Here is a 57671-nt window from a genome sequence, read left to right as displayed (position 1 = left end):
ATTTTTGTCACGAACTAATATGGTATAAATCCCTCCTTCAAGATTTTCAAAAATAGGCGCATCTTGAAAGTCTATAATAATTTGAGCATTTTCATCTTGTAATGCAAATTCATAATCTCCAATACCTAAATTGTTGTTTGTGTTATTAATGTTTATGGTATTATTGTCTGAGTCGTCAATTATAGTAATATCACTAGGTGTTATAGTAGCTATTATAGACTCATTAACGATCACTGTTTTGCTTCTTTTGCAGTTTGTAATCGTATTAGTAGCGGTAACTATATACTCACCACCTTCAGTAATTTGTAATTGTTCATTGTTTCCAAGGCTAGATGAATTTCCATTTTTAATCCATTCATACTGGTATAAATCATCAGGGTTTTCAATTTCTAAAGAGATACTAGGACTGTTTAAACATAGGGTTTGAGGCGTTAAAATATTAAATTCAGGTAAGGGGAGTACATGAATATTAAAGGTTCCTAACCCTGTACAGTTATTATTTATTTTATTGATAATTTTAACAAATATAGGTTGTGGTGTTAAAGCTGGAATATTGGTGTTCCTATACTTGTTAGTATCAGGAATAGGATGTATTACAGCGTCTCGATCTTCTGAAGATTCGAAAAGTAAAATTTCCAAATTTTTTCTAACAGATGTGTTAAACAGTAATTTAATAGCGTCTATAGCTGGACTAAGATCAAAATTAGAGATTCCATCTCTATCATTATTATCAATAGTATTGTTCCCAGTAGCGTCTAAGAAATCATCACAAGAAGTAAAAGTCTGATTGTAACTTACATCTGAAGCGAATGCTATAGTAATATTTAACCTAGAAATACGATAACATCCCTTATTAGAAATAGTTCTTACCCAGACAGAATCTCCATTATTAGCAATGTGTTGTATAGGATTAGTTATCTCCATAGTACCCGCTATTGCATCAGTTTCAGAAGGATAATATTTAAAAGATTCATTGAAGTGATTATTTGATATAGATATTTGTGCTTGAGTAAGATTTATAATTGATCGCAAATCTCCATCGGAATCACATTGCTCAATTTCTACAGGATTATTGGCTATTACAGGTAGTGGATTTACAATTAATCGTAAAGGTTTGAATGTAGAAGAAGTAGAAGTGTCATCTGAAAAAATGAAGCATTTAGGGTTATTTATGCTTTCTACTGTAATGTATATTTTTTCTTCTAAAGGAGTGGTATTACGGTAAGGAAGGTTTTTATTTATGATATCACTAGCTGAATTAGTTTGTGCGCCAGTTAATGTGCTATGGTACGAAACTCTATATTGTAGAGGAGATAGGCTATTGAGTATTTCAGCGTCTTTTGTGGATAAAATAAAATTACTAGAAATACCATCAATATCACTGCCACTAGCATTATCATCACAAACTTCATAGGGCGTTGGGGTAGGTAAATTAGGTATTGGAGATATACTTAATTTAAAATCTCTTACTTCAAAACAATCTGTAAGGGTGTTAGTTAGTCTCAAGAATACGAATTGTGGATTTGAAATATTTTTATAATTAGTAGTATTATTTATTGGGTTAATGTTTAAAATAGCATCATTACTAGATGTGTGATATGAAGCTATTATATTGGATTGAGTGCCTATTACTGCATCATTAATATTTAAGTTAAAAGTAGCGACTCCATCTCCATCAGTGTCGCATTCATTTATATTTAATGTATTATTAGTTAAGATAGAAGTATCAACCGTTGGAGGTTCATCAAAAGTGGCAGTACCTGTCCATATTAGATTAAAATTACTGTTCCCTATAGGTCTGTCAATTACTAAAAAATAAGAATCACCAGCATTAACATTTAAGGATTTAACAAAGCTATTACCGTCTGGTCCAGGGCCTTCATAAGTGTCGAGTTCGGTGTCGTTCATTCCTGTTAAGTTGTTGCTCTGTCCTGCGCTAGCTGGGTTTGTGGTAGAACAACGTATTGCTGTTCCTATATTGCCACAAGTAGCATTGGGACCAAAAATGAAAAAATCAAAATCTTCATTTATAGAAAGGTTAGTAGGTTTAAGTGTAAAACCTAATGTGCCTCCGTTTTTTATTTGAAGTTTAAACCAGATGCTATTATTCTCTTGACTGGAACAGGTATTCGAACCTGTTAACTCTTGAATTCCGGTTCCTAAAACAGAAAGATCTTGATAACCACTATTACCACATACTGGAATGGCATCTACACAATCATTTTGCGCCTGTAGTTTTAATACTAAAAGCAGGAATAATAGTAATAGCAATTTTTTTTGTAGAATTATTTTCATTTTTAATTTTTCTGGGATAAAATCAAAAATAACTAAAACTACTTATAAAACTTGTTTTCAGAGAAGTTAACCTTAAGGGAATTTGGTTTTTACCAGTGTTAGTAATGCGTGCTAACTGTTGTTTAGTGTAAGAAGATTTTTTTATTGATTATAATTCAGGAACAACTCTTTATTGTCTTAATAAAGAAAAATGGCCTCTTCGATTAATTTTATTTCCATTTCTGTCGATAAGTTCAATGTTGAACCAATAATCGGTAGGTAAGGAAAGTTTACCATTAAATAATCCATTCCATCCTTGATCATCAATTCCTAGAGAAGTCATTATTTTTCCAAATCTGTCAAAAATGGTAATTGTACTATTTGGATAAAATACAGAACTAGCACCTTTAATGGTCCAAGTATCATTAACTCCATCATTATTTGGGGTAAAATATTTTGGGAATTGAAGTACAGAAACGTCTAATTGTGCAGTACCACAATTATTTTTATCACGAACTAAGATAGTATAAATTCCTCCTTCAAGATTTTCAAAAATAGGCGCATCTTGAAAGTCTATAATAATTTGAGCATTCTCATCTTGTAATGCAAATTCATAATCTCCAATACCTAAATTATTGTTTATGTCATTAATATCTATAGTATTGTTGTCAGAATCATCCATAATAGTAACGTCTGTAGGGGTAATAGTGGCTATTATTGATTCCTCTATACGTATTGTCTTGCTTCTTCTACAATTTGTAGTTGTGTTTATAGCAGTAACGGTATAATCTCCTCCTTGTAAAATATCTAATTGCTGCTTGTCTCCTATTACTGTTGGGAGACCGTTTCTTGTCCATTCATATTGATACAAACCATCTGGGTTTTCAGCTTCAATGAATGAAGGAGCGTTTAAACAGACAATTTGAGGAGTAGTAATTTCAAAATCAGGAAGTGGATCGACTTTTATATAGAATTCACCGATACCTTCACAATCAAAGTTTAAATTATTGATGACCTTAAAATAGATAGGTTGTCTTGTTGAAGCAGGAATATTTGTGTTTCTATACTTAGAATAATTAGGTATTGGATTGGAAGTAACATCCCTATCAACTGTAGTTTCAAATAGAACGACATCTAAGTTAGGATGATCACTTACAGGGAAGAAGTTTTTAATATCATCTATAACTTCTACTAAATTAAAATTTGCGATTCCGTCTTTGTCGTTATTGTTTATTGTGTCATTTCCATCAGCATCAAGGTTGTCATCACAAGCGGTAAACTCTTTAGTATAAGGAACATTTCCAGTAAACGAAATGATAATATTTACTTGTGCAATTCTATAACATCCTTTGTCTGAAATAACTCTCGCCCATATAGTGTCCCCATTATTTGCATTATAAGAAAAAGGAGTGCTAATTTTATTACTGTTACTGATAGCATCTGCTTCTGTTGGGAAAAAATCAAAATCTTCATTTTCAAAATTAGCAGATAAATTAATGGTAGCTTGAGTTAAATTTAGTAAAGCAGAACCATCACCGTCAATTTCACATTGAGTAATCTGTGCAGGATTATTGGCAATTACTGGTAATGAATTTACAATTAGCTTAAAAGGTTTAAAGTTGGTAGTAGGATCAGAAATGGTTACACAGTTAATGTTAGTTATATTTTCTACTCTTACATAAATAGTTTGTTCATTGATGGTTGTGTTTCTGTAAGGTGTATTTTTATCGATTATATCTGTAGTTGCATCAGTTTGGGCTCCAACTAGAGAAGTATGATACGTAACTGAATATTGAGTGGGAGAAAGTCCGCCTAAAATTTCACTATCTTTTGTGGAAAGTATAAAATTATTAAAAAAACCGTCGGTATCTCCACCGCTAATGATATCGTCACATTCTTCATAATCTGTAGGTTGAGTAGCTACAGGAGGGGAAAAAATACTGAGTCTAAACTGAGTGATATCGAAACAGGCATTAGGGGCATCTTTGTTATGAACTCTTACAAAAATATCTTCAGAACTATTAGGGATAGTATTGCTGTAAGGTAATGTTAGCACATTAGCGGTATTGTTAGTTTCAGCATCAGTTCTATTTTGATAATATACAACGTTAAATTGATTAGGGTCTAAACCTCCCAAAGCTGTAGGATTAACCAAAGTTTCAAAATCAAATGTGTGCAAACCATCACCATCACTGTCACAATGATTTATGTCTGAAATAGGACTAGCAGTTGCAGGTTCAAAAACATTAATTGTAAAGTTCCCTTCTAGTTTTGTTACCTCACCACAGTTATTAGTAAGATTAACAACTAATGAATAGGTTCCATTATTTGATGTGTTAAGGTTATTTAATATTATTTTGGGTTGATTAGAAATTACTGTTGAGGTTAGTCCATCATTGAAAGTCCATTCATGTGTTATGCCTGTACCGGTTACTGTACCAGAATCAATTTCGATGGAATCTCCTATGCAATATTTTCTATCTTGATTATTAATGATTTCATTAGCAGTAATATCAATAATTTCAATAGGTAGTAATAATGATGAAATGAAAGGAGGTAGTCCTTGTGTTGAGAACCTCCCGCCTAAGTCAATAGCATCCTTTGTATATATAACATCTCTAGCATTAGCATTTGGATTTTCGATAACATCTAAACTTTTATCATCTCCAGCAACATCAACGAAAGCTAATGGAATTGTGGCATATATTTTACTGTCAGGTCCTAGTTGTAAAGCTCCTCTAAATCCAGGGTTTTCTCTATGAATTAACGCTTTTGATCCTGGTATATCTGTTTGAAGAAGATCAAATTGAATAAGCCTGTAAGTAGTTGGAGGATCACTTAGGGTTACTCGTAATCCAGATACTGTTGAAATGTATAATTTTCTTGAATCTACAGAGAATTCAACACCATAAGGTTGGCCATCAAAACCATCTGTTAGTATTATTTCTGAACTACCATCAACTTCACCGGTTGTAGCATTAAAATTATATAAATTAGCTGTGCCTAGTTGGTTTGCAACAGCTAATTTGGTTCCATCAGGAGATAATTTTAAATAACCTCGTTTTGTAGTTGGGGTAGGGACGCTAGAAATAACAGCAAAAATGCTAACACCAGTCTCATCAATCTTATATGAATAAAATGTATTGTTTATAACAGAAACTACCCAGAAAGTATCGCATTCTGTACCTCTAACAGCGGCAACTTTCTCAGGCCATGTTAGGCTTAAACTTCCTGATAAGGATACGGGGCCTTCAACAATCTCACCTAGGCCTCCGTTTTTAGAAATATCTATAGTATAAAAATTTAAGCCTCTTCCATCTGGTTCACCTCTTACACGACCAGATGCATCATCAACAGTAAAAAGATAGTATATAGTAGAAGATTTAGGTTTAGGAATAATCATCCCAGATTGTGTGCTTGATGGATCACCGCGAAGATTATTAGCCAGTGCTCCATTGGAATACTTCATGATATTGTGATTTTTATCCCAAACCGTGATTCCATCTGAATATAGGAGTAAGTTTCCATTTTCATCAGAGAATGTAGAGCACCCTTCTAAGGTATTCAACTGACCATCTATTAAAGGAGTAGGAGGTGAGGTGTTAAAATCTATTCCAGCGTTTCTTCCAAAATACCAGATGTTAGCTTCTTTCTGACTGAAGAGGAAAGAAGAATAGAGGAACAACACTAAAAAGATTGTTTTTCTCACCTGAAAATTAAGATTGATTTGAATCAAAAATAAGGATAGTTTTTATTTAAAACTACCCTTATTGATGTATTTATTTATTTTTTTACTATAAATCTCGTTTTTTTAATAAAACATAAGAAGAATAAATAAAAATCGCAGTCCATATTAGAACTATAATGATGTCAGTAAAATGAACGGAATAATCCTTAGAGAATTCAGTAATTTGATTTGCTATAGTTTTTACTGCTCCTAGTCTTGTTCCAGGTTCTACTATTAAATTTTGCATTGCCTCAAGAGGTAAGAGATTTTTAATAGTTTGCGCTGTTTGCCAACTTGTAACTTTCCATCCTAATAATCCATAAATGATCCATTCTCCTATGTACCATGTAAGCATTGCGCCTACAGCAAAAGCAGACCTTTTAATAAGTATACCTAAAAAAAGTCCAAAAGAGAAAAAACCAACTAGTTTAATAAAAAAGGCTAAAAGATATTCTAAGTCAGAAAATATAATACTTAGCTCATTAAAATCTGAATATATTAATCCTAAAATTAAAGAAATAATAAAGACAAAAACTGTAGAGGTAAATGCAAAAACTAATACAGTGTAAAATTTAGATAATATAAATTCTTTTTTACTTAACCCATCAATTAGATTTTGTTTTAGTGTTTTATAGCTGTATTCATTAGCCATCATAGATACTATAACTAATAATAAAAAGAATTTTAGAATAGCAGCTACATAGGTGTTAAAATGCCAAATGTAAGGGAAGTTAAAAATTCCTAAATCAGCTAGTGCCATTCTGTTTCCAAAAGGAAATCGTATAACGGCAATCAGAGCTATTGAAGTTAATAACCCAAAGTAAATTATAGATAAAACCCTACTAGCACGATTATGAAAAAGTTTGTGAAATTCTATTTGTAAAAGACGTAACATAGATAATTTTTTTTAGTAGTTAGTAAGGTTTAAGAATTGCTCTTCTAAACTAGGTTTGCGTTTAACTAAGTGAGAAACGACAATACCTTGCTCAAATAAATAACTGTTTATTTTTGCTGCTGAGGTTTCATTTTCTAATCTGGCAATCACAAATCCATCTTCAATATTTACTGCAGCAATATCATAGTAGTTTTTTAAAGCGTTAACTAAAGCTTCTTCATTTCCTTCAGTTTTTACTTCAACAATTCCATTAGAAGCAATCATGTTTTCTACACGGCCACTATATAATTTTTCACCTTTTCTAATTACTACAACATGACTACATACTTTTTCAACTTCATCCAATAAGTGGGAAGCTAGCAAAATTGTAGTGCCATTTTTAGCAATTTTTTTTATGATTTGTCTAATTTCATGTATTCCTTGCGGATCCAATCCATTAGTAGGCTCGTCTAAAATTAAAATTTCAGGATCGTTTAATAATGCAGAAGCAATAGCTAAACGTTGTTTCATACCTAAAGAATAGGTTTTAAACTTACTATCTTTTCGTTCAAATAAGTTTACAACTTTTAGCTTTTCATCAATATTATCATAAGGAACTCCTTTTATTTTACAAATCAATTGTAAATTTTGGACAGCAGTCATATAAGGGTAAAAGTTAGGACGCTCTATAATAGCTCCTACTTTTTTTAGTGCCTCATGAGTTGACATCGTTCCATTGAACCAAGTGAATTCTCCAGAAGTTTTGTTCACAACATTTAGAATGATACCTAATGTAGTTGATTTACCACTACCGTTAGGTCCTAAAATTCCATAAACATTTCCTTTTTCAATGTCGAATGAAAGATTTTTTACAGCATGTACTTTGCCGAATTTCTTATCGAGATTTTTAATAGATAAAATAGTATCCAAGTTTGTATCAGTTTTGTGATTTTCTATTCGACGAATAAGATACTAAAATGTTACTATTTTATAATTAAAGTAGAAATTAAAAAGAATAAAAGACGAAAAAAATGATAAAAAAATAGTAAAATGATTTAAATATTGTCAAGATCTAAATCGTCAATGTTTTCAAAACCACCAAAAGGATCATCAAAATCACTATCGAAGTCATTAGAAATATCATCAGACTCAAAAACTTTGTTTGGCGCCTCTGAAGGTACTTCACCAACGCTTAAAATAGTTTTAGTTTCTGCTATTTTTTCTTCAGATTTTTCAATAACTTCAACGTAGAAAGTCCACATGGCTAAAAAATCATATACATATATTAATTTGTCGTTTTGGTTGGGTAAAACTTCATTAAGAATACAAGTTTGCATAGATAAACCATAACCTACGTCAGCCATATTAAATAGTGGGATTTCATCACCTTGATTCCATCCGTTATCACTGGTGTAAAAAGAAGCCATTTCTTTACCATCAAAACCAAAAGCATTGGCAATGTCAAAATGTAATTTTTCTAAGGTGTTGTTTTCGTCAAAAACTAAAGTTCTTATTACATCTTCTTCTACATCTAATATTACACGGATTTTATACATTTTTGAATTTTTAGTGACTACAAAAATACGTATTTTTACTACTCCATATTTTTTCACTTCATATTTTAATGATAAATGAATAAAGAAGAAACATTAAAAAAGTTAAATGCGTTCAATAACAATACTCTAATGGAGACATTAGCTATTGAATTTGTGGATTTTGGAGAGCAAATGATTCAAGCAAAAATGCCTGTTAACTCGAAAGTTCATCAACCTTATGGTTTATTACATGGTGGTGCTACTGCAGCACTAGCAGAAACAGTGGGTAGTGTGGCATCGGTTTTTTTTACTGAAGATAAGAGTAAGATAGTAAAAGGAATTGAATTAAGTATTAATCATGTTAAAAGTAAGAAAGAAGGTGTGGTTTTTGGAACTGCTACTCCAATACATAAAGGAAGAACGACCCATTTATGGGAAGTTAGAGTTACAGATGAAGAAGGAGAATTGATTTCCATTTGCAAACTCACAAATATTATTTTAGATAAAAAATAGCATAGTGTTAAAAAAGATTTTAAAGATTATAGCGTCAATTTTCATCATACTTATTATCGGTCTTTATTTTGCTTTCAGGATTTTTACAGCACCAAAGTCTGACCAGAAAATTTTAGAAGCTTATAAAACTAGTGCAATTAAACCTAAGCTTTCAAAGGAAAAATTTAAAGGTTTTTCTTATCGTAAAATTAAGATTGAAAGCGATAGCACTTTGCCTACGCTAGTTTTTGTTCATGGTACTATTGGATCATTAAATGATTTTTCTAAATATTTAGCAGATAGTCTTTTGCAAACAAAATATAATATGATTGCTTATGACAGAATTGGTTATAATTACAAAGATGAAAACCCAGTACAAGAAAGTATAGCTTTTGAAAGGGATATGCTAAAAGAAGTGATAAAGGATTTGCCTGCTGAGAAAACAATTTTAGTGGGGTATTCTTACGGAGGTCCAATAGCATTAGCTATTAAAAAGAAAGTGAAGAAGATTGTTCTACTTGCACCAGCGATTCATAGTGAAATAGAGCCAATTCCTTGGATGATTAACTTTTATAAATGGAGGTTAACAAGATGGTTAGTGCCTAGAATTTGGAGGCAAGCAGCTAAAGAAAAATTATCTCATAAAGCTGATTTAAAGAATTTTGAATCTGAATGGGGGGAAACCACAAATACTGTAGTGAGTATTCATGGATCTAGTGATTGGATTGTGCCCTATGAAAATTCAAGTATGTTAAAAGACAAGTTTAATACTTCAAATCAATTTTCTTTAATTACTATAGACAAGGCTAGCCATGCTTTAGTTTGGACGAATTTTGACTTTATTAAAGAACAGTTATTAAAAATAGTAAATTGAGTTTTTTAGAGAATATAAATAAAGCGTTACAAAAAGAGCTTCCTTTTGTCGCTTATAAAAAACCAAATGATAATTATCTAAGAGGGTATTTCCAAGATAACAGCCAACTGTGTTTTTGTGAAAACTTTCATGAATCTGGTTTTGTGTTTGCTCCTTTTAATTCAAATAATCCTTCAATTTTAATTCCAGAGAAGGAGTCTCATTTTTATCAAGAAACTATTGATTTCGATATAGTCATTGAGCCAAAAGACAATGTTTCTGTAATTGATGAAGAACAAAAACAAAATCATATAGATTTAGTTGGTAAAAGTATTGAGGCCATAGACAATCATCTCTTTAGAAAAGTGGTAATTTCTAGAACAGAGTCAGTGGAATTGAAAGAGTTTAATGTTGTAAATACTTTTAAGAAACTAGTAGTTAAGTATCCAACGGCTTTTACATATTTATGGTTTCACCCTAAGGTTGGTTTATGGATGGGAGCTACGCCTGAAACCTTATTAGAGGTTAAAGGTACTGAGTTTAAAACAATGTCGTTGGCAGGGACTCAAGTTTATGATCAGTATAAAGAAGTGTTTTGGGGAGCAAAAGAATTAGAAGAGCAACAATTGGTAACTGATTACATTATAGAAAAACTTGAAAAAGAAGGAGAGCAGCCAACTGAACAACCTTTAGAAACCTTTAGAATAGGTGATTTATTACACTTGCGTACAAGGATTTCTGGAGTAACGCAAACTTCAATCACAAATTTAATACGTGTTTTGCATCCTACTCCAGCGGTTTGTGGTTTCCCTAAAGAAAAAGCAAAATCATATATATTAGATTATGAAGGTTACGATAGAAAGTTTTACACAGGTTTTTTGGGTGAGTTAAATATAGATAATGGAAGTAAAAGTAGTTTGTATGTGAATTTACGTTGTATGGAAATAGAAAAGAATCAAAAGGCAATTCTATATGTTGGAGGAGGGATAACTAAAGGCAGTATACCGTCTAAAGAATGGGAAGAAACTATTGCAAAATCAAAAGCAATGAAACATATATTATAAAAAAACCACTTACTAGTATAAAAATACTAGTTAGCGGTTTTTCATTGTTGTAAATTGAATTGAATTAAATATCTTCAAAAGAAACATCAGTAAAACTCTCTGCTGTTGCTGCTTGTTCAACAAAGCTTTCTGTGCTCTTTTTAAAATCTTTTTGGTGGCGCTCACTAATTACTTCGCTACCTTTTTGAGATATAATATAATCAGTTGCTTTATTAAGCATCTCTTTAAAATCACTAAAATCTTCTTTATACAAGTAGATCTTATGTTTTTGATAATGGAAAGAACCATCATCATGAGTAAACTTTTTACTCTCAGTTACTGTTAAGTAATAATCATCTGCTTTAGTTGCTCTTACATCAAAAAAATATGTTCTCCTTCCTGCTCTTAAAACTTGTGAAAAGATTTCTTCTTGTTCTACTCTCTCAGCCATAATTCTAATCTTAATATAGTAGTTATTTGTTTTTTTCTCTAACAAATCTAACAAAATATTTTACTTGAACACACTAATCGCTAAATTTCTTTTTCTAAAAGTTGTTGTTCGTACAAATTTTTATAGACTCCGTCAAGTGTTATTAATTGATTGTGAGTTCCTTCTTCAATGATTTCACCTCCCTCAAGAATGATGATTTTATTCGCATTTTTAGCAGAAGATACCCTGTGGCTGATAATAAATGTGGTTTTATTCTTTGAAATTCGTTGTAAATTTGATAGAATTTTTTCTTCCGTTTCAGTATCAACAGCAGATAAACAATCATCAAAGATTAAAATTTTAGGATCTTTAATTATAGCTCTAGCTATAGATGTTCTTTGCTTTTGACCGCCAGATAATGTAACGCCTCTTTCTCCTAATATAGTTTGGTAACCATTGGTGAATCCACTAATATTATCATGAATTACCGCGTTTTTAGCAGCTTCAATAATTTCTTCTTCAGAGGCATCATTTTTACCAAATTTAATATTGTTTTCAATGGTGTCTGAAAAAAGGAAAGGATCTTGAGGTACGACTCCTATTTGATCTCGAATATTATTTAAGTTTAATTCTTTAATAGGTGTGTCATCAATTAAAATTTCCCCATCGGTAGTGTCATACATTCTAGAGACTAAACTAGCAATAGAAGATTTTCCACTTCCAGTTTTTCCCATTATAGCTACTGTCTCACCTTCATTGACTTCAAAATTTATATTGTTTAAAGCAGTAATATTAGTGTCGTCATAAGTTAATGATACATTTTTAAAGCTTATTTTACCTTGTATCGTTGTTTCTTTTTCATTGGTATTTTGGATTTCAGGCACCTGCTGTAAAAATTCATTTATACGTTGTTGAGAGGCTTCAGCTTGTTGGATAATTGATGTGACCCATCCAACAATGGCTACAGGCCAAGTTAATATGTTAACATATAATATAAACTCTGCAATAACACCAATCTGAATTTTACCATCTATATATTGTTTACCACCAATATACAGTACTAATATGTTGCTAATACCTATAAGCAAAATCATTAAAGGAAAAAATAAAGCTTGAACTTTTGAAAGTTCAATATTTTTTTCCTTAGCCTCGTCTGCTAATTGATTGAAATTAGTGAATACAGCTTTTTCAATACTGTAGGATTTAACCACATTAATTCCAGAAAAAAATTCTTGATTGAATGTGGTGAGTTTAGAAAGGTATTCTTGTACTATAGTAGTTTTCTTGTTGATTTGTTTACTAAGCCAAAAAATAGAAAATGACAGTACTGGAAATGGAATTAATGTGTAAAGCGTAAGTTCAACATCAGTTTTTAACATTTTAGAAAAACCAATAGTAAAAAGGACAATCATGTTAAGTGAGTACATAATTGCAGGACCAAAATACATACGAACTTTAGAAACGTCTTCAGAGATTCGATTCATTAAATCTCCAGTTCTGTTTTTTTTGTAAAAGTTTACCGACAGTCGTTGGTATTGTTGATAGATTTCGTTTTTTAAATCAAATTCTATCAATCTAGACATTACTATGATGGTTTGTCTCATTAAAAAAGTGAAAAAACCAGCTAATAATGTTATACCTATAATAACAAGTATGTTTACGAGGAGTTCGTGTTTAACTTCGTCTAAATTAGGTTTTGTTCCATTTAAATGATCTTCAACAACATTTAAGGAATTTTTTATAATTTCGGGAATTTTTAGAGCTAATAATTTTGAAAGAATGGTGATTATAATTCCAATAAATAACCTCCATTTATATTTTAAAAAGTATTTGTTTAAATATTGTAGTGCTTTCAATTTTGTAATTATTAATTTTTTTAAGAAAAACTTTGTGTACTTAATAAGTAATGAGTTTTTTTATTATTGATTTTGTAATTTTAAACGGTGTTTTTGCTTCAGTATTGTCAAATTCGTATTTTAGCGGCTCTAAATTTATGAAAAACATAAATTTATTTAACTAAATAATGCAAATATTATGATGTCTGAAATTATCGATGCTAAAGATCTTAAAAACAACCCTGTGTTTGGTCAATTATCTTTTGATAACCATGAACAAGTTGTTTTTTGTAGTGACGAAGATACAGGTTTAAAAGCAATTATTGGTGTTCACAATACAACTTTAGGTCCTGCTTTAGGAGGTACTAGAATGTGGCAATATAAAACGGAATGGGAAGCCTTAAATGATGTATTGCGTCTTTCGAGAGGAATGACTTATAAATCAGCAATTACTGGTTTAAACTTAGGTGGAGGTAAAGCGGTAATTATTGGAGATGCAAAAACACAAAAGAACGATGCTTTAATGCGTAAGTTTGGTGAATTTGTTAATTCATTAAGTGGAAGATATATTACAGCTGAAGATGTAGGTATGGAAACTCGAGATATGGATGTTATTCGTGAAGTAACACCACACGTAACTGGAGTTTCAGAAGCAATTGGAGGGTCAGGTAATCCTTCTCCTGTTACAGCTTATGGGGTATATATGGGAATGAAAGCTGCCTCAAAATATAAATTTGGATCAGATAGTTTAGAAGGAAAAAAAGTATTAGTACAAGGGGTGGGTCATGTTGGTGAAACGTTAGTAAAACATATTACTGACGAAGGAGCACAAGTGATTCTGAATGATATTAATGAAGCTAGGTTAGAAGAGTTAAGTAAAAAATACAATGCTAATGTAGTTTTAGGGAATGATATCTATGGTTTAGATATAGATATTTACGCTCCATGTGCTTTAGGTGCTACAGTAAATGATGATAGCATAGCAAAAATGAAAGCTAAAGTTATAGCTGGTGCAGCAAATAATCAGTTAGCAAATGAGTTAAAACATGGAAAAATGTTACAAGAAAGAGGTATAGCTTATGCGCCTGATTTCTTAATTAACGCAGGAGGTATTATTAATGTGTATGCTGAAGTTGCTGGTTATGGTAAAGAAGAGAGTATTAAAAGAACAGAAAATATCTATAATACAACCTTAGAGATTTTTGATCTAGCAGAGAAAGAAAACATTACTACACATCAAGCTGCGTTTAACATAGCGCAATCGAGAATTGATGCTCGCAAAAAAGAACAAAATAGCTAAAGCAAATCAATAAAAGTTATATTTTTGCAAGGCGATAGAATTTTTTCTATCGCCTTTTTTAAAAGATCCTCATTAATGATAAATAGAAGACATATTCGCTTAAAAGTAATGCAGTCAGTATACGCAATGCAACAATCTCATAATACTGATCTGATCAAAGAGGAAAAGTTTTTGAAATTCAGTATTCAAAAAATGTTTGATTTATATGCGTTAAACTTCCAGCTTATGCTTGAAGTGCAAAAATTGGCGCATAAAAAAATAGAGCTTTCAAAAAAGAAGATTTTAGCAACAAAAGAAGATTTAAATCCTAATACTAAGTTTTTAAATAATAGATTGCTAAATCAGATTAAAGATAGTGTTAGTTTAGAAGGGCATGTAGAGATGAATAATCTAACAAACTGGGAGTTAGATGATGAGTATGTGAAAATTATTTTTGAAGAGTTGTTGCAAAGTGATTTGTATAAAAATTACATGAATACCGCTGAAGATTCATACCATGCAGATAAAAACTTTGTCGTTAGCTTTTTTAAAGAAATTATTGCGCCTAATGAAAAATTAGCAGAGTATTTTGAGGATAAAATGATTTCTTGGGTTGATGACATTCCATTTGTGAATACATGGGTAGTTAAAACATTAAATAAGCAAAAAGAAAAATCACCATTTGTTGTCGGTAGTTTATACAAAGATGATGAAGATAAAAGGTTTGTGTCGGATTTATTCAATAAGGTGATGCTGAATCATCATAAATTTGAAGATGATATTAGAGAGAAAACACCAAACTGGGAAACGGACAGGATTGCAGATATAGATATGATTCTATTAAAAATGGCAATTACTGAATTTTTACATTTTTCATCAATACCGAGTAGAGTAACTATTAATGAATATATAGAGTTAGCAAAAGATTATTCTACCAATAAAAGCGGATACTTCATAAATGGAGTTTTAGATAAATTATCTAAGGATTATTTAGAGTCAAATAAAATGGTGAAAATAGGTAGAGGTTTGTTATAACTATCCTAAATATTTATTTTTACCAAGTAAATCTATTTAAAATGAGAAAAACAATAATAGCAACTGCATTAGTTAGTGTTGCGGTTTTAGTAACTTCATGTAAAGGAAATAATGCTGCTTCTAAAGTAAATGCAGATAATGTAGTGCAAGCGCAGAAAAGAGATAAAGAGATTGGTCAAGGAGCGCCATCAATTACTTTTGACAAAGAAACGTATGATTTTGGAACAGTAGAAGAAGGTTTTGTAGTAGAAACTACATTTAAAGTTACAAATTCAGGAAAATCAGATTTGGTAATTACTGAGGCAAAAGCGTCATGCGGATGTACAGTGCCTACTTGGCCAAAAGAACCTATTAAGCCAGGAGAAACTGCAGATGTTCAAGTAAAATTTAATACTAGTGGTAAACCAAACCAGCAAAGTAAAACAGTTACCTTATTTACAAATACAGAGAAAGGTCAGGAATTATTAAAAGTTTCTGGAATGGTAACACCTAAAAAGAAAAGTTAATGTTTGATATGATTTTTTTACAAGCAGATGCCGGAGGTTTAATGAGTATGCTTCCTTTTGTAGCTATGATTGGAGTGTTGTATTTTTTTATGATTCGACCTCAAATGATCAGGCAAAAAAAAGAAAAGCAGTTCAGGTCTGATATTAAAAAAGGTTCAAAAGTGGTAACCACTAGTGGAATTCATGGTAGAATAGTTGAAATGAATGATACTAATAATACGGTAGTTATTGAAACGGGAGCTGGAAAAATAAGATTTGAAAGAACAGCTATTTCAATGGAGTTGACACAAAAGCAAACGGAACAGAAATAAACTGATAAAAAATATTTTAGGTGAGCTTTTGCTCACCTTTTTTATTTTAAATAAATTGTCATAAAAAGTATTTGGATAAAAAAATTAACATACCCAAAATTTTTTTCAGTTTTTTAGCAGCCTCATTTTTAATGTGGTTGTTAATTAACCTATCAAAGAAATATACTACAACCCTGACATATTCAGTAGAGTTTTTGGCACTGCCCCAAGATAAAATTTTGCAAGAAACTCCAGTTCAAAAAATTAATGTGGAAGTTATGGGGAGTGGGTTTAATTTATTTGCGGCTAATTTTTCTAGAAAAAAACTGCCTTTAGATTTAAGTAAATTAAAGAAAAAAAGTAAAACAGATTTCTATTTATTGACAGCAGATCAAAAAGCAAAGATCCAAGAAAAAATATCTTCACTTGAAATTGTAAATATAGTAGAAGACTCTATTTATTTTAAATTAGGTACGCTAGCAACAAAAAAAGTACCAGTGATTCCTAAGTTAAATTTAGCATACAAATTAGGGTATGGTACAGAAAAAGTAACAATAGAGCCAGATAGTATTTCAATTTCGGGACCTGAACTTCAGTTGAAAAAAATTAAAAGCATTACTACTAAAAACTTAAATTTAGAAGATGTTAGTGAAAATATAACTACAAAGTTGGCAATAGAAATGTCTGAAGAAGTTTCTAATATTAGGGTTAGTCATGAAAGTGTTGAGGTTTCCGTTTTAATAGATGAATTTACTGAAGGGAACTTTGATATTCCAATTAGAATTATCAATATTCCTAAAGAAATAGGTTTGAATACTTTTCCTAAAAAAGTTAAAGTAACTTATAAAGTAGGTTTAAAAAATTATCAAAAGATTACAGAAGATTTGTTTCATGTGGTTTGTGATTATAATAAAACGAAAGAAAATGAATTAACCTATTTGATTCCAGAACTTAAAAAAGAGCCAGAATTAACTTCATCAGTGAGAATTTCACCACAAAAAATAGACTTTTTAATTCAAAAATAAATTATGCTTATTGGAATAACAGGAGGAATTGGTAGTGGAAAAACTACTGTAGCAAAATTGTTTGCAGCTTATAAAAACGTAACTGTATATTATGCGGATTTAGAAGCTAAAAAATTAATGAATACTTCTGAAGTTATCAGAAAAAAACTGATAAGAGAATTTGGCGAAAAAGCATATGATACTAATGGATTAAATAGAGCTTTTTTAGCTAATATTGTTTTTAAAGACAAAGAAAAATTAACAAATCTTAATGAGATAGTACACCCCGAAGTGTATAAACATTTAACAAATTTTATAGAAGAACATAAAGATAAAGAGTACATCCTTTACGAGAATGCTATTTTGTTTGAAAATGGAAGCGATAAAATTTGTGATAAAATTATTACAGTAACTGCTCCTCATGAGGTTAAGATACAGCGCGTTATAGAAAGAGATAAAACAACAAGAGAGGAAGTGTTACATAGGATGAAAAATCAATGGTCTGACATTAAGAAAAAATTACAGTCTCACTATGTGATTGTTAACGAAAATCTTAACACTGTTAAAGAGAATGTGAAAAATATTCATAATAAATTAACAGAAAAGTAGAGATTAATTATTGATATATTAACGTAAATCTTAAAATTTTCAAAAAAACATAGTATCTTTGTTAATCTAAGTTAAAAGATATTATAGGATAACTGTATTCATTTATTTTTGGCTGATGGGAAAAAGAATATTTATTCTGATTGTGTTGTTGATGAGTATTTCCTTAACTGGAATCATAGCCGTTCAGTTGTATTGGGTAAAAGATGCTGTTAAAAGTAAACAGCTTGAATTTGAGAACAATGTAAGGATAGCGTTAGCTAAAACATCAGAAAGAATTAAAGAAAGAGAATACAATGAATTTGTTGATAAACATAAAGAGTTCTTTGAAAAAAATGTTAGTAGAAGTACAGCTGAGATAAAAAATTATTTATTTCAACAGATAGATACAGTAAGCAAGAAAAAATTTACATTCGGAGCTACAATTCTAGAAGAAAATTTTAAAATTCCAGTTGATTTTGTAAATAGTGATACCATAATCATTAAACGTTTCTCTGGAAAAGAGGATTTTATGTATACCACAACCTATGGTTCTGATGATAGTGATTATAAGAACTACACAGATGAAAATAGGTTTTCTAGATACCTAACCTATCCAAGTTGGCAAAAAGAACAATTTGAATATTTGTTCAGACAAAACCAACAGCATATGCCAATACACAAAAGAATCAGTAAAAGAGAACTGAATAATACATTGGCTGATGAATTGGATAAGAGAAATATTAACCAAGAGTTTAAATTTGGTGTGTATGAAGGAGGTTTAGCAACAAAAATAAAATCAGGTTATTTTAAAATAGACGAAAACAACAGTTATTTCTACCCCTTACTAGAAGACGAAAACGGAAATAGTAATTATAAACTCTATGTAACATTCCCCAATGAGAAAAAAAGTTTATTATCAGATATGATGTTAGCTTTATTACTCTCATTATTGTTTATAGGAATTATTATTGCAGCATTCTCTACATCTTTATATCAATTGGTACAGCAAAAGAAAATTTCTGAAATCAAAACAGATTTCATAAATAACATGACCCATGAGTTCAAAACCCCCATTGCAACTATCAATTTGGCGTTAGATGCTATAAAAAATCCAAAGATTATTAAAGATGAAGATAAAGTAAAAAGATACGTGAAAATGATACGTGATGAAAATAAAAGAATGCACGGTCAGGTTGAAAATGTATTAAGAATATCTAAGCTAGAAAAAAATCAAATCGAAATTAGTAAAGAAGCAGTAGACGCACACGACATAATAGAAGAAGCTATTGAGCATGTGAATCTACTAGTTAGCGATAAAGAAGGAACCGTTAAAACACATTTTAAGGCAATTTCTACAGAAGTACTAGGAAACCAGTTTCATTTAACCAATGTTGTAGTAAACATGTTAGAAAACGCAATTAAATACTCTGAGAAAGCACCAAAAATAGATGTGTTTACAGAAAGTACAAATAAGTACTTTATTTTTAAGATAAAAGACGAAGGTATAGGTATGAGTAAAAATGCTCAAAAATATGTTTTCGATAAATTTTATAGAGAACATAAAGGAAATATTCATAATGTTAAAGGGCATGGTCTCGGACTAGCCTATGTTAAGGAGATTATAGACAATCACCATGGTACAGTACATGTATCTAGTGAAAAAAATAAAGGGAGTACGTTTACAGTAAAATTACCATTAATATAAATTTGAAGGGCAAACAATGGGAACAAGAAAAATTCTATTAGTAGAAGATGATCCAAATTTTGGAACAGTATTAAAAGATTATTTAGCACTGAATGATTACAGCGTCACTCATGCTAAAGACGGAATTGAAGGTTTAATTATGTTTAAAAATTCAGAGTATGATCTTTGTATTTTAGATGTAATGATGCCAAGAAAAGATGGGTTTTCTTTAGCTCAAGATATTAGAGCAACAAATAAAGAAGTGCCGATTATTTTTTTAACAGCAAAAACAATGAAAGAAGATGTTTTAAAAGGCTATCAAGTAGGAGCAGATGATTACTTGAATAAACCTTTCGATTCTGAAGTGTTATTGCATAAAATAAAAGCAATTTTACAACGAAAAGAAACTGAAAAATCTAAAGACGATGATCAGTTTGAATTCAATATTGGTAAGTTTGCTTTTAATTCGAAGTTAAGGCATCTATCTTTTAATGGAGATGAACCATTAAAATTATCTCCTAAAGAGAGTAAATTATTACGTATGCTAGCAGTGCATAAAAATGATTTAATGCCAAGAGAATTAGCATTAACTAAAATTTGGAGAGACGATAATTATTTTACATCTAGAAGTATGGATGTTTATATCGCTAAACTTAGAAAATATCTAAAACCAGATGAAAGTGTAGAAATCTTAAATATACACGGAGAAGGATTTAGATTGATAGATAACGAGGCATAATTATCCTAAATAATAAAAACTTCCAACAATACCCCTGTTGGAAGTTTTTGTTTATATAAACATTGTATATTTAGTCGATGGCACAATTTGTAAAAATTTATAATGATAATCCAAACCCTAGAGAAGTAGATAAGGTAGTTAAAGTACTACAGAATGGAGGTTTGGTGATTTATCCAACTGATACAGTATATGGATTAGGTTGTGATATTACGAATATGAAAGCAATGGAAAAAGTAGCTAGAATTAAGGGGGTTAAATTAGAAAAATCAAACTTTTCATTTGTATGTAATGATTTGAGTCATCTCTCTGATTATGTTAAGCAAATACAAACACCAGTTTATAAGATATTAAAAAGAGCTCTCCCTGGACCTTATACTTTTATTTTACCAGGTAGTACTAACTTACCTAAGGCGTTTAAAAAGAGAAAAACGGTAGGTATTAGAGTACCTGATAATAATATAGCTAGAGCTATAGTACAGCAGTTAGGAAATCCGATAGTATCTACTTCAATCCATGATGAAGATGAGGTAATTGAGTATACAACAGATCCAGAGTTAATTTTTGAAAAATGGCAAAATTTAGTTGATGTCGTAATAGATGGAGGGTATGGAGACAATCTAGCTTCTACAATAATAGATTTAACTCAAGAAGAGCCAGAAATAATAAGAAAAGGAAAAGGAAGTGTAGATGTTATTTAGTTTAGTGCAAAAATTTCCAAATGATACGGGGCCGATTTACCAAGAAACCATAGAAGGTAGATTGCCAGTTGAGCCATATAATACATTCAGTAATTTAATTTTCATTGCTATCCTTATCTATTTTGGAAGTAAAATATATAAGAACCCAAAGCAGCACCCATTCTTTTTATTTGCTATACCAGTAATTTTTAGTAGTTGGATTGGCGGTACTATGTTTCATGGTACAAGAAGTCATCAGTTTTGGTTAGTATTGGATTGGTTACCTATAATGGTCGTTTGCTTAGGAGGAATTGTCTACTTCATTGGTAAAATCGAAAAGTTGTGGTGGAAAAGGATACTTTTATTTTTTGCTTTTTTAGCACTTTCTATTTTTCCACGAATGATACCATTACCTAATGAGTATAGAATTTCTTTTGGTTATGTAGTAACAGCTTTAACAGTAGTTACACCATTTATTTGGTATGCCTATAAAACACAATGGAAAAATGCGAAACTAATATTAGTAGGTTTTTTAATTTTTGGTATAGCAGTTACATTTAGAACTTTAGATAATCTTGTGGTAAAAGGAGATTTAGAAGCAATTTTACCTATGGGGACACATTGGCTATGGCATACATTTGGAGGAATAGCTGTATTTTTCTTGTTGAATTATATTTATAAAGATAGAGAACGTTTATTGTATGAAGAATAAACCTCGAATTTCAAGATTAACCTCAATCATTACACAATTACAATCAAAAAAAATAGTTACTGCAACCTATTTAGCAGAAAAATTTAATGTAAGTGTTAGGACTATTTACAGAGACATAAGAACCTTAGAAAGTTCAGGAGTACCAATTTTTACAGAGGAAGGAAAAGGGTATTCTTTAATGGAAGGATATTATTTACCTCCAGTAATGTTTTCCGAAGAGGAAGCGCAAGCTCTAATTACAGCAGCAAATCTTATTCAAAAGAATAAAGACCAATCTTTAGTAGATAGTTATGTAAGTGCAATAACTAAGCTTAAGGCAGTTTTTAAAAACAATCAAAAAGAAAAAACAGAATTATTATCAGAAAGAATAGCCTTTAGGTATAATCCAGAGAATAATACAACAAGTGCTAATCTAATTAAACTTCAATCTGCGATTACTGATTTTAAACTTTTAGAAATAGAATATAATTCATTAGAAAATAAGTATACTAAAAGAACTATAGAACCCTTTGCTTTATATAGTACCAATGAAAATTGGTTGTTAATTGCATTTTGTAGATTAAGAAAAGATTTTAGAGTGTTCCGTATAGATATGATAGTGGGTGTAAAAGATATGTATGAAAAATTTGAACCGCATGAAATGACACTACAACAATATTTTGAAATATGCAGAGCAAAATTTTCAAGTACCCCTGACAAACCGTTGACATAATGCTACTTTAAGTTTGTGTTGTAATTAAAAATAATAAAAATGAAATCAACACAAATCAATGCGTTTGCAATAGTAGGAATTAAAACGAGAACAACTAATGTAGACATGCAAGCTGCCAAGGATATCCCTGCTTTATGGGAAAAGTTTATGTCTGAAAATATTAGTGACAAAATTCCAAATAAATTAGACGATAAAATTTATGCAGTATATACAAATTACGAAAGCGATTACATGGGAGCTTATGATATGTATATTGGGTGTAAAGTCGATGCTAAGAACGAAATTTTAACGGACTTAATAAAATTAGATATTCCAGAAAGTTCATATGAAGAGTTTATTGCAGAAGGAAAATTGAATGATGGTATAGTGTACAATAAATGGATGGAAATCTGGAAGTCTGATTTAGATAGAAGGTACTCAGCAGATTTTGAGGTGTATCAATCTGGTATTGGACAAGATGAAGAAACCAAAGTAAGTATCTTAATAGCTACTAAATCATAAAATAAACAAAAACACAATTCATTGTATGGGATCTAAAGAATAATCATTACAAACCTTTCGACTGTTACTCAATATAGGTTAGAATAAAATATTTTTTAGATCTCATTTTAAATAATTTTCCAAATAAAAAAATGACTCATTTTAATTTAATTTCAGATCCAAAAGTTGAGAAAATCTTTGATGCTTATCCTGATTTTGTTCGAGAAAAAATGCAGTTTCTCAGAGAACTAGTAATAAAAACTGCGAAAGAATCTGAAGAAATTACTGAAATTCAAGAAACGTTAAAATGGGGTGAACCTAGTTTTGTTACGAAAAATGGAAGCACATTACGAATGGATTGGAAAGAGAAAAAACCAAATCAATATGGAATGTATTTTCAATGCACAAGTAGATTGGTAAACACCTTTAGATTAGTTTTTAATGATACATTTCAATATGAAGGAAAAAGAGCTGTAGTTTTTTATTTAGATGAAAAAATACCAGAAGAAGAACTGAAAAAATGTATTAAAGCTTCTTTAGTATATCATAAAGTAAAACATTTAATAACATTAGGAATCTAGGTTGTTAGTATAAAACTTTTAGCCAGAATTGAAATGAAAGAGCTATTTTAAATTTGAAAATTTTCGTACCTGTAAAATAAAATGTTGCCATACAACTGAAGTATGAATACTATAGTTTGATTTTCGTTGAATCTGACGTCTTTTCTTAATGAATCGGGTGCAATTTTTATAAAAGCTTAGATGTGCTTTTAATACAGACCATGTGTGGATAGGTCTCAGCTCTACTATAAATTTTAAACCAGCTACTCCGTCTAAAACTAAACGAGCTAAAATAACGGTAAACAAATATTTACTTGGTACATTTTTAAGAATAGTAAATAAACTATTTCTAAAATTTAAATAGGTTTTAGTTGGATTAGATTCTTGTAATGTGGCACCACCAACATGATATACTGTTGAAGCACCTACAAATTTAACAGAAAAACCTTCATTTTGAGCCCTCCAGCATAAATCTATTTCTTCTTGATGAGCAAAGTAATCTTCATCGAAACCATTCAATTGATGGAAAACAGCACTTCTTACGAAAAAGCATGCTCCAGAAGCCCAAAAAATATCAGTAGTATCGTTAAATTGATTTTCATCTTTTTCCAAGTCATTAAAGATTCTTCCCCTACAATAAGGATAACCGAAAAAATCCACATAACCTCCACCAGCTCCTGCATATTCAAATTTAGATTTGTCTTTGTAATCTAAAAGTTTAGGTTGAATGATAGCAGTATTCTCTTCCTGTTTAAAAAGTTGTAAAACAGGTGTAAGCCAGTTTTTAGTAACTTCAATATCAGAATTAATTAAACAATAAATGTCAGCATTTATATGTTGTAAAGCATCGTTATATCCTTTTGCATATCCTCCGTTTTGTTTGTTAACAACAATATGAACTGAAGGGAAATTTTCTTTTACGTATTGTATAGAATCATCTGTTGATGCATTATCAGCAACATATACTTCTGACTCTTCGGAGCTAAATGCAATAATAGAAGGTAAAAATTGCTCTAATAGTTGTTTACCATTCCAATTTAATATGACTACAGCTGTTTTCAAGTCAGCAAACTTACATCAATAAAATGATTTAAAAACTAAAGAAGTTTTAAAATTTAAACCTTAAAAATTAACATAGTATAAGAAAACGTTTTTTTTTAGTCTTTGAGGTAGGAGTTTTTAGGGTTCACTTGTAGTATAACTATAGAGCTTTAGTCGGATGTTAAAGCCAGATGAATAGAAACTACAATTTGAAAACGGAATTTTTATGACAGATGCAAAAATACTACTAGTTGAGAAAAATGTAGACTTTGGTATGGTATTAAAAGACTATTTATCACTTTTAGGATATCAAGTAACCTACGCTAGTGATGCTGTAGAAGCATTAACGGTATTTAAAAGTAACTCATTTGATTTATGTGTAATCGATGAAGACTTGGTCATAAAAAATAACTCTTTATTACTTAATAAAATAAGAAAAGTAGATAATTTAATACCTATTATATTTTTAACTAATGGTGTAGTTTTACATAATGCTATTAGAGCTTTTGAATTAGGGTTGGTAGATAATTGTTTAAAACAACCTTTTTCGTCTGAGCTTCTAATTCAAAAGATCAAATTAGTGCTACAACTTAAAGATAGTGATAACCAACATCAAGTTAAGTTAGAAACAACTATTGGTAATTTTTCTTTCAATTCTAAATTACGTCAATTGACATTTAAAAATGAAAAACCTAGGAAGCTAACTCCAAAGGAAAGTAAACTACTCAGTTTTTTAAATGAATATAAAAATGACATCATGCCTAAAGAAATTGCTTTAACTAAAATTTGGGATGACTACAATTATTATACATCTAGAAGCATGGATGTATATATTACCAAGTTAAGAAAGTATCTGAAATTTGATGAAAACTTATCTATCGTAAATGTACGAGGAGAAGGATATAAATTAATTGATTATAGATATTAATTTTTATCTAGACAAGTTACTTGTACGAAGGAATATCTTTTAAAAAAATATAATTTTCATTTTTGTGATCTAGTGTACAAAAATAATGCTGCAAGCCATTAGTAACAATTAAATAATTAGCTTCTAATTTTAAATTGTACCTAGCAATCTGATCAAAAGTAGCTTGTGTAATTTTCACTTTAGGAGCCTTACATTCCACTATAATATCAGGAGAACCATCCGAATTAAAAACTAAAATATCACTTCGCTTTTTTAAATTGTTAATAGTGAGTTGCTTCTCAATGGCAATTAAAGAAGTTGGGTATTTTTTTTCATCAATTAAAAATCTCACAAAGTGTTGTCTAACCCATTCTTCAGGCGTTAAAACAATATATTTTTTTCTTATTTCATCAAAAATAAGGTGATGTTTTTCATTACTTTTGATCCTAAACGGGTAGGAAGGTAAATTTAGTTTTTCCATCAATCAAAAATAATCAAATTCAATACCAGTTGAGAAAAGTATGCCTAAAAAACTTCAATTAATTATTTCAGCAGTTGTAGTTATTTGTGTTAGTTTCGTATATGGTTTTAATCCATCCAAAATATTGCCTAATGTATTTGGATTTGAAGTGGAGAGTTTAGAATTGAAAAATATTTTTAGAGCCATTATGGGGCTATATATTTTTCTTGGAGTATTTTGGCTCATAGGAGTTTGGAAGGAAGAATTATGGAAATCAGCAACATTGTCTAATATTGTATTTATGGAAGGATTAGCTTTTGGTAGATCTATTAGTATTGTAGTTGATGGAGTATCTGTTCAATTTTTAATTGCTACAATTTTAGAATTCTTAACCATGTTGTGGGGAATATACAATCTAAAGAAATACGGCAATTTAAACATGTAAAATGTATGAATGAAGTAAAACAAATTGTTGATGATATTAAACAAGGTAAACTAAAACCTATCTATTTTTTGATGGGAGAAGAGCCTTATTATATAGATAAAATTTCTGATTTTATAGAGAATACAATCTTAGATGAATCTGAAAAGGGATTCAATCAAATGGTAATGTATGGAAGAGATGTAAGTATAGATGAAATTGTAGCTTCTGCCAAACGTTTTCCGATGATGGCAGAGCATCAAGTTATCATAGTTAAAGAAGCTCAAGATTTAAGCAGAACAATAGATAAGTTAGAAAGTTATGCAACAAATCCACAACAATCAACAATATTAGTTTTTAACTATAAGTATAAAAAGCTCGATAAAAGAAAAAAAGTATACAAAGCTGTAGCAAAAACAGGAGTATTATTTGAAAGCAAAAAATTATACGAAAATCAAGTAGGAGACTGGATTATTAAGGTGCTTAAAGGGAAGAAATATACGATAGAACCCAAAGCAGCTCAAATGTTAGTTGAGTTTTTAGGAACAGATTTAAGTAAGATTAGTAATGAGTTAAATAAACTAACTTCAGTGTTACCAGAGGCCACTATAATAAATCCAAATCATATTGAAGAAAATATAGGGATTTCTAAAGATTTTAATAATTTTGAGTTAAGGAAAGCTGTTGGGAATAAGGATGTTGTAAAGGCAAATAGAATTATTAACTATTTTAGCCAAAATCCAAAAAATAATCCATTGGTAATGACTATCTCGTTGTTGAATAGCTTTTTCACACAAATGTTAATGTATCATGGATTAAAAGATAAATCTAAAGCTTCAGTAGCTAGAGCTTTAGGGGTTAGCCCTTATTTTGTTGATGATTATGTGACGGCGGCAAGAAATTACCCAATGCGAAAGGTATCTCAGATTATTAACTTTTTAAGAGATGCAGATGTTAAAAGTAAAGGTGTTGGTGCTAATCAAACTCAAGCAGATATTTTGAAGGAACTAATTTTTAAAATATTACACTAACTCATAATACGCTTATCATGAAAAACATCTTTACTAAGGAAGTAACCGACGAGATTATTGGAAGAATTAATAATCTTACTACAGAAACACAGCCAAGTTGGGGAAAAATGAATGTTGGACAAATGATGGCACATTGTTCAGTGTCTTATGAAACCGTATTTACCGATAAACATCCAAAACCAAATGCTGTTGCAAAATTTTTCATTAAACTATTTGTTAAAAATCAAGTAGTTTCAGAGAAACCATATCCTAAAAACGGAAGAACAGCTCCTTATTTTCTAGTCACAGATGAACGTAATTTTGAAAATGAGAAAAATCAACTGATTAGTTACATACAAAAAACACAAGAATTAGGAGAAGCTCATTTTGATGGGAAAGAATCACATTCATTCGGGAAACTAAACAAAGAAGAATGGAATAATCTATTTTATAAGCATATAAATCATCACTTAAATCAATTTGGAGTTTAATTTATCTTTTGAAAGATTGTATTTCTATGATTTTTATAACTTTATAAAAACTAAATTCTATTGTCATGCCAAAAATGAATGTAACAAAAAGTATTACTATTAATGCTCCAAAAGAAAAGGTTAAAACCTTTTTATCAGATTTCCATAATTGGAAAAATTGGTCACCTTGGTTAATTTGTGAACCAGAAGCAAAATTAGATTTTCAAGCAGATGGAAAATATTATAAGTGGGATGGAAAGCGAGTAGGAAGTGGAGAAATGAAAGTGGTAGCAGAAAAAGATAATGAAATTGATTATGATTTAACTTTTTTAAAACCATGGAAATCTAAAGCTAAGGTATATTTTAAATTGAATGATGCTGCAGAAGGAACCGAAGTAAGTTGGTTAATGAATAGCTCACTTCCGTTTTTTATGTTTTGGATGAAAAAGTCTATGGAAATTTACATTGGAATGGATTATGATAGAGGATTAAAAATGTTAAAAGAAGAGCTTGAAGAAGGAAAAATTCATAGTAACTTAGAGTTTGTTGGAGATCATAATTTTGATGGCTGTAACTTTATTGGAATAAAAACTACAACACCTTTTTCTAACATAGATAAAGCGATGGAAAAAGACTTTACTGAGTTGAACGAATTTATAGGAAAGAATAATCTTGAAGTTTCAGGGTTGCCTTTTTCTGAATATCAAAAGTTTGATGTAGTTAAAGATAAAGTGGTCTATGTTGCTGGATTTCCTGTAAACTCAGAACCAGAAAATCTTCCTGAAAACTTTTTTTATGGAACATTAGCAAAGAATAAGGTACATACGGTTAGACATAAAGGAAAATATGATCATTTAGGAAATGCTTGGTCTGCAATCATGATGATGGAACGAAATAAAGAGTTTAAGAAAAATAAAAAAGCTTTTCCTTTAGAAGTTTATCATAATGATCCATCGACTACTGTACCCGAAGAATTAGTTACGGATATTAGTATGCCTATTTTATAAAGTAATTTTAATAAAAAACGAAGAGCAACTCCATAGAGAATGCTCTTCTTTTTGCAATCAAATTAATGATACCAGAACATATTTTAAATAGAAAAGGGGCAAGAAGTACTAAAGATTTGAATCCTGAGGTTGTTGAATATCTAAGTAAAGGAATAGTAGAAACTAAAAATCTAATAGAATGGTTAGCTGTTGATCAATTAGCTTTATTGCAGTTAGTTTTGAAACAAATCGGAAAAGAAACATGGTTTTCTGACTTTGAGCATGCAGTTAATGCACAAAAGAAACCAACGGCTAATAGTACAACAAAAGTTATTGGTCAGACTTTTGGAATTCAGACAAAAGATATTGAAGTATATGAAAAATTGAAAGCTCATACTTCGGATGTGGTTAGATGTTGGTCGTGTTGGGCAGAAAGTTTACATTATGATGAAGTTGTTGAGTTATTACCAATAATGCAACAATACGCTGCAGATTCTCACTTTGGAGTAAGAGAAGTAGTGATTTTTGCAACTAAAGAACGAATGATTACCGATTTAGATATAGCTATTTCTATACTAACAAAATGGACCTCTAGTGAAGATGAAAATATTAGAAGATTTGCTGTAGAAGCGCTACGCCCTGTTGGTGTTTGGACTAAAAAGATAGCTGAGTTTCAGGAAAATCCAGAAAAAGGTATGTCATTATTGGAGCCTTTGAAGTCAGATAGTTCTAAATATGTAAGAGATGCAGTGGCGAATTGGTTAAATGATGCCAGTAAGTCTAAGTCAGATTGGGTAGTTTCTGTATGTAAACAATGGGAAATTGAATCTAATACAAAAGAAACAGCTTATATAATAAAAAGGGGATTACGAACAATAAACAAATAATAAATGTCATTACAAATCTTATGAAGCAATTTTGTATAAATTACATCAAATTAATAGATTTTATAATGACAGAGTTTACTTCAATAGAATCAATACTAAAGCTATTATAGCAGGTAAGCCTTGCACAAAAAATATTTTTTTACTTGCTGAATATGCACCATAAATACCAGCAATTGCAACACAAGCTAAAAAGAATATAGAAATATTAGTTCTCCATTCTAGATTACTGATAAAAAAAGTCCAAATTAAACCTGCAGCTAAAAAACCGTTGTATAATCCTTGGTTTGCCGCTAAAGTTTTCGTTTTGGGAAATAAGTCGCTAGGGAAGTTTCTAAAAACTTTTCGTCCTCTAGTTTCCCAAGCAAACATTTCAAACCATAAAATGTAAAGATGGAATACGGCAATGATTCCAATAAGTATTTTGATGAGTACTTCCATAAGTTGATTAGTTTCTGTTAAAAATAAAAAAAACTCGCGATTCAGCGAGTTTTTAATTGTATGTTTCTAATACTATTTAGTTTGCTTTATCCACAATTAAACGATTTTCTCTATTAGCAACCTCCCAAGCAGTGTGGAAAATTAAACGAGTTCTTTTTTCTAACAACTCATAATTGATTTTATCAGGAGTATCTGTTGGTTTATGATAATCAGCATGAATTCCATTAAAATAGAAAATAACAGGTATGTTATGTTTAGCGAAATTATAATGATCTGAACGATAGTAAAATAAATTTGGATCGCTCTTGCGATTGTATCTGTAATTTAACTTTATATTGGTGTATTTAGTATTTACTTCTTCGGATAAATTATGAAGCTCAGTACTTAATCTATCAGATCCAATCAAATAGATATAATTCGGGTCTTCTTTATGGCGATCATCAACTCTACCAATCATATCAATATTTAAATCAGTTACTGTATTTTTCAAAGGAAAAACAGGATTTTCTGTATAATATTTAGATCCTAGTAGTCCTTTTTCTTCTCCTGTTACATGTAAGAATAAGATTGATCTTTTGGGACCATTACCTTCTTTTGCAGCTTTTTTAAATGCTTGTGCTATTTCTAAAATAGCTACGGTTCCAGAACCATCATCGTCTGCACCATTATAAATTTTTCCATTTTTAATACCCTCATGATCTAAGTGTGCGGAAATAACAACAATTTCATCAGGCTTCTCAGTTCCTTTAATATAGGCCAAAACATTTTCAGAATCTTTTAATTGAAAACGTCTACGTTTTTTATTTAGAAAAGCAGAAGGAACATGTTGAAAGTAGGTGTCTTCTCCCAGTGGAGATTTTATTTCTTGTGAAATATAAAAATCTTTAAGATAGTTTACTGCTTTTTTTTGTCCTTGCTCTCCTGTATTTCTACCTTCAAAATCATCAGAGGCATAGACATAAAGATGTGTTTTTAAATCTTCAGCAGTAATTGTTTGAGCATAACTTTCTGAGGATGCTTTACGGTTAATATTTTTGGATGTTGTAGCATTTTGACTACTACTACAAGCCAGTATGGTGATAGACCACATCAAGTAGACCAGTTTTTTCATTCTAATAACTATGTTTTCTGTATTTAGTTAGGGGAATTAAGTTGTGTATGAAAAACAAATTTACAGAAATGAAATTTAACTACTATTATTTATAAGCTAGTTTACAACTTTTGTTAGACTAAAATTTTCAATAAAACAGAAAACCTTTCCTCAAGTTAAGAGAAATTTGAGGAAAGAAAATAGTAATAATAGAAACTAGTTAAGCAAAGTATAAAAGTTATTTCACAGCTTTAGTAACAGTGAACTTTGGACCGTTAACTTTATTTTTATTCATTTCTATTGAAACTTTACCAGTAGTAGCACCTATAGGTACTTTTACTTCAAGTTCAGTGTCTAAAACTTTAACTAATTCAGCTTCTTTTGCATTAAAGTAAAATTTGATTATGGTTTTATCTTTACCAAAGTTTTCCCCCATAATTTTCACTATAGTTCCTACGGCACCTTGTGTAGGTGTAATTTTAGAAATACTTGGTCTTGCTTCTGGCTTAGTTACAACTTCATTATTTTTATTACAGCTTATGATGAACAAAAAAGAGAACATTAACACTAAACCAATGGTTTTCATTTGATTTAATTTTTTCATTGATTATAATTTTAGTAGTTATATAATTAGAACTATTTAAACCTGTAATAACCTAGATATAGTTACTCTTTTTTGAATTCATTAACGCTTTTTTGTCGCGTATTTTAACAAAAAAAGAGATTCCATTCATCTTAAGTAATCGATATTTTATGGCATTCACTTAAACTTTTATTAGTAAAAGTATTTGTGATTTAAGAATTAAAACTTTTAGAAAGAATGTTAATTCCTCTAATGCTTATTAATAATGAATTGTTGTAAATCTTTATCGAACCCTATGAGATCTTTAGGGAATAGAGAAGAAAAAGCATTTTGTTTGATTAATTCATTTGCAGTACCAGCATGAAGTTGTTTATCAGATAACAAAAGAAATTCATCAGCAAGTTTTAAAGCTAGATTTACTTCATGAGTAGAAATAATAACTGTTTTTTGAGTAGTTTTAACTAAGTTTTGAAGTAAAGAAAATACTTTGTATGTATGATGAATGTCTAGGTGAGCAGTAGGCTCATCTAAAATGATAATTTCGGTATCTTGAGCCAGAACTCTGGCAATGAGTACACGTTGTAACTGTCCATCACTAAGAGTGTAAAAGTATTTGTTTTTTAAATGAAGTGTATTTGTAAGTTTTAAAGCCCAATTAATTTTTTGAATATCTATTTCAGATAACTGATCTAACCAATTTGTGTAAGGTTGTCTTCCAAGGGCTACAATTTCAAATACGGTGAGCTGGCTTTCGGGCAATCTTTCGGTTAATACAACTCCTAATACTTTTGCTAATTCTAATGAGGTATAAGTAGTACTATTTTTACCTAAAATAGAAAATGAACCATGTAAGGAAGGTTGAACATTGCTTAATGTCCTAAGTAATGTAGATTTTCCTGAACCATTTTTACCCAATAAACCAACAAACTTGCCTTTTTTAAGACTAAAATTGATATTAGAAGCTATGATTTGATCTTGTTTTTTAGATCGATAACCAATAGTTAGCTCTTTACTTTGAATGCTATGTTTTTCTTGTGTTTCTATGTTAGTTTTTAGCTTTTATTTAAACGTAAATTTTCTTTTTTCTAATCAATAACCAAATTACAACTGGAGCACCAAATAAAGAAGTAATCGCATTTATAGGTAATGTGAATTCATTGTTAGGTATCTGAGCTACAGTATCACAAAGTAATAAAATAATTGCTCCTATCATAGCTACTGCCGGAAGAAGTATTTTATGATTAGAGGTTCTAAATACTAATTTAGTAATATGAGGAACGGATAAACCAATAAAAGCAATAGGTCCTGCAAAAGAAGTAATAATACCCGTTAGAATACTTGTAATGATTAATATTATATTTCTGCTTTTTTTAGTGTTAATCCCTAAACTTTTGGCATAGTTTTCACCCAATAAAAAACTATTTAAAGGTTTTATAGTTAGTAGTAAGCATATTAAGGTTATAATAAATACAATACCTAATATACTAAGTTCGTTCCAGGTTAAATTTCCTAAACTTCCAAAATTCCAAAATACATATTGCTGTATTTGGTCTGCTTCGCTAAAGAATGATAAGATGCTTATTATAGCAGAAGCTAGAGAGCCAAACATTAAACCAATAATGAGTATAGACATTGTATTTCTTACTTTATTTGCAGCAATAATTATAGCTAAAAGAACTAAAAAAGAACCTATACTAGAAGCTATAGATAACCCGATATTATAAAAACTAGTTATTGTAAAAAAACTACCAAAGAAGCCTGAACCTAGTAAAAAAACAGCAACACCTAAACTTGCTCCTGATGAAATTCCTAGAACAAAAGGGCCGGCTAAAGGATTTCTAAATAACGTTTGCATTAATAAACCACTTATCGAGAGTCCTGAGCCTACTAAAATAGCTGTAATAGTTTTTGGAAGTCTATAGTTTATGATAATAGTTTCCCAGCTTGTTTTTAATGGAGATCCTCCAAAAAGTGTATGTATAATTTCTTTGAAAGGGATTTGTACAGATCCTAAACTTAGATTTATGCCACTAAACACTAATAATAAGAAGATTAGTATTATAAATTGAATTCGATATGTCTGACGATCAATATTCAATTATTTAAAATCTTTTAAAAATTTCACTAGTTCTTGTATTGCTAAACCTCTGTGACTAATTTTATTTTTTTCATTAGAACTCATTTCAGCAAAAGATTTTATGAAGCCTTCAGGTTGAAAAATAGGATCATAACCAAAACCTTTTTCGCCTTGTTTTTGAGTTAAAATATTGCCTTTGCATATACCATCAAATAAGAATTGTTCTCCATTTAAATTCAAGCAAATAGATGTTCTAAATCGAGCCTTTCTATTTTCTTTTGTTTTTAAACTGTTTAAAAGTTTGTTCATATTATTTTCTGCATTGGCAGGTTCACCAGCATAACGAGCAGAATATACCCCAGGTTCTCCATTTAATATTTCGACTTCTAAACCAGTATCATCAGCAAAACAATTATATCCATAGTTTTCGGTAATATGGTTTGCTTTAATTTGAGCATTTCCTTCTAGTGTAGAAGCAGTTTCTTCAATTTCCTCATCACAACCAATATCTTTTAATGATAGCAATTCAATGCTATTGGGTAATATCTCTTGAACCTCTTTTAGTTTGCCAGGATTGTTTGTCGCAAAAACTAGTTTCATATATGAGTTAAAATTTTACAGGGTAAAGTTAGAAAGTTTAAGGATTTAAAGCAGCAAAACTTAAAAGTTTATTAGTTATGTATCTCTATTTTGATACTTTTACCTAAAGATTTCTATATTCTATTATCTATACATGAATAGTATTTTAAAAAATAAAAGCACAGTTTTGTTATTCGTTGTTATAGCTGTTTTATATCTGTGTTTTCCTACACAAAATTCATCTTTAGATGCCTATGCTTATGCAGGTTATGTAAAGCATAATTTCTTCTTGTTTACGCCACATCATTTATTTAGTAATGTGCTTATTTATGCCTTATCAAAAGCTCTGGAATATTTAGGGTTTTATGTGGATGTACTATGGTTAGGAAAAATAACAAACAGTGTATTTCAGCTGCTAAATCTGGTTGTTTTATATAAAATACTCTCTTATTTGAAAGTTGATAAGGTTTCAAAGAATATGTATGTGGCAATAGTAGCATTTAGCTTTAGTTTATGGAGATATGGTACCGAAAACGAAACTTATATTGTTCCTATTACATTTTCATTATTAGGTTCATTTCAGTTTTTGTTATATCAGTTAAAGTTAAGAGACAGATATTTGTTGCTATCTAGTTTTTTTGGAGTTATAGCTTGTTTGTTTCATCAAATACATTTTTTTGGGTGGTTAGGTTTAGGAGTAGGATGTTATCAATACACAAAAAAATTTAAGACACTTCTTTTGTACATTTTACCTGCTTTTTTAGTGCCTTTATCTTATATTCTAGTAGTCGTGTTTTATGAAAATCAGGATTTGAATTTTAATAATCTATCCCATTTTGTTTTTCATGATTTTTACAAAGGAACAGTACAAACTGATTTTGGATGGAAAGGCTTTTTCTTTCAAGCTTTAAATACTATTCGAACTTATATACAAATCCATCCCAATATATATTATTTAATACAGAGAAATTGGTTATATGCAGTACCTTTTATGATATGTGTTTTAATTATTTTTACATTAATTAAGCGTGCTTTTAAAAAGGAGAATGTCTTTATAAAAAGAGAGCATTCGTTGTCTTTGTTTCTAAAGATTCATTTATATATTTTCATAACAAACTACCTTTTTGCTTTTTACAATTATGGTAATGTAGAGTTTATGGTAATGCTGCCATTTTTGTTGGTTTTGTTTGTAGTAATTCAATATAAAGTAGATATTACTTTCTTAAAGAGGGTAGCACTTTTTTTATGCATATGGAACTTTTGTTTTGCTATTTTGCCGAATAGAATTTATAGTTATTATAACGATACTGCTTTAGTGGATTATATGGCATTACACCCTAAGAGTCTTTTTATTATAAAAAATCATGAAGCTAAAAACCAGTATTATTACAAAACAGGAATAAATGATGCTTCAAATATTCTATTATATAGAAAGCTAACATCAGAAAAATTGATACAACTACTTAAAGATGAAAAGGAAGTATATACAGATGTATTGGGTAAGCCTGAGATACTGAATAAGGAGAAAATAACAGCCTCTAATTTGACTGTAAATTTTGAAGAGTTTAAAAAAGAAGAAGTGTTTAGTTATGAAGGTTTTTATGGTACATCCAAACTATATAAAATATCATTGGAGAAATAAATAAGCTGTGCTAATTTATGATAAGCATGGTGTTAGAGTAGTTGATCTAAGTTCAAGTATTAGCTTTTATTTTCTTTAATCTAGATCTTAAAACTACACTTTTGTGTAATGCATTGAAAATGATTAAAATGTATTTTTAGCTAACTAGAATATAACAACCTCAAATTTACCCCAAAAGCTTGATTATATATGGCCTAAAAATTTAAGATTATTGTTTGCCAAACGGAACAAGGTTCTTTATGGTATGGAAGTTAAGGTCTTTTTATTTTTCTCCAAGTAGTCTATCCATTAAAAGAAACTACAAATAAAAAATAGTAATTAACCAACCTTTTAAATCAAACTTATTATGAAAATTAAACAATTCTTTTTTAGAGGATTACTGTTCTTTGCTATGTCAGTGGTTTTAATGCTAGCTTCATGTTCAAGTGAAAATGAACCAGAATTAAATCTAGATGACACCAATCAACAAACTACTTATATTAAAGATATTACAATATTTGATGAATCAAAGGAAAACTCCATAGTGATGCGAGTGTCAGCAGATGATCCTTCTATAGTAGAGAATTATTCAAAAGATAATTTTAAAATAATTCCAGTTCCTATTGGAAAAACAACTGCTGAAGTTTTAACAAATATTAATGTGGCTGATGAAGAAGAAACAAATGGATATATTGAAAGTGATGCACAAGCCATAGCTGTAAATGCTCCTGAAATTAATTTTGAGACCATTTCAAAAAATTTAAACAGTGGTATAAAAAATGTAGCAATAACTTTTTTACATCCAGAGAATAACGATTACAGAGCATCTTGGAGTGTATACACACACACTAGTGATCAAGATATAGATCATGTAGCTTTTATTACAAGACATAGCGTAACTAGAAGAGTTTACATAGGTTTAGAGTACAAACCATATTCTACTAGTAGTTGGTCTTCTATAATTGCGGCATGGAAAAAACTAAAAAATAAAGATGTAGTTAATGAGCAAAGAAGCATTTGCCATCAATTTAAACTAAGAGTGAAAACGAAAAAGAGTAGTGCATATACCTATAGTTTCGAACCATAGGAATAACTATTTTGATTTAGCGCCAGTCTTTAACATAAGACTGGTGTTTTTTAACTATAATTAATTAATACTTGACATTTAGTTACATACACTACAACACAAAAATGAGAAAATCGGTTTTCATTCTGATTCTGCTTCAATTTTTTTATGTTGGTGCACAAAACAATCTCAATCTTATCGATTATCCCGCAGCTGCTAAGGTTATATCATCTCATAAGTACAACATCTCCCAAACACCTGTTATAGCTATAATAGATGGAGGAGTTAATGTTAATCACAATGATTTAAAAAAAAGTTTTTGGATAAATGAGAATGAGATCCCAAATAATAATATTGATGATGATCAAAACGGATTTATTGATGATGTAAGCGGCTGGAATTTTAAAGAAAACACCAATGATATTAGCAATTATGGTATAGGAAGTTGGCACGGAACTCCCATTAATGGAATTATAGGAGCAGATCATACAAATAAACTTGGTATAAAAGGAATTTGCCCTAATGTAAAATTAATGAACCTTGTAAAAGGGGAGTGTGTAACTTCAATTATAAAGTCATTAGATTATGCATATAATATGCGTAAAGTATATAATGACTCTAATGGAGCAAAAGGAGCTTTTATTGTAGCTATAAATTGTTCTTGGGGTAAAGATTTTCTTTGGGCTTCGGATTATCCTCAATGGTGTGCCATGTATGATAAATTAGGAAGTGTAGGAATCTTAACGATCCACTCAGTACCTAATAATAATATTGATGTTGACGTATTAGGAGATATGCCTACCACATGTCAAAGCGATTATTTAATTACAGTTACAAACTCTAATGTAAACGATGAAAAAATTTATGATGCGGGTTTTGGTCGTAACTCTGTGGATTTAGCAGCCCCTGGAAATAGTAGTTATACAACTTTAAATACTGGTGATTACGGCTATTTTGAAGGAACTTCAGCTGCAGCCCCTTATGTTACTGGTATTATAGGTTTATTATACCTTTTACCCTCTGACAGTTTTCATCAAGATGTGAGAAATCATCCTGCTAAGACAGCCTCTTTACTAAAATCAGTAATACTAAATGGCACTGACGACCTTACTGATTTTATTAATCTAACAGTTACAGAAGGTCGTATAAATGCTTTTAATAGCATGAAATTACTATGTAACACTTTTAATGAAGAATATTTATATAAAACTATTTTTGAATCTATGCGAATTATTTCAACCTATCCGAATCCAACTAACGATATTACTAATCTACAAATAGAATCTAACGCTACTACTAAAGCGCATCTAGATGTTATAGGGCTAGATGGTAGGGTAATTTTTAAACAAACACCCAAAATACAGCAGGGAATTAACAATCTAACAATTAAGCTTAAAGGGATTCTAAAAGGGCTCTACATTATTCGTTTAAAATCTGACCAAATTACTCAAACCACAAAACTTATTGTTAAATAAGGTTTACTCTTATTTGCAATAGCACTTTATTTTGTACTAATATAAATTGTAAAGTATCTGATTTTCTAATAAAAAATCAGGTACTTTATTTATTCGTGATGGTAGGGCTCATTTCTTAAGATGGTAAACCCTCTATAAATTTGTTCTACAATAAATAGACGAATCATTTGATGGGAAAAAGTCATTTTAGATAATGATAATTTTCCGTTAGCTTTTGCATACACAGCATCAGAAAAACCATATGGACCACCAATCACTAAAACTAATTGTTTTATACCAGTATTCATTTTTTTCTGTAAAAATTGAGAAAATTCAATAGATGTATATTGTTTACCCTTATCATCTAAAAGTAGTAATTGATCTGTATTTTGAAGTTTAGAAAGAATCAATTCACCTTCTTTTTCCTTTTGTTGTTCTTCAGAAAGGTTTTTAGCATTTTTAATGTCAGGAATGATTTCAATGTCAAATTTTATATAATGTTTTAGCCTTTTTTGATAGACATCAATTAACTGAGTTAAGCTTTTGTCATCTGTTTTTCCTATGGCTAGTAACTTGATTTTCATAAAAATAATTTCCCGCAAAACTACATCAAAAAATAGGGATAATCCTATGAATTACTAAAATAGAATTAAATAATTTTATCGGCGTAAATAGTTGATTATAAAGCAATGATTAAAAATGCCCCCCGAAAATTATTGTTGTTAGGCATAAGTGTTTTTATCTTAACAGCATGTGAAACAAATGAATTTCTTGAAGAAAATTCGAAAACCGAAAAAGAAGTTAAAGAAAATAGCTTAAAACCTTATGAGAAATGGTATTCCGAGAACAATATGCCTGAGTTAGAAGCGGTAATTTCGGAAGAATTATCAGTGCCAATTCAAGAATTACAATCTAAAGCTTCTTTAGAAAAAAGACAAGTGAAAAAACCTGTGTATGTTCATTATATGCCTTGGTTTCAAAGTAAAGAAATTGATGGGTATTGGGGACAACATTGGACAATGACCAATCAGAATCCAGACTATATAAACTCAAATGGAGAACGACAAATAGCTTCTTATTATTATCCTAAAATAGGTCCTTATTCAACAAATGATAAAGACTTACAGCAGTACCATTTATTATTGATGAAATTAAGTGGTATTGATGGTGTTATTTTCGACTGGTATGGTATACGAGATGTACGGGATTTTAATAATATCAAAGAAGGTATGGAAAGTTTTCTAAAGGAGTTGAATAAGACAGATATGGAATTTGCTGTGATGTATGAAGATCGAGTAGTTCATGAACAAGGTAGAGGATTATCCCAAATTCAAATCTCTCAGGCTAAAAACGATTTACAATATATTGAAAGTGCCTATTTTGATATGGGAAACTATATTAGAATTAATAACAAAGAATTGTTAATGATATTTGGTCCTAATTATATTACCGAAAAAGAAGATTGGACTCAGATTTTAAGGTCAATGAAAAAGGAATATAATGTATTACCATTATGGAACTCTCAAGATATTATAGGTAGTGAAAATACAAAAGGAGAATTTGCATGGATTGATAAAGACCATCTAATGACTCTTGACGGTTATTACAATTACAATGTTGATTTTGATAATGATATAATTGGAGGTGTTTCTTATCCTGGTTTCCATGACTTTTATGTGGAAGGAGGATGGAAGTCACCTTTATCAAATTCTTGGATTATTGAGCATTCAAAAGGAAAGCCGTTAAAAGAAACCTTTTTAAAGTCAAGAAGACACCCAGTTGATTTTATACAAGTTGCTACTTGGAATGATTTTGGAGAAGGTACAATGGTAGAACCAACAAATGAATTTGGGTATAAATATTTAAAACAATTGCAGAAACTTACAGGAGTTTCTTACAAACCAAGAGATTTAAGAATTCCTTATTACATCTATAAAATAAAGAAACAGTATCCTAAAAAGAAATTTGTACAGTTCTTAGCCAATAGAGCATATAAATATGCTATGAGAGGTAGGCTTAAAAGAGCAAGATTGCTTGTAAGTGTACTATTAATTTATTACGGAGATTATTATTTGTAACTTCTATGTTATGAGTTGTTCTTGAGAATATGCATTTGGTTGTATTTAAAATATTATTTTTACAATTACATACAATTCATAAAAAATGATATCTCAAGAACAATTTACCAAAGAATTAGCATTAATTATAGCAAATGCCATTAGAGAAGATGTAGGAGAAGGAGATCATACTTCATTATCATGTATACCAGCAGATGCTACAGGAAAAGCAAAGTTATTAGTAAAAGATGAAGGAGTAATTGCAGGTGTAGAATTTGCTAAATTAGTATTTGGATATATAGATGAAGATCTGAAAGTAGAAACAGTAATTCATGATGGAGAAAAAGTAAAGTATGGTGACATAGTATTGTATGTCTCAGGTAAATCTCAATCTATATTACAAGCAGAACGATTAGTGTTAAATGCAATGCAACGTATGAGTGCTATAGCTACTAAAACTCGTTCTTTCATGGATTTACTAGAAGGTACAAAAACAAAAGTGTTAGATACTCGAAAAACTACACCAGGAATTAGAGCTTTAGAAAAATGGGCGGTTAAAATTGGAGGAGGAGAAAATCACAGATTTGCACTGTATGATATGGTAATGATTAAAGACAACCATATCGATTTTGCAGGTGGAATTACCCAAGCCATTACCAAAACTAAAAAATACTTAGCGGAAAAAGAGTTAGATATTAAAATTATAGTCGAAGCTAGAAATTTAGAAGAAATCAAAGAGATTTTATCTAACGAAGGTGTATATCGAATATTGATTGATAATTTTAATTATGAAGCCACTCGAAAAGCAGTAGAGTTAATCGGTGATACTTGCCTAACAGAAAGCTCAGGAGGAATTAATGAAAAAACAATTCGTAAGTATGCGGAGTGTGGAGTCGATTTTATTTCTTCAGGAGCTTTAACACATTCAGTATATAATATGGATCTAAGTTTAAAAGCAGTAGAATAATGCAGCTGAAACGTTTGTTGTTTTTATGTCTAATTTTTATTCAGAGTTATATTTTTTCACAAGCTTGTGGGTCTGGAATTTTTACTTTGAAAATTGAAGCTGAAAGTGATGCGATTATTGGATATGAAATACTACAAATTAAACAAGAGTTTAAAAGTTTAGATTATAACGATTTTTATCATGGATATATCATAAACGAAAAAGAATTTAATGAATTAAAAGTTGAAAAGTTTGATGAAAAAATGATACCTCCTTTACTAGGTCAGATAGATACTATAGTTAATAATGTTTCAAATAACACAATAAACTTTAAAACAATAGAATCAGGATGTTATGTCTATCTTATAAAGATTAAGACTTTAAGTAGAACTATATATGTTTTAGCAAATTGTTTTGGAGGGTGTGATAGAAAAAGCACATTGGTATTATCTGAAAAAGAATATTTAATTAAACATTGAAAAAGATGCTAGGACCAAACAAAGAAGAAAAGTATCCTTTACCTAATTATGATAAACTATGCTTTTTAAAAAACGTAGTCAAAAATCCTAATATTATTGTAGGTGATTACACCTATTATGATGATTTTGAAAATGTAGAGAACTTCGAGAAAAATGTAAAATACCATTTCGATTTTACAGGAGATAAACTAATCATTGGTAAATTTTGTATGATTGCTTCTGGAGTAAAATTTATTATGAATGGAGCCAATCATCTAACAGATGCTATTTCTACATATCCATTTGCCATATTTGGTAATGGTTGGGAAAAAGCCATGGAAGGAAAATCATATCCTAACAAAGGAGATGTAATAGTGGGTAATGATGTTTGGATTGGTCATAATGCGACTATAATGGCTGGTGTTACTATAGGAGATGGTGCCATTATAGCTACAAATGCTACAGTTGTAAAAGATGTTGCACCTTATTCAGTTGTTGGAGGTAATCCAGCAAAGGAAATAAAAAAACGCTTTTCTGAAGATGTAATTCAAAAACTATTAGAGTTAGAGTGGTGGAATTGGCCTATAGAGAAAATTACAGAGAACCTTCAAAACTTAACTCAGAACTCAATACATAAACTAAAATAATAATAACGGTACAATGAAAAAACGCATACTAGGTATTGCAGTCATAGCCTTAATGGTGAGCTGTAATAATAAAGAAACTAAAAAAGAGAAGACTACAGATACAGATATGAATATTTCAGAGAATCCTTTATTGGTAAAAAGTACTTTAGACTACGGAGCGCCTGATTTTACAAAAATCAAAGATGAACATTTTATGCCTGCGATTTTAAAAGGTATGGAAGTTCAAAATGAAGAAATAGCTAAAATTGTAGCAAATACAGAAACACCAACATTTGAAAATACTATTTTAGCTTTAGAAGAAAGCAGCAAAACATTAGACAATGTCACGTCTGTATTTTTTGCATTGGCAGGAGCACACACTAATGATGTTATTAAGGAAAATCAAAAAGAGTTAGCTCCAAAATTCTCAAAACATAGAGATGATATTTTATTGAACACAAAATTGTTCGAAAAAATAAAATCAGTTTATAATACTGTAGAGAATTTAAATTTAGATGCAGAATCTAAGCATTTAGTAAAAGAAACATTCAAACGATTTGCAAAGGCAGGAGCGAATGTATCAGAAGAAGATAAAGCCCGCTTAAAAGACATTAATGCAAAACTAGCAAGTTTATCAAATGATTTTGGAAAGAAGTTATTAGATGCTAGTAAAAAAGGGGGAGTAGTTGTTGATAACAAAGAAAAACTAAAAGGATTTTCCGAAGAAAAAATAAAGTCGTTAGAAAAAGATGGGCAATATGAAATCCAGTTGATTAATACTACACAACAACCATCATTACAAAGTCTAGAAGATAGAGAAACGCGCGAAAAACTATTCTCAAAATCAATTCATAGAACAGAAGGAGGAGCATATGACACCTCTGAATTAGTAAAACAAATTGTAGCATTACGTGCTCAAAAAGCTAAAATTTTAGGTTTCGATAATTATGCAAGCTGGAGTTTACAAGGTACTATGGCTTCTACACCAGATAAGGTTTTTGAAATGTTTACTAATTTAATACCAGGTTCTTTAGAAAAAGCAGCTTCAGAAATCAAAGAAATTCAAGCAGAAATTAATAAGAATGGAGGTGATTTTAAATTAACACCTTACGATTGGAATTTTTATGCAGAAAAAGTTCGTAAATCTAAATACAATTTAGATGAAGAACAGGTTAAACAATACTTTGAAATCAACAATGTATTGGAAAAAGGAGTATTCTTTGCTGCAAATAAGTTATACGGGTTAAGCTTCAAAAAGCGTACTGATATTCCTGTGTATCATCCAGATGTTGTTGTATATGAGATCTTTGAAGAGGATGGGAGTAAACTAGGTTTGTTCTATGGTGATTTTTTTGCAAGAGATAGTAAAAGAGGAGGAGCTTGGATGAGTGCTTTTGTAAAGCAATCAAAGTTACGTAATCAAAAACCTGTAGTTTATAATGTATGTAATTCACCTAAACCAGCTGAAGGAGAACCAGCTCTAATTAGTTACGATGAAGTGGAAACAATGTTTCATGAATTTGGACATGCTTTACACGGTTTATTTGGAGATCAGCAATATGCATCAATTTCAGGAACTAGCACGGCAAGAGACTTTGTAGAGTTTCCTTCTCAAGTTAATGAGAATTGGGCAACACATCCTGAAGTGTTAAATAATTATGCATTACACTATAAAACAGGAGAAGTAATTCCTGAGACCTTATTAAATAAGATTAAAGCAGCAGGTACTTTCAATCAAGGATATTCTATTATAGAAAATCTATGTGCTTCAAATTTAGATATGCAATGGCATACTACTGGAGTAGATACAGAAATTAAAGATGTAGCTGCCTTTGAAAAAGAGGCTTTAGAAAAAATGAAATTAAATGTAGATGAAATTCCACCAAGATATCGTTCTACATATTTTGCGCATATTTTTAGTGGAGGTTATGGAGCTGGATATTATTCATATTTATGGACAGAAATGTTAAGTCATGATGCTTATGATTGGTTTAAAAACAATGGCCTACTAACTCGTGCAAATGGAGATAAGTTCCGTAAGGAAGTATTATCTAGAGGAAGTACAATGGAGTATTCTGAAATGTATAAAACTTTTGCTGGGAGAGATCCTCAAGCTGAACCTATGTTAAAAGCAAGAGGGCTGAAATAAGTATCCAGTTGGCAGTATTTCAAGTTTTAAATAAGCACTAAGTACTTAATACTAATGACTCATATTACATCATAAAAAGATTATTTCTTTACAGATATACGTTAAAAACGATCAGAATTAGATTATTCTGATCGTTTTTTGTTTATATATCATATTTTTACTTATGTAATATATTTTTCTAATTATCATATAAATGAGACAAGTTTCAGTTGTAATTGTAATGCTAATCGTTCTTAGTTGTTCTAATAAGTCAAAAAAGGAAGATATAGTTCAAATTGAGAATTTTAAAAAAGAAATATCTAAACAAAAAGAACAGATTTTAAAACAGCAGAAAACTATTGAAAGTATAGAAAAAGCACACGATAATAGTTTAGGTAAAATAAAAACGGATACACAAAAACTAGAGAGAGAAAAAGACTCTATAAAGAGATTATATGAAATTTCAATAGCTATTAATGGGATGTCTGATAATGTAACTAAAAACTATACAAAAACATTAGATTATAAAATTGTTACAAACGATAAGTATTGGAACAGAGGAGTGTATTATACATCAGAAAAAAAGAATGAATATTTTTTTAATGTAAAAACTTCAATTATAAATAATCAAATGCGTTTTTATTTTATGGGAGTTGAATATCCTTTAAAAAAAGATAATCTTATTATAAATGTTTACGAATTAAATGATAATAAAGAGCTTTATGAGATTGATACTGTTAATTTATCTTCAGTAGCGTCTAATCTAGTGAGTGACTATGATGCAGAAACTTTCTTTCATGAACTTACCTCGTTACAACTCGATAATTTAATACTTAAAAATGGTAGATTATACTATTACAAAATAAAAGAGATCAAAACAGATTATCGTCCAAAGGTTGTTAAAAAAGAATATTATGAATATGTATTAGGGTCTAAGAATAAAACTCAAAAAATAGAGACTACTGTTTTGTCAAATGTTATTGTTGAAACTCCAGATGATATAAAAATAATAAGTCCAGACAAAACAAAAGTAGTAATTAACTATGGAGAAGTAATGTCATTTCATGAAATAACAAATTGGAATAAGCAATGTAAACTGATATTATCAAATGAATATATAGTTGATAAACTTCCAGAATTGAAGTTTAAATTAAGTGATCATATTAAAGAGAGTAAAGAGTTTGGTTTAGCTGTTGATGAAGATACAGGTGAAGCGCTTCTCTTTGGTGGCATTTGTTGGCATTCTAGAAAAAATATTTTGTATTTTGATAATAGTGGTATGACGTTCAGATGTATCTGGGAAATTGATTTTGATAAAAATAAAGTCACTAAAATAGTACCAGAACACGAAGCAATACACCCTTACTTTTTCGAAACTCTAGATAAAGAATATATTACTTATGTAGAAAAAAATAAGATAATGTTATGTGAACCAGAAAGTAATTTTAATTAAAATAGTTGTTTGTTATGAAGTTCAATTTAATACTCATATTAATTACAGCAACAGTTCAAGGACAAAACGTAGGTAGAAATTTGTTCGGTAAAACATTCTCGGCTAATGTCAATTCAGTATGTGAAGAAACACCTATTCCAGATCCTTGTGCAGGAGAACAAATATATATTCTTGTTAAGCTAACTAAAGATAAAATAGAACTCACAGAAAAAGGTATTTCTAGTTGTGAAAAAGAAACGTATGTACATTCATATATATACGATTGGAAGTTGGAAGACAATGAAATTATTGTGAATTCAAACCCAAAAGAAATTCAGTATACCTATTTAAATAAGTTAAAATTAAGACTCAAATCGGATAAACTTTTTGGATTAGTAACTTATGATAATGGGAAAGTGATTGAATATGAATTAAAAGAAGAAATACAATGAAAAAATATAATACGCATTCTTCAATTATTAACTTGTTACTCAAGAAAAATGAAATAAGAAGTATAAACTCAAAAAGAATATACTGTTTTTAGTAAAGAAATTATTTCTGATTGAGATGCTAAACATAAATTGATAGGTACTTTACTGTTAGATAAAACAGTTATTCTTGGATCGAGAATAGAAGGATTCAGTAGAATCAAAGCTACAGTTTTAAATTTTATTGCTATATATTTAAAAGTTTAAAATTAGATTCATGAATGAGTATTACGATAATGAAACATTTGAGAAGAGAAGTTTTACCAATGATGAAATAAGTAGAGTTGATTTTGATTCATGTACTTTCCAAAATTGTAACTTTTCTGAAATGCATATTGTAAATTCTGAATTTTTAGAATGTGAATTTATTGATTGTAATTTTAGTAATACTAGATTAAAAGAAAGTAGCTTTAAAGATGTAGATTTTAAGAGTTCAAAATTATTAGGTGTTAAATTCTATGAAGTTGATCCGTTTTTATTACGAATCAATTTTACAGATTGTCAATTAGATTATTCGTCTTTTTATCAACTAAAAATGCGTAATTTTCAGTTTGTCGATTGTAGTATTAGGGAAGTGGATTTTACTGAAGCCGATGCACAGTTTTCATATTTTGATAATTGTGATTTGTTAGGTTCCATCTTTGAAGAAACTGATTTAAGAAATGTAAATTTTAAAACAGCTCGTAACTTTTCAATAAATTTAGAAACTAATAAACTAGAAAAAGCTGTGTTTTCAAAGGATAATGTGGTTAATTTGTTGGAAAAATATAATATTAGATTACAAGACTAATTATTTATTAAAGCTAAAACTAAAAAGCTAAGAGCTAACTAAGTAAATGTCAAAAGAAATAGAACAAAGTCTAGAAAAAATTCCAATAGTCAATTGGCTAGTTAGATTTGGAAAAAAAATAAAAATTCCAGGTTTAGAAGGGCTGTCTTTGTATGATGTTTTGGAGATGTATACCATTGGTATTGTAAAAGGTGCTTTAACAACTAGGGCAGGAGGGATTGCATTTAGTTTTTTTATGGCGATTTTTCCTTTTTTACTGTTCATACTTACGTTAATTCCTTATTTACCTATAGACGGTTTTCAAGAAGGGTTATTTGATTTATTCAGAGAAGGATTGCCTCCTAAAACTTTTGATGCCGTTAATGGAGTTATAAAAGATATCATTAATAATCAGTATGGAGGTTTACTTTCTTTTGGTTTTTTAGCCTCTATTTTTCTAATGACTAATGGAGTTAATGCCATTTTTGGAGGATTCGAATATTCTTATCATGTACGCGAGTTTAGAAATGTATTCAAAGCATATATTATATCATTAGCTGTTTCTTTATTAATGTCTTTTTTCTTAATTATAACAGTAACTTTAGTTATTCTATACCAAGTCGCTTTAACAAAGATTGATCAAATAGGATGGTTTGATACAAGTGATCTTAACTTGTTTTATTTTGGAAGAGGTTTCTTATTTTTAGTTATGATTTACACCGTAGTATCTTTACTTTTTAGATATGGAACTAAGCAAGGGAGTGATATAAAGTTCTTTTCCCCTGGAGCTATATTAACCACAGTAGTATCCTTATTTACATTTTATCTTTTCGGAATTTATGTAGTAAAATTTGCACAATACAACCAACTATATGGGTCTATCGGAACACTTTTAATCTTAATGTTATTTGTTTGGTTAAATGCAATTGTATTACTGTTAGGTTTTGAATTGAACGCTTCTATCTATCAATTAAAACGAAGAAATAAAACTTCATAATCCGCCAATAAATTCGGATATTTGCCAACTTAATAATAATTAACAATTATTGATGAATAATAATCAAAGTATAACTGTTCACTGATAATTGTTAAATGATAATTGATAACTGAAATGAGACCAAGTATTCCAAAGGGAACAAGAGATTTTTCACCAACACAAGTAGCTAGAAGAAATTTTATTTTTAATACAATTAAGCATTCTTTTGAGTTATTCGGATTTCAACCTATTGAAACTCCAAGTTTTGAAAATTCATCTACTCTTATGGGGAAATATGGAGAGGAAGGAGATCGTTTGATTTTTAAGATTTTAAATTCTGGTGATTATTTAAGTAAAGCAGATGAAAGTATATTAACAGCTAAAGATAGCAATAAGTTAACTACTCAAATCTCTGAAAAAGCTTTGCGTTACGATTTAACTGTACCCTTTGCACGTTACGTAGTACAACATCAAAATGAAATTACATTTCCATTCAAAAGATATCAAATACAGCCAGTTTGGAGAGCAGATCGCCCACAAAAAGGACGTTTTAGAGAGTTCTACCAATGTGATGCTGATGTAGTTGGAAGTGATTCTTTATGGCAAGAAGTTGAATTTGTACAATTATATGATTCCGTTTTTAGTAAGTTAAATGTAATAGGAACGACTATTAAAATTAACAATCGAAAAATCTTATCTGGAATTGCTGAAGTAATTGGAGCAAAAGATAAGTTGATCGATTTTACAGTAGCGTTAGACAAACTAGATAAAATAGGAAAAGATGGAGTAGTTGCTGAAATGATTTCCAAAGGAATTTCTGAGGAAGCCATTGAAAAAGTACAACCACTTTTTGATTTTACGGGATCTAATGAAGATAAATTAGAATCATTATCAAAAATGTTAGTGAGTTCTGAAGAAGGTAGTAAAGGAGTAGAAGAGTTAGCTTTTGTAATTAACAGTATTAATGAATTGGGATTACAAACAGCAGCTTTAGAATTAGATGTAACTTTAGCTAGAGGTTTAAATTACTATACAGGTGCTATTTTTGAAGTTGCAGCACCAAAAGAAGTGAAAATAGGTTCTATAGGTGGAGGAGGAAGATATGATGACCTTACTGGAATTTTTGGTTTGAAAGATGTTAGTGGTGTTGGTATATCATTTGGGTTAGATAGAATTTATTTAGTAATGGAAGAGTTAGGGCTTTTTGAAACAGTTGAATTACCTAAACCTAAAGTTTTGTTTTTAAACTTTGATGAGAGTGAAGGTATAGCAAAAATAAAAGCAATAGCAGTCTTAAGAAATGCAGGAATCAAATCAGAGTTATATCCTGATTTAGCTACTAGTAATAATCAACAGAAAAAACAATGGAAGTATGTTGATAAGAGAGCAATTGAGTATGTAGTTACTTCTGTAGAGGGAGATAAGTTCAAGTTAAAGAATACACAAAACAGAGAAGAACAGCTACTTACAATTGAAGAAATGGTTAAATTTGTAAAATAAAAACAAGTTTTTGTTTATTAAAAATAAAGCTAGTAAATAATAAAGTATGTTCGAGACCCACAATAATATGGACGATGAGAGAATAGACGAAATAGGAGAGAACCATATCGGTACGTCTGCAGAGACACCTATACGTGATGATGCGTTCGATATTTCGGATGAAGAGAAGATTACAAGAATCCAAGAGAGTGTGAAAGATATATTGATTACGCTTGGAATGGATTTAAGAGATGATAGCTTACAAGGAACACCAAAGCGTGTAGCAAAGGCTTTTGTAAATGAGCTTTTTATGGGCTTAAACCCTAAGAATAAACCTAAAGCATCTACGTTTGAGAATAAATATAAATATGGTGAAATGTTGGTGGAGAAGAATATAATTGTGTACTCTACCTGCGAACATCATTTATTACCAATTGTAGGACGTGCTCATGTTGCTTATATCTCTAAAGGAAAAGTTATCGGTTTATCTAAAATGAATCGTATTGTAGATTACTTTGCAAAAAGACCACAAGTACAAGAACGTTTAACTATGCAAATAGTACAAGCTATGCAAGAGGCATTAGGAACTGATGATGTGGCTTGTGTTGTAGATGCTAAGCATTTATGTGTAAATTCAAGAGGAATTAAAGATATTGAAAGTTCTACAGTTACTGCTGAATTTGGAGGCAAATTCAAAGATAAAGATACTAAAAGAGAGTTTCTAGATTATATTAAAATGGAAACAGAATTTCATTAAAAATGAAGTGATAATATATATTAAAGAGAGGCCGTCTGAAATGAAAATACACTCACTGAGGTGAGAATAACATATTTTACAATTACTCTCCGGTATCTACCCATATAAAAAAGAGGTTGTCTGAAAAGCGAAGACAACCTCTTTTAGTTATAAAAGAATTACTTTATTAGAAGAAGTTGAAGATTGATTTTACTTCCTCTTCATTATTAGATAAACTAACAAAAAACTATATTTCTAAAATAGATGTTAACCAAAAATATAGATTCTTCATTGTTTCCTCTTACACTGTCCGGCCATTACTGAGCTTAGTTGTTTAGGTGTAATATTAGAGATTAAGCAATGATTAGGATCTTCATTTGTAGGATCACTAACTATTGATATATGAGTATTTTTGTTTCTTAATTCACCTAAGGTAGCACAAGCGTAAAAATTATGAGGTAAGTTTTTGGCTAATTTTTTGTAGGTCAAAACATTTGATGCGCTAACGCTTAAGTTTACTAAGGGTTCATTGGGACCTATATGTGGTGAAGTGGCATCTTCAATTTTTTGAAGAATATTATCACAACTACTGAAACCTCTTACTATTTTTGTTCCCCTATTAAATGATGGTGTTAAATCTTGAGAGGTTGTGTTAGAAGATCGGTCTTTACTATTTGTAATAACTTTTTTACTAGTGTTACATTGACTAAAAAATACAATTACTAATATTAATAGAATATTTTTTAAGCTATGTTTAGGTATGTAATAATTCATTTTAATATTTTTATTTTATAATTAATATGGAAATTTATCGGTTTCTATTATTCATTATAGAGCTGCTTTATAAAGCAGCTCTATAAGAATTATAACTTCCTTTTTACTGAGGTTTACCAGGGGTTACAAGCCATTCTCCAGTTGCTGTTAGCGTTACTGTTGCTTCAAGATTATTAAAATTTGATAGTTCAATTTTTGCTGACTCATTAGAAATGGTTTCTATATCAGCTAAAGCATTACTTGTATAGTTACCAGTTGCAATGTAAAAAGCAAATTTTGGAGTTATTGTACTACTATCATTTGGAGATGGAGCCCAAGTAACTCCTACATAACCATTAGCTGATTCTATCCCGAAAGACATACTACTATACCAGCTGCTATTTTCATTAGCTACCCTGTCAAATGTATTTGATTTAATACCTATAGTATCGGTAGCACTTGTAGTATCTTGGTTAATAGTTAATAAAGGCCCTTGTTTAGGAGGTACAGTAGAGTAATTAGCAGCCCAAGACTCCTGTAAACTAACTTTTTTGACAATATTAGAATCTATTTTTACATCTAAACCTACAGCATTATTATGTGAGCCAGCTCCAATAATATATTGTAGAGGTATTGTAAATGTATTTATTCCTTCATAATTAGGAATAACACTTAACATTGCGCTTGAATTAGCATAGACTTTAGGTGAATTAATTCCTTCTGGTTGCTTTAAAAAGCACCAGAAATTTTTTACAGAACTACCTTTATTAACAAGATAAATTTTATAATCCGTTGGGTCATTTGAATTTGACATTTTATTATTATTTTAATTTTCCTACTCTATTTATGTTGGTTTTTCAGAATACACCATTGTTCATGTTTTTGAAGCTTCGTTGGTTGAACAATACAAATAGACGTATTATTTATAAATTGTTTTAGAGTAGAAAACACTCAATTTTATTTTCCGTATTTATACGGTATAGTAATGAATTGGAAGTTTATATATATGATTAGCAATGGCATATATAACTAGTCCTACTGTGTTTTTAACCCCAGTTTTTTGCATGATTCGTTGTCTATGACTTTCAATAGTTCGCTTACTAAGAAATAGTTTATCAGCTATTTTTTTATTGGTATGCCCTAAGCAAATTAATTTTAAAACCTCTTTTTCTCTTTCAGATAATTCTTCGGTATTAGTTAATGTTGGTTTTTTGATTTTACTATTCATGAATTCTATGAGCATTTCATGATCTTTCTTAGTAAAACAAACACCAGTTTTGTAAACAGATTCAATTGTGTTTACTAATAATTCTTTATTAGCATTTTTAGGAATGAAAGCAGAAATTCCAAGCTTGAACATATGCCCTAATACATTTTGTTTGTAATGAGAAGAAAGTATAATAATCTTTAAATCAGGATATTTTTTTTTTAAACGTTCTACAAGTTCGAAACCATCAACTGGTTTCATAAGAATATCTACAAGAATAATGTCGGGAAAATTAACTTTAGATATATTAGATAACTTATCTATCATTTCCATTGCTGAGGTAGTAGAAGAAACTACTCTTATGTTTTCTACAATTGAAAACAGAAGATTAATTCCTTCAAGAAATAATGCTTCATCATCGACTATAGAGATTTTAATCATATTTTTTCTTATTTTTCGAGGAACACAATTAATGTATTCCCTTTATTTTTCTTACTTTTCCACTTATACTTAGCCTGTATTGATTTTATTCTGGATGTAATATTTTTTACACCCATTCCCTTGTATGATTTTTGGGGATTAAATCCAATTCCATTATCTGATAATATAAGAATAAGCGATTTTTCAGTATCTCGTATTTGTATAATCATTTCTAACGCGTTTGAGTGTTTAATAGCATTGCTTAGAAATTCTTGAATGATTCGGTATAATTGTACTTCTAATGAAACAGATTTTTTATAGTAAGTATATTTAGTAATTAATTTTACAATTAGAGATGTGTTTATTTGGGTTATTAACTCTTCAAGGGTTATTATTAATCCAAACTTTTCTAAGTTTATAGGATATAATGCATAAGAAACATTTCTAGTAGCATTAATTAAAAGAGGAATTTGTTGTGAAACAATTCTCCTAGACTGTTCATTTTGCCACGTGTCATCATTATTGATCCATAAAGATAAAATATTTAATTTACTACCAACTTCATCATGTAAAGCTTCAGCTATACGTTTCCTCTCATTCTCTTGTACAATGATTTCTTGACTGGAAATTTCTTTTTGATAAGCTAACTCTTGTTGATATTGAAAATCTTTTTCTTTCAATATTTTTTGTAAGAAAGTTTTATATGCTAAAAATATAAATACAATTATTATGGTTAACATAATAATTAAGGCAATTAAATAGTTGATATTTATAGTAATCTCTTTAATTTGTAAAATGCATAAATTGAACTAGAATATAAAATAGAAGAGAGCATATTGTTTACAGTCCAAATAGAAATATTTTCTGTAGTTAACTGATTCATTAATAAGAATAAAAATAAAGAAGTTGAATAATAGAGAAACAAAGCACTATAGATTATTATTAAATGGCTTTGTAAAGCCAATTTCTTTAAATTTTTTATTAATTGGTAAGCAATTATAAAAACGATAATTAGATTAGAAAATATTTTACCTGAGGAAGTCGATACAGGATTCTCAGTAAACCATAAGAAGAATGCTTCTGTAAAAATACAACAAGTTATAAATGATGTAATAACTTTCCATTTTTTATGAACTTTAAGTGTAACCAAAAAAAGTTGACTTAAAAGAAAAAATTCTCCAGCAATATAAAAAGGGTATAAAAATTCTGTATTCTTAACTTTAAACAAGAAAATTAAAATTTTTGTAATTAATTCCACACCTAAGATAAACTCTAAGTAAATTATATACCATTTTATTTGTTTTTTGTATAAAGGTACTTTAATGTATTTACCGTAAATGAAAGCAGTAAGTAATAAACAATTACTAACAACAACAGAACAATAGAAAAATGAGATCATTTTAATAATTAAAAATGGTGAAGTCACTTAAACTACCACACATTGGAGGACATGGTTGCGACCAGTCTTTCATATTTGTTATTAATTCTGAAACTTTTGAATTTGGGTCTTTGTTATCTACAGCTATAAAAATCAAAAAGGGAACTGCTCTTTGAAGAATAAAAGAGTACCTAAAAGCAAAAAAAACTCTGATTTCATTATATTTTTTGTTGGTTAGCTCAATATCTGAGGTCGGAACTGTAAAACAATTGAAAATTCTTTTCCCTTCAAATATAGTACACTCATTGTAAAACCAATTCAAACACTCATTTTTCCATTCTTGAATATTAGATGCTGCTTGACTTTCAGTGATTAGAGGTTCGTTATAAATAGGTGTTTTTGATTTTTTAATAGAATTTGTAATATCCAATTCTTTAGATAAAGTTATAGTTTTTTGAGTAACTATATTTTCTTCTTCTATTAAAATTATTTCATTATCTAATGTTTCTAGTGTTAATATTAGATATGAAGCAAGCTCTTTTTCTTTTCCCTCCGAATTTAAAGGTACAATTATTAGAGTAAATTGACTTTTATAAATACCAGCATAGATATGAAAGTATTTGTTATCATTATTTTTATTGAACCATTGATAGTCAGTGGAAGTAAACTTAAAAGTCTTCGTGGGAATTATCAAATTTTTAATATTTGTGTAGGTACCTTTATTGGCTTGCCATTTATTTACAGCATTAATACATTCAGTTTTTGAAAGTAAATTAATAGTAGGGAGTGACATAAAGTAGTTAATTAATGAAAATGATTTAGTTATAAGTTATTTTGTTAAATTATCAATTAAAAGCTTAAGAAACAAGTTCAAGATCATCAAATTATTTTATCTAATTAATATAAAAACTTACGGTAGTTAAATTATTTAAAGAAAATACTGAAAATAGTTTTTTTAATAAGTTATACTATAAAAATAATTTTAAATTTATATATATGTATACATTCATTTTAATATAATTATATCTAAGGGTTAGGTGAAAAAATATAAAGTTATTTAATATTGATCTTCAATTTTTTTAAGATATCACCAGATGAGGTTCCAACATATACATAATACTCTCCTTTTTCTATTTCCCAATCATTAATTGATTTATTGTAAAAGGCTAAATCAGATATACTTATAGGAATTTTACCATTAGCTATTTCTCCTTTTTTTAAACTCAGTTTTTTATAACCTTTTAATTCTTTAGTTGCTCGCTTTACTTTGGATTTAATTTTTCCCAAATAAACTTGAACGACTTCAGCTCCTTTTCTATTCCCTGTATTTTTAATATCGAAAGCAACAGTAATTTTATCATTCACACCATAAGATTTGTGGTCTGTTTTAATATTTGAAATTGAAAATGATGAATAAGACATACCATAACCAAAACTAAATTGAGGTTTAATTTTTTTGGTGTCATGCCATCGATAACCTACTAAAATATCTTCTTTGTATACCACATCTGTTCCATTACCAGGATAAACTGTTTTATTAAAGGAATGCGCACCATTATCTTCTAACTTTTTAGGAAAAGAAAAAGGTAATTTTCCTGAAGGATTAATATCTCCTGAAATGACATCAGCTAAAGCATGTCCCGCCTCACTTCCTAAGTACCATCCTTGTAATAATCCTTTTACTTTTGGTAGCCACTTCATTTCTATAGCATTTCCGCTCAGGATAACTACACCTAGATTTGCGTTGACTTTCACAAGTTTATCTATAAGCTTGTCTTGACCAAAAGGTAAATGGTAATGTTTTCGATCTTCTCCTTCACAATCTTGACGATGATTCTTATTTAAACCGCCTACAAAAAGTACTAAATCAGCTTTTTTAGCTAAGCTTACAGCAGCGTTAGCTAAAGAATCAGCATCTAATTTAGATGGTATTTCCATTCCATATGCAGCAGGACCAGAAGCATATCCCATGGCATGGACTATCTTGGCATTTTTATAACGCTCCTGTATTCCTTGTAAAGGAGAAATCTCATATTTTGCTTTTAATTCAGATGATCCGCCACCTAAGGTCATTGCTCTAGTCGCATTTTCACCAATTACAGCTATAGTTAGTTGTTTGTCATCTGAAATAGGAAAGAATTGTTTTTCATTCTTTAGCAATACAATACCTTCTTGCGCTACTTTTCTGGCTACATCTTGATGTGCTTTGGTGTTCATATTACCCAAAGGACGGTTGGTAGCTAAATTTGTTCTATACATTAATCTTAGAATGCGTCTTACTTTATCATCAACAACAGATTCATCAATTTCTTTATTGGTTAGCATTTCATAAAAAGGGGCAGCCAAAAAATAATTTTCAAAAGCATTCTTTTTAGAATAGGTTAATCCATTGGTTCCAGTTCCCATTTCTATATCCAATCCATTTAAGGCAGCTTCTTTAGTATTGTGAGCACTTCCCCAATCGGTTATAACAACTCCGTCAAACCCCCAATCTTTTTTAAGGATTTTATTCAAAAGTTCATGATGACTACAAAATTGACCTCTAAATTGATTGTATGAGCCCATTATAGACCAAACTCCTCCTTCAATTACAGCAGCTTTAAAAGCAGGTAAATAGATTTCATGAAGAGCTCTATCGTTAACTTCTACACTTATTTTTTCTCTCAAATGCTCTTGATTGTTGAGCGCATAATGCTTCACACAAGCCGCAACCCCATTTTTTTGTACACCTTTGATATAAGGAACTACCATCTTTGAAGCTAAAAAAGGATCTTCACCCATATATTCAAAATTTCTTCCATTAAATGGTGTACGGTAAATGTTTACTCCAGGACCTAATAAAATATCTTTTTTTCGGTATCTAGCTTCTTCTCCAACAGCTACACCATATTCATAAGATAGTTTTTCGTTAAAAGAGGCAGCTAATGCTGTTAATGCAGGAAAAGCAGTAATAGAATCATTAGTCCATTTGGCATATCCCCAATCGTCCCAGTTAATTTCTGCTCTTACACCATGAGGACCATCTGACATCCATATTTCAGGGATTCCCAATCGAGGTACTCCTGGTGAGCTAAACTTAGATTGTGCATGGCACATGGCTACTTTTTCTTTAAGGGTTAATAGGGGTAAAATGCTATCAATTTTTGCTTCTATCCGAGAATCTAAATTTTGCGCATAGATAAAATTTGATAGTCCAAAAATTAAAAAAGTAGTAAGTATAGCTTTGATTTTGTACATGTAATAATCGGTTTTGGTTGTATATCACAAATTACTCCTTTTAGAGTATTGCTATTTTAAAGTTTAGAGACTAATTATGATACATTTTAATCAAAAAAGGGATTTAATACATGGCAATTTAGAATATTCGAAAAAATAAAGGCTTTGTTTTATGAATTATAA

58 protein-coding genes (1 of these 58 running past the window's edge) are annotated in these 57671 nt (G+C 29.8%); 36 read left to right on the top strand and 22 right to left on the bottom strand.

Going from position 1 to position 57671, the window contains the following annotated elements:
• The 5 genes from BVC87_RS17165 to BVC87_RS17145 form a co-directional block, all read right to left on the bottom strand.
• Positions 1-2295 carry the 5' portion of a T9SS type B sorting domain-containing protein gene (locus tag BVC87_RS17165; RefSeq protein ID WP_075343637.1) on the bottom strand. The gene continues 312 nt to the left of window position 1, outside the view, so only the first 2295 of its 2607 coding nucleotides appear in the window; its start codon is at positions 2293-2295; its stop codon lies off the left edge, out of view.
• A gap of 169 nt (positions 2296-2464) precedes the next feature.
• On the bottom strand, positions 2465-5983 hold the full coding sequence (locus BVC87_RS17160) for a T9SS type B sorting domain-containing protein (protein WP_143569818.1): 3519 nt from the start codon (positions 5981-5983) through the stop codon (positions 2465-2467).
• A gap of 85 nt (positions 5984-6068) precedes the next feature.
• The gene (locus BVC87_RS17155; protein WP_075343635.1) at positions 6069-6896 is read right to left on the bottom strand and encodes an ABC transporter permease; all 828 of its coding nucleotides are present in this window, start codon (positions 6894-6896) and stop codon (positions 6069-6071) included.
• 12 nt (positions 6897-6908) lie between these two features.
• On the bottom strand, positions 6909-7805 hold the full coding sequence (locus BVC87_RS17150; RefSeq protein ID WP_075343634.1) for an ABC transporter ATP-binding protein: 897 nt from the start codon (positions 7803-7805) through the stop codon (positions 6909-6911).
• Positions 7806-7930: 125 nt separating this feature from the next.
• Positions 7931-8431, bottom strand: coding sequence for an IS1096 element passenger TnpR family protein (locus BVC87_RS17145; protein WP_075343633.1), 501 nt, complete (start codon positions 8429-8431; stop codon positions 7931-7933).
• 75 nt (positions 8432-8506) lie between these two features.
• Here BVC87_RS17145 and BVC87_RS17140 point away from each other — a divergent pair, with 75 nt between their 5' ends.
• Genes BVC87_RS17140 through BVC87_RS17130 form a run of 3 tightly spaced genes read left to right on the top strand, consistent with a single transcriptional unit; the run spans position 8507 to position 10819 of the window.
• A complete protein-coding gene (locus tag BVC87_RS17140; RefSeq protein ID WP_075343632.1) occupies positions 8507-8923 on the top strand; it encodes a hotdog fold thioesterase in 417 nt (138 codons plus the stop codon).
• A gap of 4 nt (positions 8924-8927) precedes the next feature.
• Positions 8928-9776: an alpha/beta fold hydrolase gene (locus tag BVC87_RS17135; protein ID WP_075343631.1), complete on the top strand. Its 849-nt coding sequence runs from the start codon at positions 8928-8930 to the stop codon at positions 9774-9776.
• Entirely contained in the window at positions 9773-10819 is a 1047-nt protein-coding gene (locus BVC87_RS17130; RefSeq protein WP_075343630.1) for an isochorismate synthase, read from the top strand. Before BVC87_RS17135 ends, BVC87_RS17130 begins: the two co-directional genes overlap by 4 nt.
• Positions 10820-10883: 64 nt before the next feature.
• On the opposite strand, the gene BVC87_RS17125 is transcribed toward BVC87_RS17130, so the two are convergent.
• Complete coding sequence (locus tag BVC87_RS17125) at positions 10884-11249, bottom strand: PUR family DNA/RNA-binding protein (RefSeq protein ID WP_075343649.1); 366 nt, start codon at positions 11247-11249, stop codon at positions 10884-10886.
• An 80-nt stretch (positions 11250-11329) separates the two neighbouring features.
• Positions 11330-13084 (bottom strand): ABC transporter ATP-binding protein, encoded by a 1755-nt coding sequence (locus BVC87_RS17120; protein WP_075343629.1) that lies wholly within the window; start codon positions 13082-13084, stop codon positions 11330-11332.
• 178 nt (positions 13085-13262) lie between these two features.
• On the opposite strand from BVC87_RS17120, the gene BVC87_RS17115 reads away from it, so the two are divergent.
• From BVC87_RS17115 to BVC87_RS17055, 13 genes are all read left to right on the top strand, one after another.
• Positions 13263-14363 (top strand): Glu/Leu/Phe/Val family dehydrogenase, encoded by a 1101-nt coding sequence (locus BVC87_RS17115; protein ID WP_075343628.1) that lies wholly within the window; start codon positions 13263-13265, stop codon positions 14361-14363.
• Between the two features lie 75 nt (positions 14364-14438).
• Positions 14439-15377, top strand: a complete 939-nt coding sequence (gene nusB, locus BVC87_RS17110; RefSeq protein WP_075343627.1) for a transcription antitermination factor NusB — start codon at positions 14439-14441, stop codon at positions 15375-15377.
• A gap of 41 nt (positions 15378-15418) precedes the next feature.
• The gene (locus BVC87_RS17105; protein WP_075343626.1) at positions 15419-15883 is read left to right on the top strand and encodes a DUF1573 domain-containing protein; all 465 of its coding nucleotides are present in this window, start codon (positions 15419-15421) and stop codon (positions 15881-15883) included.
• On the top strand, positions 15883-16194 hold the full coding sequence (gene yajC / locus BVC87_RS17100) for a preprotein translocase subunit YajC (RefSeq protein ID WP_075343625.1): 312 nt from the start codon (positions 15883-15885) through the stop codon (positions 16192-16194). The genes BVC87_RS17105 and yajC overlap by 1 nt, the downstream gene beginning before the upstream one ends.
• Before the next feature lie 131 nt (positions 16195-16325).
• Entirely contained in the window at positions 16326-17198 is an 873-nt protein-coding gene (locus BVC87_RS17095) for a CdaR family protein (protein ID WP_143569817.1), read from the top strand.
• A 3-nt stretch (positions 17199-17201) separates the two neighbouring features.
• Positions 17202-17786 (top strand): dephospho-CoA kinase, encoded by a 585-nt coding sequence (coaE, locus tag BVC87_RS17090; protein ID WP_075343623.1) that lies wholly within the window; start codon positions 17202-17204, stop codon positions 17784-17786.
• A gap of 115 nt (positions 17787-17901) precedes the next feature.
• On the top strand, positions 17902-19470 hold the full coding sequence (locus BVC87_RS17085) for a sensor histidine kinase (protein WP_075343622.1): 1569 nt from the start codon (positions 17902-17904) through the stop codon (positions 19468-19470).
• Positions 19471-19486: 16 nt separating this feature from the next.
• Positions 19487-20188: a response regulator transcription factor gene (locus BVC87_RS17080; protein ID WP_075343621.1), complete on the top strand. Its 702-nt coding sequence runs from the start codon at positions 19487-19489 to the stop codon at positions 20186-20188.
• 77 nt (positions 20189-20265) lie between these two features.
• Positions 20266-20886, top strand: a complete 621-nt coding sequence (locus tag BVC87_RS17075) for an L-threonylcarbamoyladenylate synthase (RefSeq protein WP_075343620.1) — start codon at positions 20266-20268, stop codon at positions 20884-20886.
• Positions 20876-21577, top strand: a complete 702-nt coding sequence (locus BVC87_RS17070) for a ceramidase domain-containing protein (protein WP_075343619.1) — start codon at positions 20876-20878, stop codon at positions 21575-21577. The genes BVC87_RS17075 and BVC87_RS17070 overlap by 11 nt, the downstream gene beginning before the upstream one ends.
• The gene (locus tag BVC87_RS17065; protein ID WP_075343618.1) at positions 21567-22289 is read left to right on the top strand and encodes a helix-turn-helix transcriptional regulator; all 723 of its coding nucleotides are present in this window, start codon (positions 21567-21569) and stop codon (positions 22287-22289) included. The genes BVC87_RS17070 and BVC87_RS17065 overlap by 11 nt, the downstream gene beginning before the upstream one ends.
• Positions 22290-22328: 39 nt before the next feature.
• Positions 22329-22790, top strand: a complete 462-nt coding sequence (locus tag BVC87_RS17060; RefSeq protein ID WP_075343617.1) for a GyrI-like domain-containing protein — start codon at positions 22329-22331, stop codon at positions 22788-22790.
• 131 nt (positions 22791-22921) lie between these two features.
• Positions 22922-23350, top strand: a complete 429-nt coding sequence (locus BVC87_RS17055) for a DUF1801 domain-containing protein (protein ID WP_075343616.1) — start codon at positions 22922-22924, stop codon at positions 23348-23350.
• Between the two features lie 42 nt (positions 23351-23392).
• Here BVC87_RS17055 and BVC87_RS17050 read toward each other — a convergent pair whose 3' ends face one another.
• Entirely contained in the window at positions 23393-24391 is a 999-nt protein-coding gene (locus tag BVC87_RS17050; protein WP_075343615.1) for a glycosyltransferase family 2 protein, read from the bottom strand.
• Between the two features lie 205 nt (positions 24392-24596).
• Here BVC87_RS17050 and BVC87_RS17045 point away from each other — a divergent pair, with 205 nt between their 5' ends.
• On the top strand, positions 24597-25298 hold the full coding sequence (locus tag BVC87_RS17045) for a response regulator transcription factor (RefSeq protein WP_075343614.1): 702 nt from the start codon (positions 24597-24599) through the stop codon (positions 25296-25298).
• Between the two features lie 16 nt (positions 25299-25314).
• On the opposite strand, the gene BVC87_RS17040 is transcribed toward BVC87_RS17045, so the two are convergent.
• Positions 25315-25758: a type I restriction enzyme HsdR N-terminal domain-containing protein gene (locus BVC87_RS17040; protein ID WP_075343613.1), complete on the bottom strand. Its 444-nt coding sequence runs from the start codon at positions 25756-25758 to the stop codon at positions 25315-25317.
• Positions 25759-25798: 40 nt separating this feature from the next.
• On the opposite strand from BVC87_RS17040, the gene BVC87_RS17035 reads away from it, so the two are divergent.
• The 5 genes from BVC87_RS17035 to BVC87_RS17015 all read left to right on the top strand — a co-directional run bounded on the left by BVC87_RS17035 (position 25799) and on the right by BVC87_RS17015 (position 29511).
• Positions 25799-26182 carry a DUF4345 domain-containing protein gene (locus BVC87_RS17035; RefSeq protein WP_075343612.1) on the top strand — a complete coding sequence of 128 codons (384 nt, stop codon included), beginning with the start codon at positions 25799-25801 and terminating at the stop codon, positions 26180-26182.
• 5 nt (positions 26183-26187) lie between these two features.
• Positions 26188-27189 carry a DNA polymerase III subunit delta gene (holA, locus tag BVC87_RS17030; RefSeq protein ID WP_075343611.1) on the top strand — a complete coding sequence of 334 codons (1002 nt, stop codon included), beginning with the start codon at positions 26188-26190 and terminating at the stop codon, positions 27187-27189.
• Positions 27190-27206: 17 nt separating this feature from the next.
• The gene (locus tag BVC87_RS17025; RefSeq protein ID WP_075343610.1) at positions 27207-27659 is read left to right on the top strand and encodes a DUF1569 domain-containing protein; all 453 of its coding nucleotides are present in this window, start codon (positions 27207-27209) and stop codon (positions 27657-27659) included.
• A gap of 74 nt (positions 27660-27733) precedes the next feature.
• Positions 27734-28645, top strand: coding sequence for an SRPBCC family protein (locus BVC87_RS17020; protein ID WP_159439377.1), 912 nt, complete (start codon positions 27734-27736; stop codon positions 28643-28645).
• Between the two features lie 65 nt (positions 28646-28710).
• Positions 28711-29511 (top strand): DNA alkylation repair protein, encoded by an 801-nt coding sequence (locus BVC87_RS17015; RefSeq protein WP_075343608.1) that lies wholly within the window; start codon positions 28711-28713, stop codon positions 29509-29511.
• Between the two features lie 75 nt (positions 29512-29586).
• Here BVC87_RS17015 and BVC87_RS17010 read toward each other — a convergent pair whose 3' ends face one another.
• The 6 genes from BVC87_RS17010 to BVC87_RS16985 form a co-directional block, all read right to left on the bottom strand.
• The gene (locus BVC87_RS17010) at positions 29587-29949 is read right to left on the bottom strand and encodes a DUF1304 domain-containing protein (protein ID WP_075343607.1); all 363 of its coding nucleotides are present in this window, start codon (positions 29947-29949) and stop codon (positions 29587-29589) included.
• Between the two features lie 76 nt (positions 29950-30025).
• Positions 30026-31060, bottom strand: coding sequence for a M28 family metallopeptidase (locus BVC87_RS17005; RefSeq protein ID WP_075343606.1), 1035 nt, complete (start codon positions 31058-31060; stop codon positions 30026-30028).
• Between the two features lie 217 nt (positions 31061-31277).
• Entirely contained in the window at positions 31278-31643 is a 366-nt protein-coding gene (locus BVC87_RS17000; protein ID WP_075343605.1) for an IPT/TIG domain-containing protein, read from the bottom strand.
• Positions 31644-31871: 228 nt separating this feature from the next.
• Positions 31872-32576, bottom strand: a complete 705-nt coding sequence (locus BVC87_RS16995) for an ABC transporter ATP-binding protein (protein WP_317041741.1) — start codon at positions 32574-32576, stop codon at positions 31872-31874.
• A 109-nt stretch (positions 32577-32685) separates the two neighbouring features.
• Positions 32686-33714, bottom strand: coding sequence for a FecCD family ABC transporter permease (locus BVC87_RS16990; RefSeq protein WP_075343648.1), 1029 nt, complete (start codon positions 33712-33714; stop codon positions 32686-32688).
• A gap of 6 nt (positions 33715-33720) precedes the next feature.
• Positions 33721-34299 carry a non-canonical purine NTP diphosphatase gene (locus tag BVC87_RS16985; RefSeq protein WP_075343603.1) on the bottom strand — a complete coding sequence of 193 codons (579 nt, stop codon included), beginning with the start codon at positions 34297-34299 and terminating at the stop codon, positions 33721-33723.
• A 133-nt stretch (positions 34300-34432) separates the two neighbouring features.
• On the opposite strand from BVC87_RS16985, the gene BVC87_RS16980 reads away from it, so the two are divergent.
• The 3 genes from BVC87_RS16980 (at position 34433) to BVC87_RS16970 (ending at position 38440) form a co-directional block, all read left to right on the top strand.
• Positions 34433-35920: a hypothetical protein gene (locus tag BVC87_RS16980; RefSeq protein WP_075343602.1), complete on the top strand. Its 1488-nt coding sequence runs from the start codon at positions 34433-34435 to the stop codon at positions 35918-35920.
• Positions 35921-36266: 346 nt separating this feature from the next.
• Positions 36267-36986, top strand: a complete 720-nt coding sequence (locus BVC87_RS16975; protein WP_075343601.1) for a hypothetical protein — start codon at positions 36267-36269, stop codon at positions 36984-36986.
• A gap of 104 nt (positions 36987-37090) precedes the next feature.
• Complete coding sequence (locus BVC87_RS16970; protein WP_075343600.1) at positions 37091-38440, top strand: S8 family serine peptidase; 1350 nt, start codon at positions 37091-37093, stop codon at positions 38438-38440.
• 89 nt (positions 38441-38529) lie between these two features.
• On the opposite strand, the gene rlmH is transcribed toward BVC87_RS16970, so the two are convergent.
• The gene (gene rlmH / locus BVC87_RS16965; protein WP_075343599.1) at positions 38530-39003 is read right to left on the bottom strand and encodes a 23S rRNA (pseudouridine(1915)-N(3))-methyltransferase RlmH; all 474 of its coding nucleotides are present in this window, start codon (positions 39001-39003) and stop codon (positions 38530-38532) included.
• Between the two features lie 105 nt (positions 39004-39108).
• On the opposite strand from rlmH, the gene BVC87_RS16960 reads away from it, so the two are divergent.
• The 11 genes from BVC87_RS16960 (at position 39109) to folE (ending at position 50535) form a co-directional block, all read left to right on the top strand.
• Complete coding sequence (locus BVC87_RS16960; protein ID WP_075343598.1) at positions 39109-40497, top strand: glycoside hydrolase family 71/99-like protein; 1389 nt, start codon at positions 39109-39111, stop codon at positions 40495-40497.
• A gap of 85 nt (positions 40498-40582) precedes the next feature.
• Entirely contained in the window at positions 40583-41443 is an 861-nt protein-coding gene (gene nadC, locus BVC87_RS16955) for a carboxylating nicotinate-nucleotide diphosphorylase (RefSeq protein WP_075343597.1), read from the top strand.
• Positions 41443-41901, top strand: a complete 459-nt coding sequence (locus tag BVC87_RS16950; RefSeq protein WP_075343596.1) for a hypothetical protein — start codon at positions 41443-41445, stop codon at positions 41899-41901. Before nadC ends, BVC87_RS16950 begins: the two co-directional genes overlap by 1 nt.
• Positions 41902-41906: 5 nt before the next feature.
• Entirely contained in the window at positions 41907-42527 is a 621-nt protein-coding gene (locus BVC87_RS16945) for a Vat family streptogramin A O-acetyltransferase (protein ID WP_075343595.1), read from the top strand.
• 13 nt (positions 42528-42540) lie between these two features.
• Entirely contained in the window at positions 42541-44655 is a 2115-nt protein-coding gene (locus BVC87_RS16940; protein WP_075343594.1) for a M3 family metallopeptidase, read from the top strand.
• Positions 44656-44848: 193 nt separating this feature from the next.
• Entirely contained in the window at positions 44849-46087 is a 1239-nt protein-coding gene (locus BVC87_RS16935; RefSeq protein ID WP_075343593.1) for a hypothetical protein, read from the top strand.
• A gap of 14 nt (positions 46088-46101) precedes the next feature.
• Positions 46102-46518 (top strand): hypothetical protein, encoded by a 417-nt coding sequence (locus tag BVC87_RS16930; RefSeq protein ID WP_075343592.1) that lies wholly within the window; start codon positions 46102-46104, stop codon positions 46516-46518.
• 244 nt (positions 46519-46762) lie between these two features.
• The gene (locus BVC87_RS16925) at positions 46763-47344 is read left to right on the top strand and encodes a pentapeptide repeat-containing protein (protein ID WP_449451365.1); all 582 of its coding nucleotides are present in this window, start codon (positions 46763-46765) and stop codon (positions 47342-47344) included.
• Between the two features lie 46 nt (positions 47345-47390).
• Positions 47391-48320, top strand: coding sequence for a YihY/virulence factor BrkB family protein (locus BVC87_RS16920; protein WP_075343590.1), 930 nt, complete (start codon positions 47391-47393; stop codon positions 48318-48320).
• Positions 48321-48434: 114 nt separating this feature from the next.
• A complete protein-coding gene (hisS, locus tag BVC87_RS16915) occupies positions 48435-49799 on the top strand; it encodes a histidine--tRNA ligase (protein WP_075343589.1) in 1365 nt (454 codons plus the stop codon).
• Positions 49800-49845: 46 nt separating this feature from the next.
• Positions 49846-50535 (top strand): GTP cyclohydrolase I FolE, encoded by a 690-nt coding sequence (folE, locus tag BVC87_RS16910; protein ID WP_075343588.1) that lies wholly within the window; start codon positions 49846-49848, stop codon positions 50533-50535.
• 267 nt (positions 50536-50802) lie between these two features.
• Here the strand turns inward: folE and BVC87_RS16905 are convergent, their stop codons facing one another.
• The 6 genes from BVC87_RS16905 to BVC87_RS16875 all read right to left on the bottom strand — a co-directional run bounded on the left by BVC87_RS16905 (position 50803) and on the right by BVC87_RS16875 (position 57509).
• Positions 50803-51288 (bottom strand): hypothetical protein, encoded by a 486-nt coding sequence (locus BVC87_RS16905; RefSeq protein WP_075343587.1) that lies wholly within the window; start codon positions 51286-51288, stop codon positions 50803-50805.
• Between the two features lie 103 nt (positions 51289-51391).
• Positions 51392-52081 carry a hypothetical protein gene (locus BVC87_RS16900; RefSeq protein ID WP_075343586.1) on the bottom strand — a complete coding sequence of 230 codons (690 nt, stop codon included), beginning with the start codon at positions 52079-52081 and terminating at the stop codon, positions 51392-51394.
• A 156-nt stretch (positions 52082-52237) separates the two neighbouring features.
• Positions 52238-52915 carry a response regulator transcription factor gene (locus BVC87_RS16895; RefSeq protein WP_075343585.1) on the bottom strand — a complete coding sequence of 226 codons (678 nt, stop codon included), beginning with the start codon at positions 52913-52915 and terminating at the stop codon, positions 52238-52240.
• 8 nt (positions 52916-52923) lie between these two features.
• The gene (locus BVC87_RS16890) at positions 52924-53634 is read right to left on the bottom strand and encodes a sensor histidine kinase (protein WP_075343584.1); all 711 of its coding nucleotides are present in this window, start codon (positions 53632-53634) and stop codon (positions 52924-52926) included.
• Between the two features lie 660 nt (positions 53635-54294).
• Positions 54295-55065, bottom strand: a complete 771-nt coding sequence (locus BVC87_RS16880) for a hypothetical protein (protein ID WP_075343582.1) — start codon at positions 55063-55065, stop codon at positions 54295-54297.
• A gap of 260 nt (positions 55066-55325) precedes the next feature.
• Positions 55326-57509: a glycoside hydrolase family 3 C-terminal domain-containing protein gene (locus tag BVC87_RS16875; RefSeq protein ID WP_075343581.1), complete on the bottom strand. Its 2184-nt coding sequence runs from the start codon at positions 57507-57509 to the stop codon at positions 55326-55328.
• Positions 57510-57671: the final 162 nt, after the last annotated feature.

The sequence above is a fragment of the Tenacibaculum agarivorans genome (assembly GCF_001936575.1).
GTDB classification, from domain to species: domain Bacteria; phylum Bacteroidota; class Bacteroidia; order Flavobacteriales; family Flavobacteriaceae; genus Polaribacter; species Polaribacter agarivorans.
This window is presented reverse-complemented; position numbering and strand designations above follow the sequence as displayed.

Excerpts from the sequence above, each read along its gene's own strand:
- BVC87_RS17155 (WP_075343635.1), bottom strand. The coding sequence starts at position 6,896 with ATGTTACGTCTTTTACAAATAGAATTTCACAAACTTTTTCATAATCGT.
- BVC87_RS17145 (WP_075343633.1), bottom strand. The coding sequence starts at position 8,431 with ATGTATAAAATCCGTGTAATATTAGATGTAGAAGAAGATGTAATAAGA.
- BVC87_RS17140 (WP_075343632.1), top strand. The coding sequence starts at position 8,507 with ATGAATAAAGAAGAAACATTAAAAAAGTTAAATGCGTTCAATAACAAT.
- BVC87_RS17125 (WP_075343649.1), bottom strand. The coding sequence starts at position 11,249 with ATGGCTGAGAGAGTAGAACAAGAAGAAATCTTTTCACAAGTTTTAAGA.
- BVC87_RS17115 (WP_075343628.1), top strand. The coding sequence starts at position 13,263 with ATGATGTCTGAAATTATCGATGCTAAAGATCTTAAAAACAACCCTGTG.
- nusB (WP_075343627.1), top strand. The coding sequence starts at position 14,439 with ATGATAAATAGAAGACATATTCGCTTAAAAGTAATGCAGTCAGTATAC.
- BVC87_RS17105 (WP_075343626.1), top strand. The coding sequence starts at position 15,419 with ATGAGAAAAACAATAATAGCAACTGCATTAGTTAGTGTTGCGGTTTTA.
- yajC (WP_075343625.1), top strand. The coding sequence starts at position 15,883 with ATGTTTGATATGATTTTTTTACAAGCAGATGCCGGAGGTTTAATGAGT.
- BVC87_RS17095 (WP_143569817.1), top strand. The coding sequence starts at position 16,326 with ATGTGGTTGTTAATTAACCTATCAAAGAAATATACTACAACCCTGACA.
- coaE (WP_075343623.1), top strand. The coding sequence starts at position 17,202 with ATGCTTATTGGAATAACAGGAGGAATTGGTAGTGGAAAAACTACTGTA.
- BVC87_RS17085 (WP_075343622.1), top strand. The coding sequence starts at position 17,902 with ATGGGAAAAAGAATATTTATTCTGATTGTGTTGTTGATGAGTATTTCC.
- BVC87_RS17080 (WP_075343621.1), top strand. The coding sequence starts at position 19,487 with ATGGGAACAAGAAAAATTCTATTAGTAGAAGATGATCCAAATTTTGGA.
- BVC87_RS17075 (WP_075343620.1), top strand. The coding sequence starts at position 20,266 with ATGGCACAATTTGTAAAAATTTATAATGATAATCCAAACCCTAGAGAA.
- BVC87_RS17070 (WP_075343619.1), top strand. The coding sequence starts at position 20,876 with ATGTTATTTAGTTTAGTGCAAAAATTTCCAAATGATACGGGGCCGATT.
- BVC87_RS17065 (WP_075343618.1), top strand. The coding sequence starts at position 21,567 with ATGAAGAATAAACCTCGAATTTCAAGATTAACCTCAATCATTACACAA.
- BVC87_RS17060 (WP_075343617.1), top strand. The coding sequence starts at position 22,329 with ATGAAATCAACACAAATCAATGCGTTTGCAATAGTAGGAATTAAAACG.
- BVC87_RS17055 (WP_075343616.1), top strand. The coding sequence starts at position 22,922 with ATGACTCATTTTAATTTAATTTCAGATCCAAAAGTTGAGAAAATCTTT.
- BVC87_RS17045 (WP_075343614.1), top strand. The coding sequence starts at position 24,597 with ATGACAGATGCAAAAATACTACTAGTTGAGAAAAATGTAGACTTTGGT.
- BVC87_RS17040 (WP_075343613.1), bottom strand. The coding sequence starts at position 25,758 with ATGGAAAAACTAAATTTACCTTCCTACCCGTTTAGGATCAAAAGTAAT.
- BVC87_RS17035 (WP_075343612.1), top strand. The coding sequence starts at position 25,799 with ATGCCTAAAAAACTTCAATTAATTATTTCAGCAGTTGTAGTTATTTGT.
- holA (WP_075343611.1), top strand. The coding sequence starts at position 26,188 with ATGAATGAAGTAAAACAAATTGTTGATGATATTAAACAAGGTAAACTA.
- BVC87_RS17025 (WP_075343610.1), top strand. The coding sequence starts at position 27,207 with ATGAAAAACATCTTTACTAAGGAAGTAACCGACGAGATTATTGGAAGA.
- BVC87_RS17020 (WP_159439377.1), top strand. The coding sequence starts at position 27,734 with ATGAATGTAACAAAAAGTATTACTATTAATGCTCCAAAAGAAAAGGTT.
- BVC87_RS17015 (WP_075343608.1), top strand. The coding sequence starts at position 28,711 with ATGATACCAGAACATATTTTAAATAGAAAAGGGGCAAGAAGTACTAAA.
- BVC87_RS17010 (WP_075343607.1), bottom strand. The coding sequence starts at position 29,949 with ATGGAAGTACTCATCAAAATACTTATTGGAATCATTGCCGTATTCCAT.
- BVC87_RS17005 (WP_075343606.1), bottom strand. The coding sequence starts at position 31,060 with ATGAAAAAACTGGTCTACTTGATGTGGTCTATCACCATACTGGCTTGT.
- BVC87_RS17000 (WP_075343605.1), bottom strand. The coding sequence starts at position 31,643 with ATGAAAAAATTAAATCAAATGAAAACCATTGGTTTAGTGTTAATGTTC.
- BVC87_RS16985 (WP_075343603.1), bottom strand. The coding sequence starts at position 34,299 with ATGAAACTAGTTTTTGCGACAAACAATCCTGGCAAACTAAAAGAGGTT.
- BVC87_RS16980 (WP_075343602.1), top strand. The coding sequence starts at position 34,433 with ATGAATAGTATTTTAAAAAATAAAAGCACAGTTTTGTTATTCGTTGTT.
- BVC87_RS16975 (WP_075343601.1), top strand. The coding sequence starts at position 36,267 with ATGAAAATTAAACAATTCTTTTTTAGAGGATTACTGTTCTTTGCTATG.
- BVC87_RS16970 (WP_075343600.1), top strand. The coding sequence starts at position 37,091 with ATGAGAAAATCGGTTTTCATTCTGATTCTGCTTCAATTTTTTTATGTT.
- rlmH (WP_075343599.1), bottom strand. The coding sequence starts at position 39,003 with ATGAAAATCAAGTTACTAGCCATAGGAAAAACAGATGACAAAAGCTTA.
- BVC87_RS16960 (WP_075343598.1), top strand. The coding sequence starts at position 39,109 with ATGATTAAAAATGCCCCCCGAAAATTATTGTTGTTAGGCATAAGTGTT.
- nadC (WP_075343597.1), top strand. The coding sequence starts at position 40,583 with ATGATATCTCAAGAACAATTTACCAAAGAATTAGCATTAATTATAGCA.
- BVC87_RS16950 (WP_075343596.1), top strand. The coding sequence starts at position 41,443 with ATGCAGCTGAAACGTTTGTTGTTTTTATGTCTAATTTTTATTCAGAGT.
- BVC87_RS16945 (WP_075343595.1), top strand. The coding sequence starts at position 41,907 with ATGCTAGGACCAAACAAAGAAGAAAAGTATCCTTTACCTAATTATGAT.
- BVC87_RS16940 (WP_075343594.1), top strand. The coding sequence starts at position 42,541 with ATGAAAAAACGCATACTAGGTATTGCAGTCATAGCCTTAATGGTGAGC.
- BVC87_RS16935 (WP_075343593.1), top strand. The coding sequence starts at position 44,849 with ATGAGACAAGTTTCAGTTGTAATTGTAATGCTAATCGTTCTTAGTTGT.
- BVC87_RS16930 (WP_075343592.1), top strand. The coding sequence starts at position 46,102 with ATGAAGTTCAATTTAATACTCATATTAATTACAGCAACAGTTCAAGGA.
- BVC87_RS16920 (WP_075343590.1), top strand. The coding sequence starts at position 47,391 with ATGTCAAAAGAAATAGAACAAAGTCTAGAAAAAATTCCAATAGTCAAT.
- hisS (WP_075343589.1), top strand. The coding sequence starts at position 48,435 with ATGAGACCAAGTATTCCAAAGGGAACAAGAGATTTTTCACCAACACAA.
- folE (WP_075343588.1), top strand. The coding sequence starts at position 49,846 with ATGTTCGAGACCCACAATAATATGGACGATGAGAGAATAGACGAAATA.
- BVC87_RS16905 (WP_075343587.1), bottom strand. The coding sequence starts at position 51,288 with ATGAATTATTACATACCTAAACATAGCTTAAAAAATATTCTATTAATA.
- BVC87_RS16900 (WP_075343586.1), bottom strand. The coding sequence starts at position 52,081 with ATGTCAAATTCAAATGACCCAACGGATTATAAAATTTATCTTGTTAAT.
- BVC87_RS16895 (WP_075343585.1), bottom strand. The coding sequence starts at position 52,915 with ATGATTAAAATCTCTATAGTCGATGATGAAGCATTATTTCTTGAAGGA.
- BVC87_RS16890 (WP_075343584.1), bottom strand. The coding sequence starts at position 53,634 with ATGTTAACCATAATAATTGTATTTATATTTTTAGCATATAAAACTTTC.
- BVC87_RS16880 (WP_075343582.1), bottom strand. The coding sequence starts at position 55,065 with ATGTCACTCCCTACTATTAATTTACTTTCAAAAACTGAATGTATTAAT.
- BVC87_RS16875 (WP_075343581.1), bottom strand. The coding sequence starts at position 57,509 with ATGTACAAAATCAAAGCTATACTTACTACTTTTTTAATTTTTGGACTA.